The organism is Bradyrhizobium sp. Ses1 (genome assembly GCF_059512365.1).
The window spans coordinates 55,501-96,466 of record NZ_JCAMOQ010000031.1 but is presented as its reverse complement, the minus strand read 5'-3'; the positions used below and the strand labels follow the sequence as shown (position 1 = coordinate 96,466).

Sequence of the window (40,966 nt, the reverse complement as noted above, 5' to 3'; positions counted from 1 at the left end):
AGACAGGACGCCCCTTGGCGCTATCGGCTTGGCCACCCTGTTTGCCGCAGCGGCCTACCGCGCGAGCGGTTTAGTCCTCTGACCCTTTTGAGACATGTCGTGGTAGCTTGAGGACGTCCGCTTATCGGGGAAGACCGGAAGGGGACCGCCGCGCGATTAGAACGCCGCGAATGCCTCACACCAGTCATCCGTGCGGCTGACGACACCTCCACCCGCTTAGTTAGGAACGATTCGTGGCGTGTGCTTTCTTCGATCTTTAGCGAGCCCAAGATGCGCCAGGCGAGGGGAGGACAAGCCGTACAGCGATGTGGCACGTAGTGCGACGGCAGTATGGCTGTTCGTTCTCTGTTTGGGGCTCTTAGCGCTACTCGAGAAGTTCGCATAAGAGCGCCCCACCGGGGGCCAGGTATCCAGAGCTGTGGCCGCCTTCGTCAATCTTGCTCGTCATCCTGTATCCTAATCGCCTTAAAGCCCTCCGGCAGCTCCGGCGGCGTGCTCTCGTCAGAGTGGTTGCACACCGGGCAAGGCGCGCCGGCTCCCCCCGCAACCGCAGGCGTTGTGACCCAGCCACGGCTTATCAAGCCCTTGAAGAATGGATGCCGCACCGTGCCCTACGCCGATTTTGCCCCCGGTCTCGGCGAGGAGCTTCGGCTCAACCCAGACGCCCTCGTGCGCGATTTCCTCAGCGCAAGGGTCGGGACCGGGAGTGCCGCTCACCGAGCGCGCTGATTAGCCCGATCGCGATAGTTAAACCACCGAGAGCGAACCAAATTGGGAACATGTCGGACTGAACCTGTGAAACGGCAATTACCCAGCCGCCAAAAACGATTAGCATGACAGAGATTAAATGGGTCACGGCGGTGTCCACGTCCGCTTCCTTTCGCGTCAATTGTCTGCTTTCGAGATTGTCACTATTTCTTCTTGCTCTGCGATAGGGTCGGGCGCGAGGTCGCTTTCTGGCTCGGTGCGGCGGCGATGACCTTGATCTTTTCTTTCTTAGGCTTCTTGGCTTCGCGGTTGCTTCGTTGCTGGCCTTTGGCCATGTCGGCACCCTCCTGGTTTTCGAGATGATCGTCTGACGAGAGGACCTGCCCACGAGACGTGCAGATTCTTACGCCGATGTAGCCTTCTTGCACCGATACGCGCGCGGATGCCTTCGTGATTGCCGCTAACCAGATATTTCAGTTGCGTCCGCCGGGCATGTAAGACAGCCGCCGCGACCACCAGGATCACAGGCAAAAGCGGGACAACGCTAGGGGCACGAGCCACTCGGCCAGCCGAAATTGCCGCGAGAGAATGCTCCTGCTCGTTGCGACGGGAGCACGCGGCCCTCAGTCACCGGTGGATGCCATGAAAATGCGGTGATGGCGCACGCTACGCCCATGTTCTGGAATTAGCCAGTGCCAAATCACTTCCCTTCAGGTGGCAAGAACGCGCAGGAACGGGCGTAGTGCCTTCTCGTCGCGTGCGGCAACAAAGCGATGGCTATTGCGGTTTGAAGGGCGCATGCTGCTTTTGAGGCCGGCGCCAAAGTATTGCGAAAGGTAGGCGCGCATGACCATCCGTTCCCGACGCGAAGTCGTCACCTTTAAGCAACCGTTCCGGATAAGGGGGATTGATCGCCTGTTGCCCGCCGGCACCTATGAAGTCGTCACCGACGAGGAGACGATCGAAGGGTTATCGTTCGAGGCGTTCCGCCGCGTCGCTACTATGATCAAGTTGCCGGTGGAGGGCTCGCGCGGCTTGGCGATGGAGGTGGTCTCGATCGGCTCTGTCGATCTCGCCGACGCGCAACGCGTGGACGCGAGTGCTTCCGATGGCTGACGAGCCGTTTGATCTCGACAGCCACCGCGGCATGGCGGCGCAGAAGGCAACCGACATTCGTCGTGCGCTGGCGGAGGTCGAGACCCATGCGCAGGAGCTGCGCGAGCACCGAGCCGCGGTGGAAGACCACCTGTTGTCGGCTCCCGCCGCGTCATGGCCGGAGGCAGCCGCCAAGGCGCGCTATGTGCTCAAGCTGTACGCCGCGGGCCTGCCGCCGGAAGACACAAGGCATCGCGATCTCGTCGCAGCCGTGCTTGAGGATTTTGCGCGGCTCACCGAGTAGCGCTGAGTCGGGTACCGCGGCACGGCCGGGACTTATGAAGGAGTGGCTGACATGACGCTCACGTACGGTCGCTTCATCGCTTACGAATACGACAGGATGGTCGTCCTGTTCTCGATGCTCGACGGCCAAAGGGAGGTCCCCTGCGCGATTTCAACTTCAGCGATGGATGAGTTGGAGGGTTTAGTGCGCGCGAGTGCGGGCCAGCGCGAGGCGCAATTCATGCGGTTGCGGGAGCGCATCGAAACCTGCGCCGCCGGCAAATATCAGGCGACCGAGTTCGAGGGTACGCCGCCCGGGATCATCCTGCGCAGCATCGATTTCCGGAAAGAGCGATAGCAGCTTTCCCGGGAGACAAGCGCTCAGAGTGGGGCCCCAAAAGAGGGGAACTATATCGCAGTCCGAACGGAGACGCGTGGTTCCTCGGGCGCGAGCCGACAGGTGGAAATGCGTTCATTATCCATCAGCCGAATGCGCCTTCCGGCGGGCGGCTGTCGCACATTGTCCGCGCCGGCGCTCCGACGGCCGGGAAATTTCACGGGTGGCCGCGCTGCATCGGCATTGGATCAGACGGCGAGCCATAGAGCCATCGCAACCAGCACCACAACAAGCAAAGCGTATTCGAGTTTGTGGTTGTAGGAACTGAGAGATCTCCTGTTCGATATCATGTCAATTCTCCTTGGCTGAATTTCCGGCAGCGCGTACACGAAGCGCTGGGCCGGGATGACCCGTTAGAAGGTCTACTGCGCTGGCTGCCACCTATCGGCATGGGGCTGATCCTGCGGCTTCTCTCCGGGGCTTGAGCACTGGGAATTTATGTCGGGGCACGCATTCCTGGCGACGTCAGCCACTTATTGACTTCGGTGGCCGCATCTATCTGGACTGCCTTTCGCAAAAGCTCGTCACGACGGATGCTGGGCGGCATGCCGTCAGCCTGTTTACGCAAGTTGATTGCCTCTTGCGCTAAGCGAAATTCGAAGGTTGATGAGGAGGACTTGAAACGTCGCCGATTTAGCATGGCGGTGCTCCCTGTTCGATTGGGCGGGAGCGCAATTGGCGGTCTCGTCACCGATAGAAGCCATGAGCCGCGCGGTGATGCGAGTGATTGGACACCTTTTTCATCGGGGAGTCGACATAATTCGCATCAGGCGCTTCGAATGGTCACATCGGACATCGAAGCAAGTAAAGCAGGGCGCTATTCCCTTCGATCTGAGCCGTCTCCCGCGAAGTCTCCTGGCCGCTCATCAGAAGCATGTCGTCGTCCCAGACCTGCCACTCCCACTTCTGCGGGAGAAGAGCGATCAGCCTCACGTCAAGCATACGCCGCATTGAGGGAAATTTGGCCATACAGCCTCTATGCGCTCCTGACCGTCAACATTCCAGTGGTCTATAGCAGCCTTCGGGCATTTCGACCCCCGAGCCTACGAGGCTGGCCGCGCGTTGATCCTTGCGAGCTCTCGACGCTCGTCATCCGATAACCGCCAACGCTTGCACTGCCCGCAGAGCTGCCTAAAGATGTCATACAGTTTGCTTCGCGCAACTTCGACGACCTCGGTGTCGTCAAATTCGCGGGAGTTCACAAAGACTGGCAATGAAAAACGGATCTGACCGCTCTCGAACTGAAACGCCAAGCGAACGTCCTCACCTCGTTCGTTGGGCGAAACCATCTCGATGCGCGCGATCTTGATCTTGAACTTGTCCATCGCGTCACCTCCCTGGAAGGCCGCTGAATACCATTTTGGCACACAACCGCGAAATGGGTATTGACCGATGGATAGTGAGGTGGACTCCAACCGTCGTAGAGGACCACGAAGTGTGGGAGTCGCGCTAGATTTGGCTGGCTCCATCCTTAAGTTGATTTTTTCAGCATCCTAATTTCGCTTTTGAACCAAGCAACCGCCATGGCATTAGGACGTTCATGGCTGAGTCATTCGGCACCGAATTTACAATTGTTGAAGTAACGGCCGATGATGCGGTGACCCGCCCGACCAAGCAACTTTGGGTCGCTGCAGCTAAACCGAGCCAAGCGCTTACCCTGGTTCTGACAGCGGTTCCAGAAGGCTGGACAGCGGAGCTTGCGACTCGACACCTGACCCGCCAGCAGTTGAAAGAGCTCCAAAACCTACACCTCACGCCTGGCGAAGTGCACAAGCTGTGGATGTAAGGGCCGCCTCAGTCGGCACATTCGGCCGCCGAGCCCGCGTTCCTTGCTAAGTAACGAGCCAATAGACCCCCGCGGCCAAAATGAGCGCGAGAAGCGTAGTGACCGCCGCGATCAGCGCCCAATCCCGTTTCGTGAGCAATTCGTATTCGAACATCTTATACGGAAGACCTTCGGTCCCGTCTGGAAGCGCCGCCTGCGCAGCGTGTTTTTCATCGCGAGTTCCGTCTTTAGGCGCCGGGGGTTAAAGGACGCCCCCCCGGTCGCATCCAACGGAGCGGGCGAGGGTGTTGCAATCCCTGAGAAAAACGGCCCAGCGTTGCAGCTGAGCCGTCAACTCGGTGGTGACAGGTTTTCTTCCGGCGGGGGCTAAGGGGGCTGTGGCCGAAAGCCGAGACTCGACGATCACGGACCGATTTGGTTCCTATCTAGTGAGACGTCGTAAACCGCCCGATGCCGGGCGGCGCGCGCCGGCAGATCAACAACGAATGCGGCTGTGATGGAAGTTAACTTGCGCGCCCTGGCCGAAAGATAATGGCTACCAGGAAACCTCTCGGTTCAAATTCGACATCACCAACTGAAGATCGATCGAGCTAAGAAAGTCGTGCAATGGCGGCGGTCCCATAAAGCCCATCCGTCCGCCAGCATCCCAAACGACGACGGCAAAACCCTGCAGCCCCGCTGCATGCGCCCGCCGCTCCATCGCGATCAACTCTTGCGATTGAACAGATTGCGGCTGGCCACCAAACGAGCTTTCCACTGGGAAAATAATCAAGTCCTGCCCCTGCTCATGCAAGTAGGCGACTTTGTAAGTGGGCATCGTTCTACCCTCAGGTTTGGGGAATGGTTTCAGCTCCCCCTCTTGGAGTCTAGCGACTCAATTTGGAACCGATTCGGGCGCGTTCGCAGCGGCAGCACACTGTTCGGGCACCCCATGGCGGACACGTCGTCGCGCATTCGCGATCCGCGCGTCTCGTGCTCTCTTTCGGCGCCTTTAAACGCGCTGTCGCTTCGTCCTGCTGCACCTGGGGCCCCGTCGGCTCGCGGCGGCGCTCTGCCCCGGCCGCATCTGGACATTCCGCGACCCTTGGCGGCGTTGCGCACCAACGGGCGCCAGATAATCCGGAAAGACCCCGGCAGCGGCGGCAGGTCGCCGAGATAACGATTGACGACCCGGAACAGTGCGCGGATCGCCTCTCGGTTGGTCGTGCTCGAATAAGTGCACATCAGCGATCCTTAGCGTTCGCCCGGCCACCAGATCGACGGCGGATCCTGGGCGGAGATCTTCGTCGCCCGGATCGCGACCAGGTGACTGCGCTTGTAGGGATAGCCGCGCTCCTCCGAGCACAGCTTGCAGCGCATGTAGCGCTCGAGCTCGTGGACCGGCGTCGTCTTCGGCCGCCGGACGATATCCAGCGCCACCGTCTGGTGCGTGTTGCAGCCCAGGCATTTGACCTCGAGGTACAGGTAGCCGGCATTGATCGCGTCCCCGAGCGTGGGGGAGGGCTGGGCAGGGCCCTGGAAGGCGAGCATGCGCTTATTCCAGGCCTCACAGGCCAGCTTGTCGGCCTGTGTGCGGACTTCTACCGCGCGCTCCGCTGAGGCGCGTACAGAGGCGCCGTAGATGCTCTCTCGGGACTTCGTACCCATGCCTCAGCATTGCGCCCGCGCGGCGCCAGAGCAAGCCGCTAGGGCCTGTGGATTGACAAGTGACGCAACAAAGCTTGGCACCCTTAACATGTGTGATTGTACCAGCAGATCGCGACGACAAGTCGCTACTAGGTTTGGCGCTAGCGTCGATTTGGGAAGAAGCGATGATCAGCGAGGAGTTTAACAAGGAGACTCTAGCCGCGACGGATTTGGCGCTAGAGCGGGCAATGAGCGCCCCGCAATGAGGTGGAGTGCAAGCGCTTCAAGGCCCGGCCGAGCCTAAACTTCCCAGGGTTCTTCCCGGACAGGTGCTGATCCTCTGCCTCATCGCCTCGTCGGGCGTCAGCCTCTCGGCAGATTGCGCTGAGTATCGGCATGTCCGTCCAGGAACCGCGGACGCCGAGCTACGTTTCGTCCCCATCAACATAGGGAGAACGTTATGCGTTCGGCTGTCCTGGTTCTGGCCATTTTGCTGGCCGAGACTGCACTATCTTTTGCATAGGGCCACATGGGCACCCCACAAGAACAACAGGCCTGCCGGCGAGATGCGCAGCGAGACCGGTACGAGGCGGCCTTGATCGACCTCATTAACGAGAAGCGCGCCGGCAAGCCGATCACGCCCAAGGAGCGGCCACGCGGCGAGAACGTCGTCGACCTGATGGAGGCGCTGCGGCGCAGCGTCGGCAAAGAAGCGGAGCCGGCGAAGGCTGCCAAACCGGCCAAGAAGCCGCGAAAGGCGACGGCTGGCCAGAAGGAAATGCTGATGCCAATCCAAGGCAAGAAACCGGCGAAGGAGACGGCCGCGAAGAAGCCGACGAGCAGGCAGCAGCGAAAGTCGGCCTGACGCCAGAGTAGGAGAGCCGCATGGACATGAAAGAAGCCTCGGCAATGACGGAAGCTTCCGGACTGATCAACGAGGACGGCGTAGAGCAGACTGCGGAAGTGCGGCGGCGACCGCCTCAGTCGCCTTCACAGGATGCCGCGATGCGCTGGGCCGATCGGCTGCGCGAGATCACCATGAACGCTCCGTTGCAGTCGCTCTTCGCTGCCTTCCTGCTTGGGGTCTGGGTCGCTCGCCGGCGGTAGGAGACTCCGCGAGCCTGCACGCCTCATGGTCAGGAAGCTCAAGACATTTCAGACGTCGCTCGGCTTCTTCGATCTCGCGATCGCGGCGCCTTCGATGAAGGCGGCGCTCGAGGCCTGAGAAGCCGGCAGCAATCTTTTCCACCAGGGCATCGCCAAGGAGACGCACGATCCGGACGTCATCGCCGCGACGATGTCCAAGCCGGGCGTGGTGCTCAAGCGCCCCGCTGGATCTAACGGGCGCTTCGCCGAGCACTCCGATCTCCCTTCGGATTGGGATCTGGCGAGAACGGAGCTCGCCGGGAAAGGCGTCGGCCGACGCGGGCGAAGCGAACCTCTCCCAAGATCAGCGAAGGCGACGCGCGAAAGGCCGCCGCCGAATTCGAGAAGGAGCAGAAGCGCCGCGACGCCGAGCGCCGGCGCGAAGAGGCCGCCAGGCAGAGGAATCGCAAACGGCGCGAAAAGGCGATGGCGAAGGCGGAGGCGGTGCTGGACAAGGCCGAGCGCGAGCATGCGAAGAAGGCCGCGGATATTCAGGCTGAGGTCGAGGCTATCAAGAAGCGAGCGCGGGCCGAGGACGACCGGTGGGAAAAGGAAAGAGAACGGCTGCAAGCCGCCCTGCGGCGCGCGGAGGACTAGCCGGCAAGAGCCATTCGCGTCTCCGGAACGGAGTTCGGCCGGATCGCGTTGACTGCTCGATCTTCATGACGGGAGGAACGCACATGAGATGGATTTCGGCGGCAGCTTGCGTGGCCGCGATTTCGCTTGCTTTCGCGCCCGCGGCGGACGCGAAGGGCTGCATCAAGGGTGCCATCGTCGGCGGCGTCGCCGGCCATATGGTGGGACACGGCAAGCTGGGCGCCGCGGCCGGGTGTGTCGTCGGCCATCACGAGGCGAACAAGAAAAACCCGAACAACGCGAACGCTCAGCAGCAGGCGCCTTCGGGGCAAAGGTGAGAACCGCGACGATGGCGAAGCGCTAAGGTTTCGCCGGAGGGCGTCAGGCCTCGGGCCTGCACTCCGGGCAGGTGTTGCCGATGGAATCGAGCACTTCCGCGATGGCGACAGCCGCAGCTTGCGCCGAGCCGCCCGGCGGAGGTGCCGATAACCCGCGCAGAGCGGGCCTGCTGTTTCATTTTCGTCCGATTGTGACGGCGGTGATCACGCGCGGCTTTGGAGCGTCGGTGAACATGCATGGGTCGACATTCCCGGCCGCTGCCAATAGTGCCTCTATTTCGCGCGTCGTGAGGCGTAGCAAGATGGAGTTTCCTTTGCCGTCCTGTGGTGTCGGTTCACGCCGACGGATTTTTTTTGCTTTCAGAACCATATCCGTGCTCATCAAGGTAGGCGCGCAGGATCTTGCGGATGGCCTCCGTTCGCGTCAGGCTGAACCCTTGGTCGCGCTGATCGGATATGAAGCCATCGAGATCAACGTCTCGAATGTCGAACAAGATGCTATCCAGCGCGAGCGCGGCAGCCTCGAATCGCTTCGACATTTGGATTAGGCCTTCCTCGCTGAGCATGATTGCGTCGTTGAGCTTACTAAGCTCGTTTTTGATTGTGGTCTCATCAGGCTCACCGCCGCGCGCGATGTGGATTTCCAGCGCGGTGACGACCTCGGCGTTCGTCGACTTGCCGTGAAGCTCGGCCATACGGCCAAGGCGCTTTCGCATTCCATCCGGAAGCCGAACAATGATCTTGTCCGAATCTCTATTGGTAGAAGTATCGGTCCGCTTTTTTACTCTCGCTGCCATGTTTCCCCAGTGCCATATTTTACTTGCGTCGGATATGGCACTGGGGTATATACCAGTCTAAGGAACATATCTAGAAAGAATTAGACATGCCCCGCCGTCCAGCCAACGTGAATCAAGCCGACGTGCAGCGGATCATCCGCGCATGCCAGCGCGAGAAGGTGCCGTTTCGCCTCACGCTTCAGCCGAACGGGGCTGCAGTGTTTGATGCCCCCGCCAAGCAGACCGAGACATCTGAGGCTGAGACATCTGAAGACATTCGGAAGCTGTTGTGACAAAGCCGCCCCGATCCGCCTTGCCACTGCCCAGGTATGTGGAGCGCAAGCCGCTTAAGAGCGGCGGGTGGGGTTATTTCTTTCACGTGCCATCATGGGCCAAGAAGGCGGGCTGCACGATGCAGAACGAACGGCTTGGTGCAGACTATGCTGCGGCGGTCTCGCGATGTGAGACCATCCTACTGCCCGCCTTCGATGAATGGCGCACCGGCGGGGCGAGCATCGCTCCTACAGCGTCGCAAGCCGCGGCTGCACCGCAAACACTCGATTGGGTATTTGCGGAATACCGTTCCGACCGTCGCTACACCAAGCTCGACCCAAAGACTCAGCGCAATCACGAAACCGGATTCAAGCTGGTCGGCGGCTACATCCTGAAGGATGGCAAGCGCCTTGGCGAGAAACGCCTGACCACGATCGACACGGCCCTCGCTGACGATCTCTACGACAAGTTGCTGGTCGTCAAGGTCGCCAGCAAAGATGGCGTGGTGGTCGAGCGCGAGCGCCGCACGACCGTCAACCATGCGATGAAGAGCTGCCGTCGTGCCTGGAACGTCTGCGCGCGACGCAATCCCGGAAAGGTGCCGCAGGTCAATCCGTTTGCCAAGATGGGCTTGCAGGGCTCGACGCGCGAGACACCGACCGCGACCTATAAGGAACTGCTCACGTTTCGTGCCAAGGCGGTGGAGCTTGGCCTGTCATCGCTGGCGACTGCTGCCCTGATCGCATGGGAATGGCTGCAGCGAGAGACCGACATCTTCGCTACGTTCGACGTCTCGCACTATCGACCGAAAGAGCACCCCAACATGGTGCGCGTGATCGATGAAAAGACGCGCGCCGAAAGCTGGGTTCCTTTGCTCGATGATGCTGGTGTCGCTCTCTATCCGGAGTTGATGGACGAACTCGACGCTATCAAGCGCCAGCGCATCGGCGGCCTCATGCTGCGGCGGGACTGGGGTGAACGCGGCCCGTGGCCGACATGGCCAAAGCCTGACATGCCAGACTTCACGCACATGAGCCGAAAGGTGAAAGAGGTCATCCGGGCCGCCAACCTGCGCGACGAGCTTTCATTCGCCTCGTTCAGGCACGGTGGCCTAACCGAGACCGGCGACGCCGAACTGACCGATCGCGAGATCTTGGCGCAGAGCAGGCATACCACGGTCAAGGTGTTGCCGAAGTACGTCAAGCGCACCACGAACCAGATTGCCACCGGCACCAAGAAGCGACGCGCCGTGCGAACGAAAGCCGGACATTTGTCCGAATGAGCATCAGCCAGCTTGTCCGAATGAAATATTGGGAGCGTCGTAAGTGATTGAAAACATTGGAGCGGGTGAAGGGAATCGAACCCTCGTATTCAGCTTGGAAGGCTGCTGCTCTACCATTGAGCTACACCCGCATATGAACGATCCACTATCACGCCGGAAGGGCTGCCTCAACCACCGTGAGGCGTTACGAACAGCCGGGTTCCGGCCGGTCCGCCTTGCGGCCTTAACAGGCGCGGATCGGCTCCCTATATTGCGTGTCCCATCAACAATGAAAGGAGGTGATCCAGTGTCTTATCTCAAGCGCTGTCACCTCGCTGGGATCGCCCGCTAAGCAGTCCAAAGCTTGGCATCGGGGCGCTCTCAGCCCTGGACCAGCGAGCACGAGAATCGGGCGCGGCGGAAGCGATTCCGCCGCGTCTTTATTATTGCTGGATTGTCGCGCCAGACCACGGAAAGACACCGACGACAACGCTTTGCGCTCTCGTCAGCGTTCCGGCAATCCGAGCTCGAGCAGCGTCTGCATGGTTTGCTCGCCCATCGCGAGAAAAGCCGCGCTGGCATTCCGAGTTGGCAGTCCGATGTTGAGCGCCGTCGAATCGGGCCTCAACGCCATGGCCTTTGCCATCGCCGTCCTTGCCTCGTCCGGCTGGCCCAGGCGCTGATAGGCTACGGCTAGCAGCATATAGGGGCGTCCCGACGCCGGTGTGATGGCGATCGACCGCTGCAGCCAGGACACCGCTTCCTCGTTGCCGCCCATGAGCAGGGCGGTCCATCCCGCCCCGAGCATCCAGGTCCAGCGCGAAACTTCCGGCGTGTCGAAGCGGTCGGCCTGCTTGAATGTTGCCAGTGCGTCCTCGAAGCGCCCCAATTGAAGCTGCGCCAGGCCGATGTGGTAGAGAACGAGCCCGTTCCACGGATCAAAACTCAACGCTTTCGCGCAAGCCACCAGACTTTCAACGAACTCGTTGGTCGCAGTCAGGAAGCGGCAATAGGCTTCCAGCACCGGAATGTAACGTGGCGTCGTCTGCCGCGCGCGCTCCAGCAGCGATCCGGCGTTGCGCTCCGCCGCCGCACGTTCGGCCGGCGCGTACCACGTCATCTGAATCCCGCGCAACTGAAGCGCGGCCAGCGCGATCTGCAGCTCGGTATTGACGGGCTCGGCGGCGAGCGCTTTTTCCAGCATGGTCTGCGCGGCGGCAAAACGTTCGCGTGTCGTTCGATTGATCGAGGCCGTGGCTTGCTCGATCGCAACTTTGGCGTCGCCGGTCGCGGCTGGATGGGCGCCGGATTCCAGAAGCGCGTTAAGGCGCCGTGCCAGCGCATGACCTGCTCCCGCGGCGAGCCGCGATTGCTGCAACTGAATGTCCAATTCGGTGGCGTCGACCGAAGCCGTAGCGACCGCCTGGACCTCGCCGGTGTTGGTCTGGATCAGGCGTGCCCGCAAGATCCACGATTGCGGGCCTCTCTCCAGTTCGCCATTCAGTACGAAGTCCGACTGTGCCGAGGACGTGGACGTGGGCGCCGCTGCCACTGCGACGGCCCCAGGGGCGACCACGCGGATATTGTCGACCCTGGCCAAGCCATCGGTCAGGCGGTCGGTTACAGCCGCCGCCATGCCGGCCCCTCGGGGGTCGTTGCTCGCATCGACGATCGGCGTTAGCGCAATGGTCGGAGGCGACCGTTTGAACATGAGATCGGGACGGAAGGTCGGAGCGGCCACCGCAAACCCGACAATCACGCAGAGGGCCGCTGCGGCGGCCGCAGCCACCGGCCGGCGCAGGCCGAATAGTCGCCGCGGTGTTGCAATCTCGCTCGTGGGTTCCGCGCTTGCGATTGGCTCGGCGCTTGCCTGCACGGGAACGGCAGGTGCTGGCGGTCTAACCGACACCTCGGCGGCGAACAGGTAGCCGCGGCCGGACACGAGCTTGATCGTCTGGCGCCGGTCATCGCCCAGCGCGGTGCGAATCTCGCGGATGCATTGGAACAGGCTGTCTTCGCCGACATGGACGTTCGGCCAGACCGCCTCCATCAGCTCTTCCTTGCTGAGGACCCGGCCCGGATTGGCGGCGAACAGGTGCAGCATCTCAAGCGGTTTCGGCCTGAGCTTGACCACCTCGCCATCCGGACCGCGCAGTTCGGCGCGCTCCCGATCGAGCTCAAATCCGGCAAAACGAAACACCCAGCCCTCAAAATTGCCCCAAGCCGCCAGAAATGTCGGAAATCGGTTCCTTTGGCGGCTCATCCAGAAAATATCAGAAAAACTTCAGAATGCCACGGGCGCCGCATCAGGACGCCTGGCCGCCATCATGGGACCAATGCGCCCCGCCTTTTCGGTCGCCGTGGGGCTGCGCGCCGGCGGGCGGGCGGGGCGAGACGGTGTTCCGGAAAAGTATGGGATCGGTTCGGGCCCCCCGGGTACCGGCACACCGATCTCGCCCCGTTTTGAGACAACGGCGTTTTTCATTCCTTTTAGACGACGAGACCCCTGTGCTCAGCTTTACGACCGACGACATCGATCCCGAGCATCGCTTCGATCACTGGCGCGAGGTGCGCGGAAAGGGCCTGTTCGGTGTCACGATCGAGCTGCCGGCCGAGCGCCGCGCCGACTTTCAGGGGCGATTTTCCGCTGATGATATCGGAGGCGCGATCATCTCGCGGATGCATGCCTCGTCCTATCGGGTCAGCCGGACCAGCGGCGATATCGCGCGGATGCCGGCCGACAGCCTGTGCATTGCGTGGCAGATGCGCGGGGCCGGCTGGATGGATGTCGGCCGGGGGCGGGGGCATCGTGTGGCCGACGGCGACATCGTCATCAACCATTCCGACACTCCCTTCGAGGGGACGCCCGAGCGTTCGGACGGTTTCGACTTCCTGATGCTGAAGATCCCCTTAAGTGGCGATCTTCTGCTGGGCGCGCCGGCTCATGATCTTTTCGCGGCGACGCTGTTGCAGAAGAGTCCTTTCTTCAGGGCACTCTCCGCGCTGTTTCATGCGTTGACGCAGGAGCCGCGCGATGTCGTCGATCCGTCGGCAGAGATCACGCATGTCGCAAGATTGGCCATGCTGGCGCGGGGCCGTCTTTTGCCTGGAATGCCCGAGTGTCGCGCGGCGCTGCGCTCGGGCTTCTACTATGCCGCGCGCGACATTCTCGTCCGCGATCTGCACCAGCCGGGCTTGTCGCCCGCGGCCGTCGCGCAAGAGCTCGGAATATCGCTGCGGCAGGTTCATGTGTTGTTCGAGCCGATGGGGCTCTCATTCTCGCGCACGCTGACGGCCCTGCGGGTGCGCAAAGCGGGCGAACTGCTGGCAATGGCGCCGTTACGGCCCGTCGCGGATGTCGCCTATGCCTGTGGCTTCGATAGTCTTGCAACATTTTATCGCGCCTTCCGAAACCACTACGGCATGACGCCGCGCGACATGCGCGTTCACGCGAATTGCGAGTGAGAGGCTGTGGCCGCTTGGCTGCAGCCGCGCAGAGTCATGGGGACGCTTGCCGGTCAAAATCGAGGGCGTGCGCGCATTGAGAAGACAGCCTGTTACCGCTTCTGTAAACGCGGGCAGGCATTTGGATTTTCGGATCATTCCCGAAAGAGGAATGGCCGGGCCGTTCAGGGAGCTCTTTTCGCTTGCTGACCATCAGGGTTTTCATCACCAAAATATTTTAAAGTCTACGCTTGGGGCAGGCTTCGGGAGTTTTCAATGGCGATCGACGCCGCTTCGCAACTTCGCCTGGCGCGTCGTCGGTTGCACTTGAACTGCTGTCCTTCCTCGAAGTCCGGCCGCTCGGCAATCCATGTGCGCCAGGTGCGCGCCGTAAATTGATCGGAAAGGAAGGCCAGTGTATCACGCTGCGCGAGATCTGAGCGCAGGGAAGAGAAATGGCGGCAGGGGATTTGGACGTTCTGATTCGGTCGATGGCAAAGAAGCAGGCCAAGGCGATCACTGATGCCGCCAGGAAGCAGCATGGCCGTCTGATGGGAATGGCCGTCAAGGCCAAGGACAAAGAGACCAAGGAACGCCATAAACACCTCGCCAAGAACACGCTCGCGTCGGCAGCGGCGGCGGCGAGAAGGCTGCAAATCACGGCGGAGAATGTGGCCGACAGCTATGCGCGATCGATGAAGAAGGCCGCCGAAGAAAAGCCGCCGGCGGCAAAGCCGGTCAAGGCGGCTAAGCCGGCCAAAAAGAAAAAGGGCTGACTTCGGACCCATCGCGGACGTCGCGAACTCGCGCTGGTCCTGCGAGCCCGGGGCGGCGTCCGATCGGCGGATGGCGCCAAGGAATACCCGGCGAACACAGAATACTTAAATATTTCAATCGGTTGTGCGCGAGTTGGCCGTCTTTGAGGCCGGGCACGACAACCGATACCTGCCAAATCGTCTGATATCAGCAAATCTTTACTTGAATTAAAACACGAACGTTCGTACTCGAACGGTTACGGAGCGCCAGTTGTCCAGGACACGCAAAATCACGACCGACGATATCCTCGATGCCGCGGAGCGGGTGGTTATCCGTCTCGGGGCCGCGGGGCTCTCGATCGATGCGGTGGCCCAGGAAGCTGGCGTCAGCAAGTCGCGGGTCGTCTACGACCATAGGTCCAAGAGCGCGCTGCTGGAGGCGTTGATCGACCGCCGCGTCAAGGTAGAGCTTGAGCGCATCGAAGCGAGCGTGGCGGAGAACGCCGGCGCGCCGCATCCCGAACTGTTCGGCCGGATCGCGGTCGCCGAGCGGATTCCCGACGATCGGGACAAGGCGGTCGCGCTCGCGATCAGCGCCTCGATGTCGAGCGAGGAGAAGATCCAGGAGCAGATGCGCGACTGGACCCTGGCCGACCTGCGCGCGATGGCCGCGGGCCTGCGGCCGAAAGCGGCGCTGATGGCCTACCTGGCGCTGACCGGCTTTTACTGCACCGAACTCTTCGGCTTCCACCAGTGGGACGCGGCCGAGCGATCCGAAATCCTGGCGGGCATCAGGACGATTTACGCGTCCTATCCCGACGAAAGCTGATGCCGCCGACAACTGGCTGACACTCAAGGAAATCAAGACATGTACAGCAGCAGACCTCTGCCGCGCGTGAGGACTTATCTGGCAGCGGCGGCGTTCCTTGCGCTAACGATCGGTGGGGTTGCCGCGCAGCAAGGCGCGGAACTGCCGCCGCCTGCGGTCAGCGTGATCGAACTCAAGGCGCATCCCGTTCCGGTCGTGAACGAGCTTCCGGGCCGCATCGCTGCGACGCGCATCTCCGAGGTTCGCGCGCGTGTCTCCGGAATCCTTCAGGCGCGCGTGTTCACGCAGGGCACTCCGGTCAAGGAAGGCGACGTCCTGTACCGCATCGATCCGAAGCTGTTCCAGGTGCGCGTGGCGAGCGCCGAAGCCTCGCTGCGGCGTGCCAAGGCCGTTCAGCAAAATGCGAGACAGCAGTTCGAGCGCCAGAAGATCCTTCACGAGCGCGACGCCACCAGCGGCGTGAATCTGGATACGGCAACTGCGACCCTTGCCCAGGCCGATGCCGACGTCGCATTGGCCGAAGCCGCGCTCGCCGAGGCGAAGATCAATCTCGATTACACCGAGGTTCGCGCGCCGATCAGCGGCATCATCGGCGGCGCCCTGGTCACCGAGGGCGCGCTCGTCACCGCCGATGGAACGCAGAATCTGGCACTGATCCAGCAGGTGGATTCCGTCTATGTCGACTTCACGCAGTCGGCGCAGGACCTGCTCACGCTCAAGCGCGCCGTTGAGGAAGGCAAGCTCGCGAGCCCGGCGCCGGGAGAGGCTCGGGTCGAACTCGTTTTCGACGACGGCGGCCTCTATTCGGAAGCAGGGCGATTGCTGTTCGCCAGCGCCAGCGTCGATTCCACCACCGGGCAGGTCACTCTGCGCGCCGAATTCCCGAACCCGAAACACGACCTGTTACCGGGCATGTATGTTCGCGTGCGCATTGCGCAGGCGGTTCGCGAGGGCGCCATCACCATACCTCAGCGTGCCGTGACCCGGGCGCGCGACGGCAAGGCGCAGGTCTACCTCGTATCGGAAGGCGGGATTGCGGAGACGCGTGACGTCGAACTTGGACAGGCACTCGGTTCGGAATGGATCGTCGAGTCCGGCCTGAAGGAAGGCGAGCGCGTTGTCGTCGATGGCGTGCAGAAGGTGCGGGTGGGCGGCAAGGTTGTCCCGGAGCCATGGAAGCCTGCCGATCGGGAAGCAGAAATCTCCGCCGACCAGCCGACCAGCCGGGCGAGGTGAACCGATGGCTCAGTTTTTCATCAGGCGGCCGGTCCTTGCCTGGGTCTTCGCCCTGTTCATCTGCATTGCCGGTGTCATCGCGATTCCGCTGCTGCCGGTCGCGCAGTACCCCAAGGTCGCGCCGCCGCAACTGACGATTTCGACGTCGTATCCAGGGGCCTCGCCGCAGGAAATCTATCAGGGCGTCACGCGCCTGATCGAGGAGGAACTGAATGGCGCCGCCAGATTGATGTATTTCGAATCGACGTCGGACACGTCTGGCTCGATCAGCATCAACGTATCTTTCGAGGCCGGCACCAGCATCGAGCAGGCGTCGGTCGACGTGCAGAACAGGCTGCGGCGAATTCAATCGCGACTGCCGGCGGCGGTGGCCGCGCAGGGCGTGACCGTGGAAGAGGCTTCGGCCGGCTTCCTCATGATCGTGTCGCTCACGTCCACCGATGGCAAGCTCGATGAAGTCGCGCTCGGCGACTACTTCAGTCGCAACGTGCTTGGCGAACTGCGCCGTCTTGGCGGAGTGGGGCGCGCGCAGTTGTTTGCCGCTCAGCGCGCGATGCGCGTCTGGATCGATCCGGACAAGATGGTCGGCCTCGGGCTGACCGCCGCCGACATCAACGGCGCAATCATGGCGCAGAACGCGCAGGTCGCGGCCGGGCAGATCGGCGCATCGCCCAATCCGGTCACCACCGACCTGACGGCGACCGTTCTCGTCAAGGGACAGCTCGCCAATACCAAAGAATTCGGCAACATCGTGCTGCGGGCAAACCCTGATGGCAGTACGGTTCGGCTCAAGGATGTTGCCCGCCTCGAGCTCGGCGCGGAGAACTACAACTTCTCCAGCCGCCTGAACGGTCAGCCGAGCGCCGCTGTGGGCATCCAGCTTTCCGCAACCGGCAACGCAGTCGCGACGTCGCGTGCGGTCCAGGCGAAGATGGAGGAATTGTCGCGGTTCTTCCCGCAGGGCGTGAAATATTCGGTGCCGTACGACACCAGTCCCTTCGTGTCTGCCTCGATCAAGAAGGTCCTGGAGACGCTGCTCGAAGCGGTCGTGCTCGTCTTCGTGGTGATGTTCGTCTTCCTGCAGAACTTCCGCTACACGCTGATCCCGACGCTGGTGGTGCCGATCGCATTGCTCGGCACCGGCGCGGTCATGCTGGCGGCGGGCTTTTCGATCAACGTCCTGACCATGTTCGCGATGGTGCTGGCGATCGGCATCCTCGTCGATGACGCCATCGTCGTCGTCGAGAACGTCGAGCGCATCATGGCGGAGGAGGGGCTTTCACCGAAGGACGCCACCACGAAGGCCATGAAACAGATCACGGGCGCCATCCTCGGGATCACGCTCGTTCTGTCTTCCGTCTTCATCCCGATGGCGTTCTTCCCTGGTTCGACAGGCATCATCTATCGCCAGTTCAGCCTGACCATGGTGGTTTCGATCCTGTTCTCGGCATTTCTGGCGCTGTCGCTGACCCCGGCGCTTTGCGCGACCTTCCTCAAACCGATCAAGCCTGGTCATCATGAGAAGAAGGGGATTGGTGGCTGGTTCAATCGCAAATTCGAAGCCTTGACCGATCGCTACACCGACGCTGCCGGCGGCATCGTGCGGCGCGCCGGGCGCATGATGGTGATCTATCTCGCTTTGGTCATTGGCCTCGGTTACTTCTTCGTCAGCCTCCCCACCGCCTTCCTCCCGAACGAGGATCAGGGCTTTCTGGTCGTTGACATCCAGGGCCCGCCCGAAGCCAGCGCCAACCGGACACTGGCGTCGATCAAGCAGATCGAGGAGATCTTCAAGACGGAGCCTGCCGTGCGCGATATCGTGGCCATTCAGGGCTTCAGCTTCTCGGGCAACGGCGCCAATGCCGCCTTGATGTTTGTGACCCTCAAGGACTGGAGCGAGCGCGGCGCGGGCCAATCCGCCCAGGCGATCGCCGATCGCGCCAACGGGCAATTGTTTGCGCTGAAGGACGCCACCAGCTTCGCGCTTTCGCCGCCGCCGATCGACGGCTTCGGCACGACAGGCGGCTTCGCCTTCCGCCTTCAGGATCGCAATGGCCTCGGTCAGGCGGCGCTCACGGACGCGGCGGCCGAGCTGATGGAGAAGGCCGGCAAGAGCCCGGTGCTCGCAGGCCTTCGCATCGAGGGGTTGTCGGACGCGGCGCAGGTTCTTCTTGTTATTGATCGCGAGAAGGCCAACACCTTCGGCGTGACCTTCGCCGACATCAACAACACGATCACGGCCAACCTCGGATCGTCCTACATCAACGACTTTCCGAACGCCGGCCGTATGCAGCGGGTCATCATCCAGGCGCGGGATCACGGCCGCCTGCGGGTGGAGGATCTCTTGAAGCTCAACGTCCGCAATGCGGGCGGCGGCATGGTGCCTTTGTCCTCGTTTGCCATGGCCCAGTGGCAGAAGGGATCGCCGCAGATCGTTGGCTACAACGGCTACCCCACGGTGCGCATCGCGGGCGAGCCGGCTCCAGGCAATTCGTCGGGCGCGGCGATCGCCGAGATGGAACGCCTAGCTTCGGAGCTGCCGAACGGCATCGGCTCCGAATGGACCGGTCAGTCGCTGGAAGAGATCAAATCGGGATCGCAGGCGCCGATCCTGTTCGGCCTCAGCATCCTCTTCGTCTTCCTGCTGCTCGCCGGCCTCTATGAAAGCTGGTCGATCCCGCTCTCGGTCATGCTCGTCGTGCCGCTCGGCGTGATCGGCTGCGTGCTGGCCGTGATGCTCCGGGGAATGCCAAACGACCTCTACTTCAAGGTCGGACTGATCGCGATCATCGGCCTGTCGGCAAAGAACGCCATCCTGATCGTGGAGTTCGCCAAGGACTACTACGCGGAAGGCAGATCGCTGGCTGATGCCGCGGTTGACGCCGCTCGCGTCCGGTTCCGGCCGATCATCATGACGTCGCTCGCCTTCACGCTCGGTGTCGTGCCGCTCGCCATCGCATCAGGCGCGAGCGCGGCCAGCCAGAACGCCATCGGCACCGGCGTTCTCGGCGGCATGATCTCCGCCACGGTTCTCGCGATCTTCTTCGTCCCTGCCTTCTTCGTGTTCGTCCTGCGGCTGCTGCGGACCAGAAGGCCGGCCGCGAACGATGAAGCGGCAGCCGAAGCTCCGCTTGCGAAGCCTTCCGAAGCGTAGCGGTCAGCGCGGTGCAACTTCATTTCAGCCGTAACCATTCGGTCGCCGTTCGAAGCCGAAGCGTAGCGACGCTTCGCCAAAGTCCTCCGTGAGTCGGCCGGGCCTTCTCGAGGCGAGAAGGTCCCACCGCGCCGATCGTTCACGCTGGAGGATCACATGAAAGTTCTCATCGCCTGCACGCCCGCAACCGGCCATCTCAATCCGCTGCTGGCGGTGGCCCACGGCCTCATCGACGAACGACACGATGTTACATTCCTGACCGGCAGCATGCTGCGGCCGCGAGTGGAGGCCATCGGTGCAAGATTCCGGGCGCTTCCCGCCGACGCCGACCTCGATCTTCGGGACATGGATGCGGCCGTGCCGGAGCTCAAGAATGTCGAGCCGGGGCTGCAATGGTTGAGCATCGCCCTTCAGCGCTTTTTTGTCGACACCATGCCAGCGCAACTTGCCGGTTTGCGGCAGCTGGTGCACGAAATCCAGGCCGATGTCGTCGTGGCCGACGACATGTTCTTTGGTGTGCTTCCGATGCTGCTCGGTCCGCGGGCAAGCCGTCCTCCCGTGGTGCTATGCGGAACCTCGATCCTGCACGCCACTCGTGAGGACGGTGCGCCTCTCTTCCTCGGACTGCCACCTGCAGCCACACAGGCCGATCGTGACAGCTATGCCGTCATCGCCAAGGAGTATGACAGCGTGGTCAACGAGCCCGCGACGCGCCGCATAAATGAGCTCTTGGCCGGACTGGGCGTCGGGTTGTTGTCCGTGCCTCTCTTCGAGTCCGTCGTCGTGCTGGCCGATGCCTATCTGCAACTGTCGGTGCCGAGCTTCGAGTTTCCGCGAAAGCTGCCACCCACGGTCCATTTCGTCGGTACGCCTCCGATCATTCCGAATCAGGCGCCGGTGCCGTCATGGGCCGGTGAACTCGACCGCTCGCGCAAGGTGGTGCTGGTCACGCAGGGAACGTTCGCCAATTTCGATTTCGGCCTTCTCGTCGCACCGACGCTCAAAGCCCTTGCGGACGAGCCGGATCTGCTGGTGGTGGTGACCACCGGCGGTCGTCCCGTCGACACGATCCCCGGTGCGATTCCCTCCAACGCCCGCGTGGCCAGCTACCTGCCGTTCGAGTGGATCCTGCGCAAGGCGGATGTGTTCGTCACCAATGGCGGCTATGGCAGCGTCAATCAGGCCATGAGCTATGGAATCCCGATCGTGGGCGCCGGGCTGACCGAGGACAAGGCCGATGTGAACGCACGCATCGCGTGGTCCGGCGTCGGTATCAACCTAGCGACCAATCAGCCGGAGCCGAACGCCGTGCGCGAAGCGGTTCGGGCCGTGCTCGAAAGGCCGGGCTACCGCACGCGGGCCGCGTCGATGGCCGCTGAGTTCGACAAGCGCGACACGCGATCGCTGATCGTCCGCATCATCAACGAAGCGGCGACCGGAAGGAAAGCGCCCGCGCGTCGTAAGGCCGCGGCTGCGTAACCTCGCGCCGCATCCGTTCGATATCGCTCGGGGGCGCTCGCGAATGCGACGTGAGTTGCCCTCCGCTGACTCAATCCTATTTCAGCCGTAACCATTCTCTCGCCGTTCGAAGTCGAAGCGTAGCGATGCTTCGCCAGAGTCCTTCTTGAGCCGGCCGGGCCTTCTCAAGGCGAGATGGTCTTCCGCGCCGATGTTCATGCTGGAGGATCACAATGAAAGTTCTCATCGCTTCGACGCCTGCAACCGGCCATCTCAATCCGCTGCTTGCAGTCGCCCGCGGCCTCATCGACGAGCAACACGAGGTTACATTCCTGACCGGCAGCGTGCTGCGGCCGCGGGTAGAGGCCATCGGTGCCGGCTTCCGGGCGCTTCCCGCCGGTGCCGACTTCGATCTGCGCGTGATGGATGAGGTCGTTCCCGAGCTCAAGACTATCGCGCCGGGACCGCAATGGCTTCGCATCGCCATGGAACGGCTGTTCGTGGACGCCATACCGGCGCAACATGCCGGATTGCAGCTCGCGTTGCGCGACGTCCGGCCCGACGTCGTCGTGGGCGATGACATGATCTTCGGCGTGCTTCCGATGCTGCTCGGTCAGCGGGCAAACCGGCCTCCCGTCGTTCTCTGCGGGACTTCGATCCTGCACTGGACCCGCGATGATGGCGCGCCACTTTTTCTTGGGCTGCCGCCCGCTGCCACCCAGGCTGACCGCGACAAGTATGCGGTCATCGCTCAGGAATTCGACGGGATCGTCAACGAGCCCGTGGCGGAGCGCCTGAACGGTGTATTGGCGAAGTTTGGCGTGGGGCCGCTGTCCATGCCGATGTTCGAATCCGTTGTCGCGCTCGCCGATGCCTATCTGCAACTGTCGGTGCCGAGCTTCGAGTTCCCGCGCAAGCTCCCGCCCACGGTTCATTTCGTGGGTACGCCTCCGATCATCCCGAACCAGGCGCCGGTGCCGCCGTGGGCCGCCGACCTCGATGGCTCGCGTAAGGTGGTGCTGGTCACGCAGGGGACGGTCGCAAATCACAATTTCGGTCTTCTCGTCGCGCCGACGCTCCAGGCCCTTGCAGACGAGCCGGATCTGCTGGTGGTGGCGACCACCGGCGGTCGTCCCGTCGACACGATCCCCGGCGCGATTCCGTCCAATGCCCGCGTCGCCAGCTACCTGCCGTTCGAGTGGATCCTGCGCAAGGCGGATGTGTTCGTCACCAATGGCGGCTACGGCAGCGTCAATCAGGCCATGAGCTATGGAATTCCGATCGTCAGCGCCGGGCTGACCGAAGACAAGGCCGATGTGAACGCGCGCGTAGCGTGGTCCGGTGTCGGTATCAACCTGGCGACCAATCAGCCGGATCCGCGGGTCCTGCGCGAGGCGGTTCGGACCGTGCTCGAGAAGCCAGGCTACCGCATGCGGGCCGCCTCGTTGGCCGATGAGTTCGCCAAGCGGGATACGCGATCGCTGATCGTTCGCATCATCAACGAATCGGCGACAGGGAAAAAAGCGCCCGCGCGCCGCAACGCCGCAGCGGCCTAACTTCGCATCCGTGGATATCGCCGCGAGGGATCAACGCCAATCGTTGATCCCTCGCTATCGCGCGGAAACCATCTGGCTGCGAATGTCCTGCGCGGTCTTTTTCAGCGGGATCAGGTATTTCTTTTTGGCGGCGGCCTCGCTCATCGTGCCCGAGATCATGTTGATGCTGATGGCGGCGACGACTGCGCCGATCTGGTCGCGGAGCGGCACCGCGATCCCGCAGATGGCCGGGTCAAGTTCGCCATCGACCCAGGCATAGCCTTCTTTCTCGACGCGGCCGAGGATCGCGCCGATCCGCTGCGGATCGGTCTCCGTGCGCGGTGTCACCGGCTTGAAGTCGCCGCTCGCAAGATAGGCGGCGCGTTTCTCCGGTGGAAGCGCTGCGAGCAGCACTCGGCCGAGCGAGACGAGATGCGCGGGCAGGCGACTGCCGATGCCGAGATTGGTGGACAGAATCCGCCGCGCAGGCAGCCGCAGCGCATAGACGATCTCGCGTTCGTCGAGCACCGCCAGCGCGCAGGATTCGCCGATCTCGTTGCGCAAATCCTCCAGCGCGCGCTGGGCGTAGCCCCAATAGGGCAGCGCGTTGAGATACGACAGGCCTAATCCCAATGCCCGCGGCTTGAGCGAGAAATACCGGCCGTCGTAGGCGCAGTAGTTCAGCGTGACGAGCGTCGCCAGGATCCGCCGCGCGGTTGCACGGCTGAGGCCGGCGATCTGCGCGGCTTCGGCGAGCGTGTGTCGGCCCGGAGGTTTTCCGAGCGCTTCGACGATCGAAAAGCCGCGCGCGATCGAGCGCACGAATTCATCACTGTCCTTGCCCATGGCGCATGCGTGGTTGGCCCTTGCCAGGTTCGGCCGGGTGGTTTAGGGATGGTTCGTATAACGAACGAACAGTTCGCCAGGCGAACAATAGGGGAGTGGAGCGGATGGCGCAAGCCTCAAACGCGCGAAGCGCAGACTTCGAGACCGATTTCTGGAAGGACGCGACATCGCGCAAGGTCTGGGACGAGATCGTGCCCGGCGAGCCGCGCAAGACCTTGCCGTACAAGCTGACGCAGGAGGCGATCGCTCTGTTCTGCAAGGCCGTCGGCGAGACCAATCCGCTCTATCTCGACGAGGCCGCGGCGAAGGCCGGCCCTTATGGCGGCCTGGTCGCACCGCCTTCGATCCACATTCTCTTGATGTTCGCCTGCACGCCCACCGACGACTGGATGCGCAGCCCGGGCACAGTGAATGCCGGGCAGTCGTGGAGCTACAACATTCCGGCACGGCCGGGTGACACCATCACGTTGCAGGCGCGCGCGCTCGACAAATTCATCCGGCGCGAGCGGCTGTTCGTGGTGCACGACAACGTCTTCTTCAATCAGCATGGCGACGTGATCTGTTCGGGTCGCGGCCAGACCATTCGTCCGATGTGAGGAGCGGCAAGCGATGACAGTCAGTTTCGATCAGCTCAAGGCCGGCGACGGCATCGAGGGTCCGAGGTTCGCGGTGTCGCGGGAGTCGATCCGGTTATTCTGTGACGGCTCGCTCGATTACAATCCGCTGCACCTCGACGACGAATATATGAAGGGCAATTTCGGCAAGACCAATTTCGGCGGCATCATCATGCATGGCATGAACAATTTCGGCCTGCTCACGCGCATGCTGACCGATTGGGCAACGCCGCCGAGCGCTATTCATCGTCGCCTCGAGACCCGCTGGCTCAAGCCGGTGCGGCCCGGCGATACGATCCAGCCCACCGGCCTCGTCAAATCCAAACAGGTCACGACCAAATCCCGCTGGGTACTCATCGATGTCATGGTGAAGAACCAGAATGGCGAGCAGGTCGCCATCGGCGAAGCCATGGTGGAGTTTCCGGTCGCAACCGCTGCAGCCTGATGCCGGCGGCTTGCGCGAATGCGCGCGAGGATAGGACGATGAGAAGGCTGGTCGCGATCGCTTGCTCACTGCTTTTCCTTGGCCCTGCGCCGATGGCATCGGCGCAGGATCTGCCAAGGTCGATCAAGATCGTCGTGCCGTTCCCGGCGGGAGGGACGACCGACATTCTCGCGCGCTATGTGGCGCAATCGCTCGAGATCAGGCACGGCATCACCGTGATCGTCGATAACCGCGCCGGGGCATCGGGCGTGATCGGCTCGCAGTCGGTCGCTGCGGCGCCGCCCGACGGCAGCGTGCTTTTGCTCACCGCGACACATCACGTCATCAACCCGAGCCTGCGGAAGAGTTTGCCTTACGATACCCGCACCGCATTCTCGGCCGTCGCCGTCATCGCGACCGCGCCAAATGCATTGGTGATCGGTCGGGATTTCGCGGCCAAAAACGTCGGCGAATTGATCGCGATGGCGAAGGCGCAGCCGGGCAAGCTGTCATTTGCTTCCTCCGGCGTAGGCGGCGCCAACCACCTCTCGGGCGAATTGTTCAAGCAGATGGCGGGCGTCGATATCGTGCACGTTCCCTACAAAGGAGCGGCCCCCGCGATGAACGATCTGATCGGCGGCCATGTGCCGATCATGTTCGACACGTTGCCGACGGTGATCCCTGGAGCTGCGGCCGGAACGCTGCGCGTGCTCGCGGTGACGGGCAGGGAGCGCGCGGCGACGCTGCCGGACGTGCCGACGCTCGATGAAGCAGGCCTGAGGGGTTTCGAGGCCACGGCCTGGTTCGGCCTCTACATGCCGCAAGCGGGCGAATCCGCCGTCTACAGCAGGCTGGTGACCGTGATCCGGGATGTGCTTGCCGATCCCGCCATCAAGGAGAAGTTCGCAAGCCAGGGCGTCGAGCCGGGCAAACTGTTCGGCAGCGAATTCGCAAAATTCGTTGATGCCGAAATCACGAAATGGGGTCGCGTGGTTGCGGCCGCCAATCTGCAGCCGGAATAGTCAAACCCGCGGCGAGACCGTGCCACGTCCGCCGCGACCCTGCTCGCACGTCAAGGCCTGCACCGGCCTCGCGGCCCTGCGTCAGCCGATCCCGCCGCACGCGTCCTCTGCTTTCAAGCTATTGAAAATACACGAAAAATTTATCAGGGGACGCGGATCGCGCTGGTCGCCTGAAGATAGGCGGATAGCTTCATGCCGAGAGCGCAGTACTCGCCGTTGGAAAATAGTGTATCCGCTGTTCGACAGCGCGGCCGGACCTTACGTTCCCGCGCCACAAGAGCATAAGTTTCTGCGGAGGAAGTTTTCATGTCGGCTTTGCCACTCTCGGGCATCAAGATTCTCGACCTGACGCGTGTGCTCGCGGGTCCCTTGTCGGCGCAGATGCTGGGCGATCTCGGCGCCGAGGTGATCAAGATCGAGCGTCCCGGCACCGGCGACGACGCGCGTGCCTTCGGTCCCCCTTATCTGGAGGACCCCGATGGCAAGGAGAACAACAACAACTCGTTCTATCTCTGCGCCAACCGCAACAAGAAGTCGGTCACGGTCAATATCGCCAGACCGGAAGGGCAGGAGATCATCCGTGAGCTCGCCAAAGGCGTCGACGTGATGATGGAGAACTACAAGGTCGGCGATCTCAAGCGCTACGGGCTCGACTATGAATCGATCAAGAAGATCAACCCGCGCATCATCTATTGTTCGGTGACCGGCTTCGGCCAGACCGGCCCCTATGCGCCGCGCGCCGGCTATGACGCGATCTTTCAGGCGATGGGCGGGCTGATGAGCGTCACCGGCCATATGGATGGCGAGCCCGGCGCCGGCCCCATGAAAGTCGGCCCCTCCATCGTCGACTACATGACCGGCATGAACACTTCGATCGGAATCCTGTCCGCGCTCTACCATCGTGATGCCAGGGGCGGGGAGGGGCAGCATGTCGACGTCTGCCTGTTCGACACCGTGATCGCCTCGCTCTCGCACTACGCGCAGATCTATCTCGTCAACGGCAAGACGCCGCCGCGCCGCGGCACCTGGGGCAATGGCGGCATGCCGGCCGGCGTGTTCCGTTGCACCGACGGTGAACTGATGCTGGTGGTCGGCAACGACGCGCAATTCGAGCGCACCTGCGCCGTGCTCGGCGAGCCCGAGCTCGCCAAGGACCCGCGCTTTATCAAGAACAATAACCGCGTCGCGCATGGCAAGGAGATCATGGCGATCTTCGCCGGCCTGTTCCTCAAGAAGCCGGTCGCCTACTGGTTGGAAGAGCTGGAGAAGGCCGGCGTGCCGTCCGGCCCCGTCAACGATTTCGCGCAGATGTTTGCCGACGAGCATGTCCGCTCGCGCGGCATGGAGGTCAAGGTTGACCACCCCTTCGAGCATTCGCTGTCGCTGATCCGCAACGCGCTGACGTTCTCAGGCACGCCGATCAAGGACTACCGCGCACCGCCGCTGCTCGGCGCGAACACCAAGGAAGTGCTGTCGGGCAAGCTCGGCTATGACGAAGCCAGGATCGAGGGCTTGAAGGCGAAGGGGATCGTTTAGGCGTTACGGCAGAGCGTAGCCCGGCTGGAGCGAAGCGCAACCTGGGATCTGTCGGGCATCGCGCAGGCTTTCCCCGGGTTGCGCTTCGCTCCACCCGGGCTACGGCCGCTGGGAGCGGTGCGCGCCCGTTGCTGGCCTGGGCAAACGTCATATTGTGCCGCGAAATTGAAAGACAGATTTCGTCGAAGGGTATCTAATAAGCCGCCTTTGTATCTGTAATTGTGAGGGGAGAATGACCGATGCAGCTCGCTCGCTCCGCTTTACCTTTACTTGCGGCGCTTCTTGCAAGTCCAGCCATTGCGCAATCGTTTCCGCCAGGATCTGCGGTTTATAACTGGCATTATACTTGTCCCACCAACAATCCCGACGGCACCTGCCGGTTTTCGATTTTGGCGGCCAACTACGCAGGGAATAACGTCGCCGACGTTCAGGCCGTGCTGGCCTATCAAACGGTCGGAGCGCAGCAGATTCCGTTCTACCATTTCCGGATCACGTTCATGGGCAACAAGAAACCGGATCTGGTGATGATCCAGGCCAACGCCGCGGTTGCGTTTGCGGCGTACGGCATGGCCCAGGCCAATGGCACGGGTCCGATCGCGTCTGAGACTGCCTCTGTGTTGAATTAGCTGATAGCAGCTAGCGCGCGTCGCGTGCGAGCATGCGCGCCGGCGTCTTGCTCGCGGCATCACCCGTCGTCAGCGCCATCGCTGCGACCGATACCACGCGCTCGATGATCCCTTCGACGTCGTCGACGTCGCATTTGCCTTCCGACAGCTTCGTCAGCCGCTCGCTGTCGCGCACGGTCTGCTGCGCCATGGCGAGCGCGAAGTGCAGGCCCCAATAGAGTTCGACATCGCTGTGTCCCGGGAGCGAGCGGCGCATGGCCGTGATGAATTTGCGCAAATGATCGATCTCGCGGTTCCGGATGCGGCGGATCGGCGGCACTGACTCAATCGAGACCCGTATCATGAAACGTGCCGCGGTCGAGCGCTGGTTCTCCGGGCCCAGACAGCCGCGCAAGGTCGGGCCGACGAGGGCGCGCAGTATCGCGTCGATCGAGGCGCGCCCATCGCCTGCTTCCTCGGCAGCCTGCAACAGCCTGAGCCGTTCGCGGTTGAGCTGGATGCTGCGGGTGACGAACAGTTCCGCGATCAATTCATCCTTAGAGCCGAAGTGATAGTTCACCGCGGCGAGGTTGACGTTCGCCTCCGCGACAATGTCGCGCAGCGTGACGTCGCCGAAGCCGCGGTCGGCATAGAGCCGCTCGGCGGCGGCGAGGATGGCGGTACGGGTCTGGTCGCTGGCCATTTGGATCACCCCCGTCCAGGGAGTTGCATTTCAAACATTTGTATGAAACTATCGTTTGAAGGCTGGAAAATGTCAATCCGCTGATATGCGCGATGGCGTTCTGGCACACCACAGTCGTTGTCGTCCGCGGTCGGGCCTTGCGGCGCGCGGGCGGCGGGAAGACAGTGCGGCCCAAAGTCTAGGAAACGAGGAGCGTCCCATGGATTTCACGATGTCGGACAAGCAGAGGGAATGGCTGAACCGCGTGCAGTCGTTCATGACCACGCATGTTCGCCCGGCGGTGCCGATCTACAGGAAGCAGGACGAGGAGGGGCCGCGCTGGAAGGTGATCCCAATCCTCGAGGAGCTGAAGAAGAAGGCCAAGGCCGAGGGTCTCTGGAACATGTTCCTGCCGCCGTCCTCGCATGATGACGACGAATTTCACGGCGCGGGATTGACCAATCTCGAATACGCGCTGCTCTCCGAGGAGATGGGCCACATCACCTGGGCGTCCGAAGTCTTCAACTGCTCGGCGCCCGATACCGGCAACATGGAAGTGCTGTTCCGCTATGGCACCAAGGAGCAGAAGCGGCAGTGGCTGCGGCCGCTGCTCGACGGCGAGATCCGCTCCGCCTTCCTGATGACGGAGCCCGCGGTGGCTTCGTCCGATGCCACCAACATCGAGACCCGCATCGAGCGCGACGGCGATCACTATGTGATCAACGGCCGCAAATGGTGGTCGTCGGGCGTCGGCGATCCCCGCTGCAAGATCGCGATCCTGATGGGCAAGACCGATCCTTCGGCGGCCCGGCATCAGCAGCAGTCGCAGATCCTGGTGCCGCTCGACACCCCCGGCATCAAGGTCGAGAAGATGCTGCCGGTGTTCGGCTTCGACGACGCGCCGCACGGCCACGCCCAGGTGCTGCTCGAAAACGTGCGCGTGCCGGCGTCGAACCTCTTGCTCGGCGAAGGCCGCGGCTTCGAGATCGCGCAGGGCCGCCTCGGCCCCGGCCGTATCCATCACTGCATGCGCACCATCGGCAAGGCCGAGGAGGCGCTGGAGAAGATGGTGAAGCGGCTGATGTCGCGCACCGCCTTCGGCAAGAAGATCATCGAGCACTCGGTGTGGGAGCAGCGCATCGGCGAGGCCCGCACCAATATCGAGATGACGCGCCTCTTGTGCCTCAAGGCCGCCGACATGATGGACAAGGTCGGCAACAAGACCGCTCAGCTCGAGATCGCCATGATCAAGGTTGCGGCGCCGAACATGGCGCTGAAGATCATCGACGAGGCGATCCAGGCCTATGGCGGCGGCGGCGTGTCCGACGATGCAGGGCTGGCGAAGGATTATGCCGGCATTCGCACGCTGCGGCTGGCCGACGGTCCGGACGAGGTGCATAACCGCGCCATTGCCAGACTTGAACTTCGGAAGTATGCAAACACTACACACTGACCGGGAACGCCCAGATGGCGCTCCCCAAAAAGAGTGAGGGAGCGTCATCGTGGCGGACGGCGTCAGGAAGGACGAAGAATTTTCCGGGACCCGGGAAGTCGAGGAACGGCATCGCATCGACGAGGCAAGCCTTGCCCGCTGGATGCAGGAGCATGTCGACGGCTTTCAGGGACCGCTGAAAGTCCTGCAATTCAAGGGTGGTCAGTCCAATCCGACCTACAAGCTCGAGACGCCCGGTCGCGCCTACGTGATGCGGCGCAAGCCGTTCGGTAAATTGTTGCCGTCCGCGCACGCGGTCGATCGCGAGTTCCGCGTGATCGCCGCGCTCGGCAAGCAGGGCTTTCCGGTCGCCAAGGCCTACGCGCTCTGCACCGACGATTCCGTGATCGGCGCCACCTTCTACATCATGTCCTTTGAAGAGGGCCGGGTGTTCTGGGATCCGACGTTGCCGAGCCAGCAGCCGGAGGATCGGCGCAATATCTTCACCAGCAAGATCGAGACGCTGGCGAAACTCCACGTCTTCAATCCCGAAGCGATCGGGCTTGGCGATTTCGGCAAGCCCGGCAATTATTTCGCGCGCCAGATCGATCGCTGGACCAAGCAGTACCGCGCGTCCGAGACGCAGCACATCGAAGAATTCGAGAAGGTGGCCGAGTGGCTGCCGAAGACGGTGCCGCAGCAGGAACGTGTCTCGATCGTTCACGGCGATTACCGCCTCGACAACATGATCTTCCATCCGACCGAGCCGCGCGTCTTGGCGGTGCTCGATTGGGAATTGTCGACGCTCGGCGATCCCATGGCCGACTTCACCTATCTGTTGATGCAATGGACCATGTCGGGGCTTGCCGACGCCGATCTCAAGGCGCTGAACATTCCGAGCATGGAAGAGGCCGCGCAGATCTATTGCAACGTCACCAACATGGCGGTGCCTGATCTCAACTGGTACTTCGCCTATAACCTGTTCCGCCTCGCGGGCATCACGCAGGGTATTGCGGGGCGGATCCGCGACGGCACCGCCGCGAACGCGAAGGCGATCGAATCCGCCAAGCGCACGGTGCCGCTGTCCAAGGCATCATGGGAATACGCGCAAAAGGCGGGCGCGACGTGAGAGAAGATAGTGTGGTGCGATTCGCTTCGGACTACGCCACGTTGAATAGAGGCGAGCGGTAACTCCGCTTTCACCTCTCCCATAGGGAGAGGTCGGCGCGCAGCGCCGGGTGAGGGGTTACGGTCCCTCGATAGAGCGAGATCCCCTCACCCGAATTGCTGCGCAATTCGACCTCTCCCCGCTGGGGCGAGGTGAGGGACCTTCGACACGGTACTGATCGAATTTCATCACTTCTAGCCAACTCGGCATTTTCCCTTGGCGCTTTCCCCCAACGTCCGCGGAAGCCTGTTCATGGCGGTGGCCACGGCGGGCTTCACGATCAACGATGCGATCACCAAGGTCGTGTCAGCGGAGATGAACTTCGGCCAGGTGATGCTGGTGCGGGGCATCGTTGCTATTGCGCTGATCGCGGCGCTGGCATTCCATCAGGGCGCGATGCGGTCGCTTCGGACGCTCCTGGTAGGGCCGGTCGCGCTGCGGGTAACAGGCGAAGTCGGCGGAACGGTCTCGTACCTTGCGGCGCTCTCGCATTTGCCGCTCGCGAATATCTCCGCGATCCTCCAGGCGCTGCCGCTGCTCGTCACGCTCGGCGCCGCGCTGGCATTCGGCGAGCCCGTCGGCTGGCGGCGCTGGCTTGCGATCATCGCCGGCTTTGTCGGCGTTCTCATCATCGTTCGGCCGGGCGCCGAGGGCTTCAACCAGTTCGCGCTGCTCGCCTTGATCTCGGTGGTCTTCTGCGCGCTGCGCGATCTCGCGACCAGGCAGATACCGGCGCAGATTCCATCGCTGTTCGTCACGCTGCTGACAACAGTCACGGTGACCGCAACCGGCGCCGTCATCCTCGTCCCGCTTGGCGGTTGGACCCCGCCATCCGCCGGTGCGCTCGGCCTTCTGGCGATGGCTGCGGTCCTTGTCCTGATCGGCTACCAGTGCGTCATCGTGGCGCTGCGCACCGGCGATATCTCCGCCGTGGCGCCGTTCCGCTATCTCGCGCTGCTATGGGCCATGCTGCTCGGCTATCTCATCTTCGGCGATGTGCCCGACGCCATGATGATCGCGGGCGCATCGATCATCGTGCTCTCAGGGCTCTACGCCTTCCACCGCGAGCACAAACGCAAACGCCCGGTGGCCGCAGGCGCATCCGGCCCGCCGCCGGATGGATTGTGACAACCGCCGTCGTTCCGGGGCGCGCGAAGCGCGAACCCGGAATCCATTTCTCCACCCGCACCCGCGGCTGGATGGATTCCGGGCTCATCGCCTTCGCGATGCCCCGGAATGACAGCCCCGTCATTGCGAGCGCAGCGAAGCAATCCATAGCTCACCAAGTGGAGGGCTGGATTGCTTCGCTGCGCTCGCAATGACGATGTGGTTGCTTTGGGTGTGACAAATCAACGGGACGGGCAAATCGGCAGAAACATGTCCAGCTCTCGCGCAAAAAACATTCCGCTGTCGCGGTCGGGCAAATCAGTGATCTAATTCCGCGCGTCTCTCGTCGCGGTCGCGTGCTGACCCGGAACGCACCTCCCGCGATGCCTGGTTGATACGGTTACCGAGCATATTGCGGATATCCGTTCTCGCGAGTCGGTCTTCAGCCTTAGCTGATGACCTGAAACTCATGTATCACTAGACTGATTGTTGATTGCGTCCGTAATTGTGCTGCAGATCCGCGTCAGTTTTGGCCTGCATTATGGGCCGGTCGTGCTCGGCGACATCGGAGTGACTTGTCTCGAATTCGCGGTCATCGGTTCGACCGTGAATGCCGCCAGCCGGCTCGAAGCCTTGACCCGCGCGCTCGGCTGCGCGCTGGTAGCGAGCGACGATCTCGTCAGGCAGGCCAGGAGCGAACTCGACAGTGCAGAGGCGGTGTTTCGTCCACTGATGGCCCAGGTCCCGCAGACCATCCGCGGGCTCGAGCAGCCGATCGGGGTCTGGACGCAGGCACGCGCGGAGGAGTGATAGATCGCGGTGATCGCAACAGGCTTGGCGCGTGCGGAGCCTCGGTCGCATGAAGCCAGACTGCTATCCCACGAGATCGATGATTGATCAGCCCGGAAAACAGCTGGCTGCTTCCGGCCCAGCAGCTCGTAACCGGCCATAATGGATTGAGCGCCCCTGCATTCAAATGCCCGTGACTTGGCGTCGAGAGAGGCAAGAGGAGACCCAGCTATGCGAGTATGGTGCAGAGCACTACGCAGCAACTTCTATGAGGAGGCTCTCGATGCAAGGCTTGCGGAATGCTTTGGAGCAGAGTCAGAAAGACGGTGTCGCGATCGGCCATTTCAACGTCGGCGATTGGGTTCTATTGAAGGCGGTGTCGGCAGCCGCGCAGGAACTTAAGGTCCCGGTGGTGGTCGGTGTATCCGAGGGCGAGCGGGAGTTTTTCGGACTCGCGGAAATTGCGGCTCTGGTGCGGAGGTTGCGTGAGGAATGCGACTGCCCAATATTCCTTAACGCAGATCATACGCATTCCCTGGCAAAGGCCGTCGAAGCGGTCAGGGCTGGATTTGACGCTATCGTCTTCGATCTTTCCGCGCTGCCATTCGAGCAGAATGTACGGCAAACAAAAGAAGCGGTCGAAGCTCTCAAAGCAATCAATCCCGACGTCCTTGTCGAGGGAGAGATCGGCGACATTGGAACCGGTTCTGAGATACATGAAGAAGCTCCCGACTTGTCGAGGGGCTTAACCTCTCCTGCAGAAGCGAAACAGTTTGTCGACTCTACAGCGGTCGACATCCTCGCTCCGGCCGTGGGCAACATGCATGGGATGCTAAAGAGCATGGTGCAGGGACAAACACGGAAGCGGCTGGATATCCAGAGAATCGCCGAGATCAAGAGCGCGGCCCGAGTGCCGCTTACCCTGCATGGCGGATCGGGAACCGACGACGAAGACTTGCGGAAGGCAATCGCCGCTGGGATCAATATCATCCACATCAATACTGAATTGCGGGTGGCCTGGAGACGCGGCTTGGAGGAGGGGTTGGCCCAACAGCCCCACGAAGTTGTCCCTTATAAGATCCTGCCGTTCGCAGTGGAATCGGTGAAAAACGTAGCTCGCTCACGCTTGAGCCTATTCAACGGCGATAAGTAGCCGTCGTGTGCTGCGCCGCTCGAACGGTGGACGGGAAACGCATTCAAGTTCTCCGGTTGGCATCGGTGCTTGTCGCTTGCCCAGTGCCCGACGGGCAAATCAAAGTCGCGATCTTGCTTCGCGTCGGTGCAGGGAGATCCGAGGCGACCCCGGGAATCTGGCGCGCGTGGAATCCAATTTGTTGAATGATCTCAAGCTGATTTGGGGCGTCCAGCCATCGGGTGAAAAATATTCCGCTTTCGCCGTCGGGCAAATCAGTGATTTAACTCCGCGCGTCTCACGCGAATGAGGGGCGGGTCGCGATCGTCACGAACGTTGCGGTGAGATGCGGTGGACGCGATGCGTGCGACTGACGAGCGCATACATCACGGACGGCGAAGTCGTGTGGTCCTGGCGCCCCGACGCTGGCGCTAAGTTCTGTTCGTTGAGCAGAGTGACGGTGGCAAAAGAGCCCGGTCACCGGGGAGAGCACGAAGGAAACCGTAACACCATCGCGCAGGGAAAGCCGGAATGCTTCGGTTGAACCTGTGGTCCTACCCCCGTGCTTTTTGTTGCACGGGACCCATGGGTGCAACCGGCACCCGGCTTTCCCTGCGCCCTCTGATATCGAGGAGGGTGGAAAGTGAAGCAAAGCTCGGGCAAATCATGCCGCGAGAATGCGAACTCATATCCGCTGTTTGAATCAGACGTAGGATGGGTAGAGCGAAGCGAAACCCATCATTCGCGCGGCTTGCTCCATCGCGATGGGTTTCGCTTCGCTCTACCCATCCTACGGGTCCGCTGTTTGAAATTTGAATCAGAACCCATCCCCTGCGCGCGCGTGACGACTGTGGAGAGAGCGTGCGACACAACGCTTTCCCGGTGCCGATTGATGCGCCCTCTCCCCTTGTGGGAGAGGGCTCACCGGCGCCCGCAACGAACTCACTTGGGTGAGGGGTCTCTCTCCACGCGCACCGTCGCCCGCGGAGACAACCCCTCATCCGTCGCGCATTTCATGCGCGACACCTTCTCCCACAAGGGGAGAAGGGAAGAACGCGCGTCACCCACGCAACCTAAATCGGCTTGCCCGTGTACGGCATCGACGCCGTGAGGCCGCCATCGACCGGGATCGCCTGGCCGTTGACGTACGACGCTTCATCGCTCGCAAGGAACAATCCCATCGCGGCGAGTTCGTGCGGCTGGCCGGCACGCTTCAGCGGATTGAGCTGGCCGATCTTGTCGGAGGTGCCGCGCTCCTTGGCGCGGTCGAACACCGGCTTGGTCATGCCGGTCTCGATCAGGCCGGGGCAGACCGCGTTGATGCGCACACCGGTGCCGGACAGCGAATAGGCGGTGGTCTGCACCAGGCTGATGACGCCGGCCTTGCTTGCGCCGTAGGGATGTCCACTGGCGCCGGCTTTCAATCCGGCCACCGACGCGGTGCAGATGATCGAACCATATCCCTGCCTGGTCATATGCGGGATCGAATGCTTGATCGCGAGGAACGGTCCGATCAGGTTGATGCGCAGCACCTCCTGCCAGTGCTCGACCGTCTGGTCGGCGAGGGGCACCAGGCCGCCGCTGATGCCGGCGTTGGCCCAGATCGCGTCGAGCTTGCCGTATTTCGAGAGCGCCTTGTCGATGAAGCCCTTCACGTCGGCCTCGGAGCCCGCATCCGCTGTCACCGCTTCGACAGTGCCGCCGGCATCGCGGACCAGCTTTGCGGTCTCGTTCACGCCCTCGGTGCGGTCGACCGCGATCAGCTTTGCACCTTCCTTCGTGAACAACAGAGAGGCAGCGCGCCCGATGCCGCTTCCGGCGCCAGTAATGATGACGGATTTGCCTTCGAGGCGGCCCATATGTTTCTCCCTGATAGCTTTGCGTGTCGGCGCCTGCCGCTTCGCGGAATTCAAACAAGATTTCAAACGCCAGAGTCACTTCAGACAAGTCACTTGAGACGTTATGTACTCTGACGTACGACACACGCACACTATTCAAGGGGTCTTGTGATGTCCAATGCCGACAAGTCAAAGGTGGTCACGACACGGTGGTGGTGGGTGCGGCATGCGCCGGTGCGCAGCGACGGCGGCAATATCTACGGTCAGAAGGACATTGAATGCGACACCAGCGATCGCGAAGTGTTCGATGCGGTCGCGAAGATCCTGCCGCGCACCGCAGTCTGGTACGCAAGCAACCTCATGCGCACGCATCAGACCGCGGAGGCGATCTGGGCTGCCGGCTTTCCGAAGCCGGTTAGCATGACGAAGGAAGCCGCCTTCGCCGAACAGCATCTCGGCCGGTGGCAGGGCATGAACCGCGCCGCGTTCCTCGCCAGCCGCCCGGTCGGCAGCCATTGGTTCGCCGACATCAACGAACCCGCGCCCGACGGCGAGAGTTTCATGGATCTCTACACCCGTGTCTGCCGTGCGATCGTGCGGATCAATGCCGCGGAAGCCGGCAAGGACGTGATCGCGGTCGGTCATGGTGGCACGATCAAGGCCGCCGTCGGTCTGGCACTCGGCGGCCAGCCGGAGAGGGGGCTTGCCTTCGACATCGACAATTGTTCGGTGACGCGGCTCGATCATATCGCAAGCGCGGACACCAGCCTCTGGCGGTTGCCGATGGTGAACCAGCAGCCGTGGATCGCGGACGCAAAGCATGCCGCGATGCATCAGCCGGCCGGACCGGAAGTCGTGCCGGAGAACAAGCTCGCCTGACGCGCTGATATCGGCGACAGCAAACGCTGCTTAGCTCAAGACCAACATCAAGACCTCATATGTGGGAGAGAAACATGAGCATGTTCGACATGAACGGAAAAGTCGCCGTCATCACCGGCTCGACACGCGGCATCGGCCGCGCCATTGCCGAGCGCATGGCCGAGCATGGCGCCAAGGTGGTGATCTCCTCGCGCAAGGCCGATGTCTGCGACGAGGTAGCGAAAGAGATCAACGGCAAGTTCGGCAAGGGCACCGCAGTCGCGGTCGCGGCGAACATCTCGAGCAAGGAGAACCTTCAGAATCTCGTCGACGAAAGCAACCGCGCCTTCGGCAAGATCGATGTACTGGTCTGCAACGCTGCGTCGAATCCCTATTACGGTCCGCTGGCCGGCATCTCCGACGATCAGTTTCGCAAGATCCTCGAGAACAACATCGTCGCCAACAACTGGCTGATCTCGATGGTGGTGCCGCAGATGATCGAGCGCAAGGACGGCTCGATCATCATCGTGTCCTCGATCGGCGGCCTGAAGGGCTCGACCATCCTTGGCGCCTACGCGATCTCGAAGGCGGCCGACATGCAGCTCGCGCGCAATCTCGCCTGCGAATACGGCAAGCACAATATCCGCGTGAACTGCATCGCTCCCGGCCTGATCAAGACCGACTTCGCCAAGGCGCTGTGGGACAATCCGGAGAACCTGAAAGCCTCGACCGCGCGCTCGCCGCTGCAGCGCATCGGCATCCCCGACGAGATCGCCGGCTGCGCGGTGCTGATGGGATCGAAGGCCGGTGACTTCATGACCGGCCAGACGGTCGTGATCGACGGCGGCGCGACGATCAGTTGAGGCCTTCTTCGTCATTCCGGGGCGCGCGCAAGCGCGAACCCGGAATCCAGAAGTTGCGGCTCGAGATTCCGGGTTCAGCCCTCCCGGGCTGCCCCGGAATGACAGTGTCAGTCCAGCGCCGCGTACACGCCGTTCCTGACCAGCGTGCGGGTATAGTCGCGCTGGCCTGGGCCCTGCGACATGAACACCGCAAACAGCTCCTCGACCGGATCGATCCAGAAGAAGGTGCCGGCGACGCCGCTCCAGAAGAACTGCCCGACCGAGCCCGGAAATGGCGCGATGCCCTGATGCATACGCACCGCAAAGCCGAGGCCAAAGCCGTGGCCGGGCGGCACCAGCGTGCCCTGGATCTTCACGTGCGGACCGAGGTGGTCCGACGCCATCAGCTGCAACGTCTTGCGGCCGATGATCCTGTTGCCGTCGAGCGAGCCGCCGCTCAGCAGCATCTGCGAGAAGCGGGCATAGTCCATCGTGGTCGACACCAGCCCGCCGCCGCCGGATTCCATCGCCGGCTGCTCCAGCATGTTGAAGAGCTGCACCTTCTCGCCGCTCCAGGGATCGCTCGGGAACGCCTCGGCAAGCCGGGTTGCATTCTCCTCGCCGGTGTAGAAGCCGGTCTCGGTCATCTGCAGCGGCGCCAGGATGCGCTCGGTCAGGAAGGCGCCCAGCGTCTTGCCGCTGACGACTTCGATGATGCGGCCGAGGATGTCGGTGGAGCGGCTGTAGTTGAACTCGGCGCCGGGCTGGCAGATCAGCGGCATGCTGGCGAGCAAGGTCGCGTGCTCGGCGTTGGTAATCTTGCGGCTGCGCAGCCGCGACTGCTGGTAGAGCTGCTGCACCAGGCCGTTGCCGGTGTGGTCGTAAGTGAGACCGGAGGTGTGGCGGAGCAGGTCCTGGATCGTCATCTGGCGGCTCGCCGGCACCAGCTCGAGCTTGCCGCCACTCTCGACGCCGACCTTGGTCTCGGCGAATTCCGGGATGAATTTCGCGACGGGATCGCTGAGCAGGAAGTGGCCGTCCTCCAGCAGCATCATGGTGCCGACCGAGACGATCGGCTTGGTCATCGAGAAGATGCGGAAGAGGGTGTCATGCGCCATCGGCGCCCCCTCGGGCGCCTGCCGGCCGATGGTGTCGAGCCAGCCGATCTGGCCGCGGCGGGCCACCAGCACGGTGGCGCCGGGGATGGTTCCCTTGTCGACCTCGCGCTTGAAGGTGTCGGACATCCGCTGCAGCCGGACGCTGGAGAGGCCGAGCTGCTCGGGCTTGGCGGAGGGCAGGGGTGGCGTCTGCGGGGCGGATGTCGGCCTGGTGGCGGTTTGCGCGGTCATGGTCTCTCCCGTTGCTTCTTGTTGTCGCGGCGACAGGGCGAAGTCTGGCCGAGAAGTGCAATCTTGAACAGGGCGTTTACCGCTTCGCCCTTGCATTCGGGGCATGCCCTGTGCTTCAAACGGCGCGAACCGGCGGCGACGCTTCGGTTCCTTAGGAGTGTAGCTCAATTGGTAGAGCACCGGTCTCCAAAACCGGGGGTCGCAGGTTCGAGCCCTGCCACTCCTGCCAGCGTGCGCATATCTTGACCTTTCACCGCTGCCGCAGTACATACCCGCCACCTGCAGCCGGCCCGCGATTAAAAGGCGGATATCCGGCGCGGCTTTATATCCCCCGAACAATCGAGCCTGTTAACCGGCTCATCCTTCGCGAGAGGGCTGGGCGCTCGAGGACTGTTCGGATTCCTGAAACACTTGCAATCGTCTGACGACGGACGCGGACTTTAAAGAATGGCTTTCAGCCCGTTCAAATTCCTGCAGGAAGTGCGCTCGGAGACCGCGAAGGTCACCTGGCCGACCCGCCGTGAGACGACGATCACCACGATCATGGTGTTCGTGATGGTCGCGCTGGCGTCGATCTTCTTCTTCGCCGCGGACCAGATCATCCGCTATCTTATTACCCTCATCCTGGGTATCCACTGATGAGCACGTTAACGCAATCCATGGACAAGCGCTGGTACATCGTCCACGCCTACTCGAACTTCGAGAAGAAGGTGGCGGAATCGATCCGCGAACAGGCCAAGCAACGTGGGCTGGAGGAACTGTTCGAGCAGGTGCTGGTGCCGACCGAGAAGGTCACCGAGGTTCGCCGCGGCCGCAAGATCGACGCCGAGCGCAAGTTCTTCCCCGGCTACGTGCTGGTGAAGATGAAGCTTACCGACGAAGCCTTCCACCTGATCAAGAACACGCCGAAGGTGACGGGCTTCCTGGGCGCGGAAAACAAGCCGATGCCGATCTCGGAATCCGAGGCCATGCGGATCCTGCACCAGGTGCAGGAGGGCGTGGAACGGCCGAAGGCGTCGGTGTCGTTCGAGATCGGCGAGAATGTGCGGGTGGCCGACGGGCCGTTCGCCTCGTTCTCGGGCGTGGTGGAAGAAATCGACGAGGCGCGCTCGCGCGTGAAGGTCGCGGTCTCGATCTTCGGCCGCGCCACCCCGGTCGAACTGGAATTCGGTCAGGTCGAGAAGGTCTGATTGTGTCGTCATTGCCGGGCTTGACCGGGCAATCCATCTGCCTTTGAAGGAAGGCTTCTTGCGAAGATGGATGGATGCCCGGGTCGAGCCCGGGCACGACAAGAATGGAGGCGGAGACGCTTCCGAAAGGACGTGGGAGGACGGGCGCGGTCGCCAGCCGCGCCAGGTCCGAACCACGGAACCTGAACCCGCCGGACAATGTCCGGCACAACAGGAGTGATACATGGCAAAGAAAGTGACCGGATACCTGAAGCTTCAGGTCCCGGCCGGTGCGGCGAACCCGTCGCCACCGATCGGTCCCGCGCTCGGTCAGCGCGGTCTCAACATCATGGAATTCTGCAAGGCCTTCAACGCCCAGACGCAGAAGGAAGAAAAGAACACCCCGATCCCGGTGGTCATCACCATCTATGCGGATCGTTCCTTCACCTTCGAGATGAAGACGCCGCCGATGTCTTACTTCTTGAAGCAGGCTGCCAAGATCCAGTCCGGCTCGAAGGCGCCGGGCCGCGACAAGGCCGGCCAGGTGACCAAAGCGCAGGTGCGCGAGATCGCCGAGAAGAAGATGAAGGATCTCAATTGCAGCACTGTCGAAGCGGCCATGAAGATGGTCGAGGGCTCCGCCCGTTCGATGGGCCTGGAAGTTGCGGGGTAAGGCGCCATGGCAATCGGAAAGCGTTTGAAGAAGGCCCGCGAAGGTATTGACCGCGAAAAGCTTTACCCGCTCGCGGACGCCATCAAGCTGGTCAAGGAGCGGGCCAAGTCGAAGTTCGACGAAACCATCGAGGTCGCGATCAATCTCGGCGTCGATCCGCGTCACGCCGACCAGATGGTGCGCGGCGTGGTGACCCTGCCGAACG

At 62.3% G+C, this 40,966-nt stretch carries 43 protein-coding genes, 2 tRNA genes and 2 pseudogenes (1 of these 47 cut by a window edge); 34 read left to right on the top strand and 13 right to left on the bottom strand.

The features are described 5' to 3' along the window. Positions 1-911: 911 nt before the first annotated feature. Both AC5ZG5_RS29215 and AC5ZG5_RS29210 read right to left on the bottom strand, forming a co-directional pair. Positions 912-1,043: a hypothetical protein gene (locus tag AC5ZG5_RS29215; protein WP_456647132.1), complete on the bottom strand. Its 132-nt coding sequence runs from the start codon at positions 1,041-1,043 to the stop codon at positions 912-914. 375 nt (positions 1,044-1,418) lie between these two features. Beyond that, positions 1,419-1,556, bottom strand: coding sequence for a hypothetical protein (locus tag AC5ZG5_RS29210; protein WP_456647133.1), 138 nt, complete (start codon positions 1,554-1,556; stop codon positions 1,419-1,421). Here AC5ZG5_RS29210 and AC5ZG5_RS29205 point away from each other — a divergent pair. From AC5ZG5_RS29205 to AC5ZG5_RS29195, 3 genes are read left to right on the top strand one after another with little or no spacing between them, the layout of a single operon-like run. Beyond that, the gene (locus AC5ZG5_RS29205; RefSeq protein ID WP_456647134.1) at positions 1,555-1,824 is read left to right on the top strand and encodes a hypothetical protein; all 270 of its coding nucleotides are present in this window, start codon (positions 1,555-1,557) and stop codon (positions 1,822-1,824) included. The genes AC5ZG5_RS29210 and AC5ZG5_RS29205 overlap by 2 nt on opposite strands. Next, positions 1,817-2,107, top strand: a complete 291-nt coding sequence (locus AC5ZG5_RS29200) for a hypothetical protein (RefSeq protein ID WP_456647135.1) — start codon at positions 1,817-1,819, stop codon at positions 2,105-2,107. The genes AC5ZG5_RS29205 and AC5ZG5_RS29200 overlap by 8 nt, the downstream gene beginning before the upstream one ends. Before the next feature lie 51 nt (positions 2,108-2,158). Next, complete coding sequence (locus tag AC5ZG5_RS29195; RefSeq protein WP_456647139.1) at positions 2,159-2,443, top strand: DUF1488 family protein; 285 nt, start codon at positions 2,159-2,161, stop codon at positions 2,441-2,443. A 1,082-nt stretch (positions 2,444-3,525) separates the two neighbouring features. On the opposite strand, the gene AC5ZG5_RS29190 is transcribed toward AC5ZG5_RS29195, so the two are convergent. Beyond that, positions 3,526-3,807, bottom strand: coding sequence for a hypothetical protein (locus tag AC5ZG5_RS29190; protein WP_456647136.1), 282 nt, complete (start codon positions 3,805-3,807; stop codon positions 3,526-3,528). Between the two features lie 215 nt (positions 3,808-4,022). Here AC5ZG5_RS29190 and AC5ZG5_RS29185 point away from each other — a divergent pair, with 215 nt between their 5' ends. Beyond that, positions 4,023-4,268 (top strand): hypothetical protein, encoded by a 246-nt coding sequence (locus tag AC5ZG5_RS29185; RefSeq protein WP_456647137.1) that lies wholly within the window; start codon positions 4,023-4,025, stop codon positions 4,266-4,268. A 535-nt stretch (positions 4,269-4,803) separates the two neighbouring features. On the opposite strand, the gene AC5ZG5_RS29180 is transcribed toward AC5ZG5_RS29185, so the two are convergent. Both AC5ZG5_RS29180 and AC5ZG5_RS29175 read right to left on the bottom strand, forming a co-directional pair. Then, positions 4,804-5,085: a hypothetical protein gene (locus AC5ZG5_RS29180; protein ID WP_456647138.1), complete on the bottom strand. Its 282-nt coding sequence runs from the start codon at positions 5,083-5,085 to the stop codon at positions 4,804-4,806. Between the two features lie 416 nt (positions 5,086-5,501). Then, on the bottom strand, positions 5,502-5,915 hold the full coding sequence (locus tag AC5ZG5_RS29175; protein WP_456647298.1) for a hypothetical protein: 414 nt from the start codon (positions 5,913-5,915) through the stop codon (positions 5,502-5,504). 556 nt (positions 5,916-6,471) lie between these two features. On the opposite strand from AC5ZG5_RS29175, the pseudogene AC5ZG5_RS29170 reads away from it, so the two are divergent. The 4 genes and pseudogenes from AC5ZG5_RS29170 to AC5ZG5_RS29155 all read left to right on the top strand — a co-directional run. Next, positions 6,472-6,759: pseudogene (locus tag AC5ZG5_RS29170) on the top strand (non-homologous end joining protein Ku); the annotation flags it as partial. Between the two features lie 20 nt (positions 6,760-6,779). Beyond that, positions 6,780-7,001, top strand: coding sequence for a hypothetical protein (locus AC5ZG5_RS29165; RefSeq protein ID WP_456644930.1), 222 nt, complete (start codon positions 6,780-6,782; stop codon positions 6,999-7,001). A 25-nt stretch (positions 7,002-7,026) separates the two neighbouring features. Further along, positions 7,027-7,637 (top strand): annotated as a pseudogene (locus AC5ZG5_RS29160) (cell envelope biogenesis protein TolA). 83 nt (positions 7,638-7,720) lie between these two features. Next, positions 7,721-7,954, top strand: a complete 234-nt coding sequence (locus AC5ZG5_RS29155) for a hypothetical protein (RefSeq protein WP_130231616.1) — start codon at positions 7,721-7,723, stop codon at positions 7,952-7,954. Positions 7,955-8,289: 335 nt separating this feature from the next. Here AC5ZG5_RS29155 and AC5ZG5_RS29150 read toward each other — a convergent pair whose 3' ends face one another. Beyond that, positions 8,290-8,751, bottom strand: a complete 462-nt coding sequence (locus AC5ZG5_RS29150; protein ID WP_456644931.1) for an Arc family DNA-binding protein — start codon at positions 8,749-8,751, stop codon at positions 8,290-8,292. Positions 8,752-8,837: 86 nt separating this feature from the next. On the opposite strand from AC5ZG5_RS29150, the gene AC5ZG5_RS29145 reads away from it, so the two are divergent. Further along, positions 8,838-9,023: a hypothetical protein gene (locus AC5ZG5_RS29145; RefSeq protein ID WP_456644932.1), complete on the top strand. Its 186-nt coding sequence runs from the start codon at positions 8,838-8,840 to the stop codon at positions 9,021-9,023. Positions 9,024-9,043: 20 nt separating this feature from the next. Further along, entirely contained in the window at positions 9,044-10,285 is a 1,242-nt protein-coding gene (locus AC5ZG5_RS29140; protein ID WP_456644933.1) for a hypothetical protein, read from the top strand. Between the two features lie 57 nt (positions 10,286-10,342). On the opposite strand, the gene AC5ZG5_RS29135 is transcribed toward AC5ZG5_RS29140, so the two are convergent. Together AC5ZG5_RS29135 and AC5ZG5_RS29130 are read right to left on the bottom strand one after the other, a co-directional pair. Next, positions 10,343-10,416: transfer RNA gene (locus AC5ZG5_RS29135), tRNA-Gly, on the bottom strand. A gap of 353 nt (positions 10,417-10,769) precedes the next feature. After that, a complete protein-coding gene (locus tag AC5ZG5_RS29130) occupies positions 10,770-12,527 on the bottom strand; it encodes a winged helix-turn-helix domain-containing protein (protein WP_456644934.1) in 1,758 nt (585 codons plus the stop codon). 245 nt (positions 12,528-12,772) lie between these two features. Here AC5ZG5_RS29130 and AC5ZG5_RS29125 point away from each other — a divergent pair, with 245 nt between their 5' ends. Next, the gene (locus AC5ZG5_RS29125; protein ID WP_456644935.1) at positions 12,773-13,729 is read left to right on the top strand and encodes a helix-turn-helix transcriptional regulator; all 957 of its coding nucleotides are present in this window, start codon (positions 12,773-12,775) and stop codon (positions 13,727-13,729) included. A gap of 224 nt (positions 13,730-13,953) precedes the next feature. Here the strand turns inward: AC5ZG5_RS29125 and AC5ZG5_RS29120 are convergent, their stop codons facing one another. Next, positions 13,954-14,250 carry a hypothetical protein gene (locus AC5ZG5_RS29120; protein WP_456644936.1) on the bottom strand — a complete coding sequence of 99 codons (297 nt, stop codon included), beginning with the start codon at positions 14,248-14,250 and terminating at the stop codon, positions 13,954-13,956. A 15-nt stretch (positions 14,251-14,265) separates the two neighbouring features. Between AC5ZG5_RS29120 and AC5ZG5_RS29115 the strand changes: the two genes are divergently transcribed. The 6 genes from AC5ZG5_RS29115 (at position 14,266) to AC5ZG5_RS29090 (ending at position 22,696) form a co-directional block, all read left to right on the top strand. Further along, positions 14,266-14,484: a hypothetical protein gene (locus AC5ZG5_RS29115; RefSeq protein WP_245474685.1), complete on the top strand. Its 219-nt coding sequence runs from the start codon at positions 14,266-14,268 to the stop codon at positions 14,482-14,484. Between the two features lie 250 nt (positions 14,485-14,734). After that, positions 14,735-15,292 carry a TetR family transcriptional regulator gene (locus AC5ZG5_RS29110; RefSeq protein ID WP_456644937.1) on the top strand — a complete coding sequence of 186 codons (558 nt, stop codon included), beginning with the start codon at positions 14,735-14,737 and terminating at the stop codon, positions 15,290-15,292. 39 nt (positions 15,293-15,331) lie between these two features. Next, the gene (locus AC5ZG5_RS29105; RefSeq protein WP_456644938.1) at positions 15,332-16,528 is read left to right on the top strand and encodes an efflux RND transporter periplasmic adaptor subunit; all 1,197 of its coding nucleotides are present in this window, start codon (positions 15,332-15,334) and stop codon (positions 16,526-16,528) included. 4 nt (positions 16,529-16,532) lie between these two features. Continuing rightward, positions 16,533-19,682, top strand: coding sequence for a multidrug efflux RND transporter permease subunit (locus AC5ZG5_RS29100; RefSeq protein WP_456644939.1), 3,150 nt, complete (start codon positions 16,533-16,535; stop codon positions 19,680-19,682). Positions 19,683-19,838: 156 nt separating this feature from the next. After that, positions 19,839-21,161 (top strand): glycosyltransferase, encoded by a 1,323-nt coding sequence (locus AC5ZG5_RS29095; protein ID WP_456644940.1) that lies wholly within the window; start codon positions 19,839-19,841, stop codon positions 21,159-21,161. 212 nt (positions 21,162-21,373) lie between these two features. Then, positions 21,374-22,696 carry a glycosyltransferase gene (locus AC5ZG5_RS29090; protein ID WP_456644941.1) on the top strand — a complete coding sequence of 441 codons (1,323 nt, stop codon included), beginning with the start codon at positions 21,374-21,376 and terminating at the stop codon, positions 22,694-22,696. 54 nt (positions 22,697-22,750) lie between these two features. Here the strand turns inward: AC5ZG5_RS29090 and AC5ZG5_RS29085 are convergent, their stop codons facing one another. Next, positions 22,751-23,521 (bottom strand): IclR family transcriptional regulator domain-containing protein, encoded by a 771-nt coding sequence (locus AC5ZG5_RS29085; protein WP_456644942.1) that lies wholly within the window; start codon positions 23,519-23,521, stop codon positions 22,751-22,753. Between the two features lie 104 nt (positions 23,522-23,625). Between AC5ZG5_RS29085 and AC5ZG5_RS29080 the strand changes: the two genes are divergently transcribed. The 5 genes from AC5ZG5_RS29080 to AC5ZG5_RS29060 all read left to right on the top strand — a co-directional run bounded on the left by AC5ZG5_RS29080 (position 23,626) and on the right by AC5ZG5_RS29060 (position 27,743). After that, on the top strand, positions 23,626-24,117 hold the full coding sequence (locus AC5ZG5_RS29080) for a MaoC family dehydratase (protein ID WP_456644943.1): 492 nt from the start codon (positions 23,626-23,628) through the stop codon (positions 24,115-24,117). Between the two features lie 13 nt (positions 24,118-24,130). Continuing rightward, positions 24,131-24,580 carry a MaoC family dehydratase gene (locus tag AC5ZG5_RS29075; RefSeq protein WP_456644944.1) on the top strand — a complete coding sequence of 150 codons (450 nt, stop codon included), beginning with the start codon at positions 24,131-24,133 and terminating at the stop codon, positions 24,578-24,580. 38 nt (positions 24,581-24,618) lie between these two features. Continuing rightward, positions 24,619-25,581, top strand: coding sequence for a tripartite tricarboxylate transporter substrate binding protein (locus tag AC5ZG5_RS29070; protein WP_456644945.1), 963 nt, complete (start codon positions 24,619-24,621; stop codon positions 25,579-25,581). 306 nt (positions 25,582-25,887) lie between these two features. Next, a complete protein-coding gene (locus AC5ZG5_RS29065; protein ID WP_456671225.1) occupies positions 25,888-27,117 on the top strand; it encodes a CaiB/BaiF CoA transferase family protein in 1,230 nt (409 codons plus the stop codon). 239 nt (positions 27,118-27,356) lie between these two features. Next, on the top strand, positions 27,357-27,743 hold the full coding sequence (locus AC5ZG5_RS29060) for a hypothetical protein (protein ID WP_456644947.1): 387 nt from the start codon (positions 27,357-27,359) through the stop codon (positions 27,741-27,743). A 10-nt stretch (positions 27,744-27,753) separates the two neighbouring features. Here the strand turns inward: AC5ZG5_RS29060 and AC5ZG5_RS29055 are convergent, their stop codons facing one another. Further along, positions 27,754-28,425 carry a TetR/AcrR family transcriptional regulator gene (locus tag AC5ZG5_RS29055; protein ID WP_028163341.1) on the bottom strand — a complete coding sequence of 224 codons (672 nt, stop codon included), beginning with the start codon at positions 28,423-28,425 and terminating at the stop codon, positions 27,754-27,756. A 199-nt stretch (positions 28,426-28,624) separates the two neighbouring features. Between AC5ZG5_RS29055 and AC5ZG5_RS29050 the strand changes: the two genes are divergently transcribed. From AC5ZG5_RS29050 to AC5ZG5_RS29030, 5 genes are all read left to right on the top strand, one after another. Beyond that, positions 28,625-29,857 (top strand): acyl-CoA dehydrogenase family protein, encoded by a 1,233-nt coding sequence (locus AC5ZG5_RS29050; RefSeq protein ID WP_456644948.1) that lies wholly within the window; start codon positions 28,625-28,627, stop codon positions 29,855-29,857. 49 nt (positions 29,858-29,906) lie between these two features. After that, positions 29,907-30,965 (top strand): phosphotransferase family protein, encoded by a 1,059-nt coding sequence (locus AC5ZG5_RS29045; RefSeq protein WP_456644949.1) that lies wholly within the window; start codon positions 29,907-29,909, stop codon positions 30,963-30,965. A gap of 255 nt (positions 30,966-31,220) precedes the next feature. Then, the gene (locus AC5ZG5_RS29040) at positions 31,221-32,132 is read left to right on the top strand and encodes a DMT family transporter (RefSeq protein WP_456644950.1); all 912 of its coding nucleotides are present in this window, start codon (positions 31,221-31,223) and stop codon (positions 32,130-32,132) included. 468 nt (positions 32,133-32,600) lie between these two features. After that, positions 32,601-32,921, top strand: coding sequence for an adenylate/guanylate cyclase domain-containing protein (locus AC5ZG5_RS29035; protein ID WP_456644951.1), 321 nt, complete (start codon positions 32,601-32,603; stop codon positions 32,919-32,921). Between the two features lie 262 nt (positions 32,922-33,183). Next, on the top strand, positions 33,184-34,053 hold the full coding sequence (locus AC5ZG5_RS29030; RefSeq protein ID WP_456644952.1) for a class II fructose-bisphosphate aldolase: 870 nt from the start codon (positions 33,184-33,186) through the stop codon (positions 34,051-34,053). A gap of 1,052 nt (positions 34,054-35,105) precedes the next feature. On the opposite strand, the gene AC5ZG5_RS29025 is transcribed toward AC5ZG5_RS29030, so the two are convergent. Then, positions 35,106-35,891, bottom strand: a complete 786-nt coding sequence (locus AC5ZG5_RS29025; protein WP_456644953.1) for an SDR family NAD(P)-dependent oxidoreductase — start codon at positions 35,889-35,891, stop codon at positions 35,106-35,108. 150 nt (positions 35,892-36,041) lie between these two features. On the opposite strand from AC5ZG5_RS29025, the gene AC5ZG5_RS29020 reads away from it, so the two are divergent. Beyond that, positions 36,042-36,749, top strand: a complete 708-nt coding sequence (locus AC5ZG5_RS29020; RefSeq protein ID WP_456644954.1) for a histidine phosphatase family protein — start codon at positions 36,042-36,044, stop codon at positions 36,747-36,749. Between the two features lie 74 nt (positions 36,750-36,823). After that, on the top strand, positions 36,824-37,591 hold the full coding sequence (locus AC5ZG5_RS29015; RefSeq protein WP_456644955.1) for an SDR family NAD(P)-dependent oxidoreductase: 768 nt from the start codon (positions 36,824-36,826) through the stop codon (positions 37,589-37,591). 107 nt (positions 37,592-37,698) lie between these two features. On the opposite strand, the gene AC5ZG5_RS29010 is transcribed toward AC5ZG5_RS29015, so the two are convergent. Continuing rightward, positions 37,699-38,919: a serine hydrolase domain-containing protein gene (locus AC5ZG5_RS29010; protein WP_456644956.1), complete on the bottom strand. Its 1,221-nt coding sequence runs from the start codon at positions 38,917-38,919 to the stop codon at positions 37,699-37,701. Positions 38,920-39,072: 153 nt separating this feature from the next. On the opposite strand from AC5ZG5_RS29010, the gene AC5ZG5_RS29005 reads away from it, so the two are divergent. From AC5ZG5_RS29005 to rplA, 5 genes are all read left to right on the top strand, one after another. Continuing rightward, positions 39,073-39,148, top strand: a tRNA-Trp gene (locus tag AC5ZG5_RS29005). A 218-nt stretch (positions 39,149-39,366) separates the two neighbouring features. Then, positions 39,367-39,558, top strand: a complete 192-nt coding sequence (gene secE / locus AC5ZG5_RS29000; RefSeq protein WP_016840554.1) for a preprotein translocase subunit SecE — start codon at positions 39,367-39,369, stop codon at positions 39,556-39,558. Positions 39,559-39,578: 20 nt separating this feature from the next. Next, positions 39,579-40,109, top strand: coding sequence for a transcription termination/antitermination protein NusG (gene nusG / locus AC5ZG5_RS28995; RefSeq protein WP_028168538.1), 531 nt, complete (start codon positions 39,579-39,581; stop codon positions 40,107-40,109). 223 nt (positions 40,110-40,332) lie between these two features. Next, positions 40,333-40,761, top strand: coding sequence for a 50S ribosomal protein L11 (gene rplK, locus AC5ZG5_RS28990; protein ID WP_028168539.1), 429 nt, complete (start codon positions 40,333-40,335; stop codon positions 40,759-40,761). Positions 40,762-40,767: 6 nt separating this feature from the next. Continuing rightward, positions 40,768-40,966 carry the 5' portion of a 50S ribosomal protein L1 gene (gene rplA / locus AC5ZG5_RS28985; protein WP_028168540.1) on the top strand. 494 nt of this gene lie beyond the right edge of the window, so only the first 199 of its 693 coding nucleotides appear in the window; its start codon is at positions 40,768-40,770; the stop codon falls past the right edge of the window.

Excerpts from the sequence above, each read along its gene's own strand:
- AC5ZG5_RS29215 (WP_456647132.1), bottom strand. The coding sequence starts at position 1,043 with ATGGCCAAAGGCCAGCAACGAAGCAACCGCGAAGCCAAGAAGCCTAAG.
- AC5ZG5_RS29205 (WP_456647134.1), top strand. The coding sequence starts at position 1,555 with ATGACCATCCGTTCCCGACGCGAAGTCGTCACCTTTAAGCAACCGTTC.
- AC5ZG5_RS29210 (WP_456647133.1), bottom strand. The coding sequence starts at position 1,556 with ATGCGCGCCTACCTTTCGCAATACTTTGGCGCCGGCCTCAAAAGCAGC.
- AC5ZG5_RS29200 (WP_456647135.1), top strand. The coding sequence starts at position 1,817 with ATGGCTGACGAGCCGTTTGATCTCGACAGCCACCGCGGCATGGCGGCG.
- AC5ZG5_RS29195 (WP_456647139.1), top strand. The coding sequence starts at position 2,159 with ATGACGCTCACGTACGGTCGCTTCATCGCTTACGAATACGACAGGATG.
- AC5ZG5_RS29190 (WP_456647136.1), bottom strand. The coding sequence starts at position 3,807 with ATGGACAAGTTCAAGATCAAGATCGCGCGCATCGAGATGGTTTCGCCC.
- AC5ZG5_RS29185 (WP_456647137.1), top strand. The coding sequence starts at position 4,023 with ATGGCTGAGTCATTCGGCACCGAATTTACAATTGTTGAAGTAACGGCC.
- AC5ZG5_RS29180 (WP_456647138.1), bottom strand. The coding sequence starts at position 5,085 with ATGCCCACTTACAAAGTCGCCTACTTGCATGAGCAGGGGCAGGACTTG.
- AC5ZG5_RS29175 (WP_456647298.1), bottom strand. The coding sequence starts at position 5,915 with ATGGGTACGAAGTCCCGAGAGAGCATCTACGGCGCCTCTGTACGCGCC.
- AC5ZG5_RS29165 (WP_456644930.1), top strand. The coding sequence starts at position 6,780 with ATGGACATGAAAGAAGCCTCGGCAATGACGGAAGCTTCCGGACTGATC.
- AC5ZG5_RS29155 (WP_130231616.1), top strand. The coding sequence starts at position 7,721 with ATGAGATGGATTTCGGCGGCAGCTTGCGTGGCCGCGATTTCGCTTGCT.
- AC5ZG5_RS29150 (WP_456644931.1), bottom strand. The coding sequence starts at position 8,751 with ATGGCAGCGAGAGTAAAAAAGCGGACCGATACTTCTACCAATAGAGAT.
- AC5ZG5_RS29145 (WP_456644932.1), top strand. The coding sequence starts at position 8,838 with ATGCCCCGCCGTCCAGCCAACGTGAATCAAGCCGACGTGCAGCGGATC.
- AC5ZG5_RS29130 (WP_456644934.1), bottom strand. The coding sequence starts at position 12,527 with ATGAGCCGCCAAAGGAACCGATTTCCGACATTTCTGGCGGCTTGGGGC.
- AC5ZG5_RS29120 (WP_456644936.1), bottom strand. The coding sequence starts at position 14,250 with ATGCTGCTTCCTGGCGGCATCAGTGATCGCCTTGGCCTGCTTCTTTGC.
- AC5ZG5_RS29115 (WP_245474685.1), top strand. The coding sequence starts at position 14,266 with ATGGCCGTCAAGGCCAAGGACAAAGAGACCAAGGAACGCCATAAACAC.
- AC5ZG5_RS29105 (WP_456644938.1), top strand. The coding sequence starts at position 15,332 with ATGTACAGCAGCAGACCTCTGCCGCGCGTGAGGACTTATCTGGCAGCG.
- AC5ZG5_RS29100 (WP_456644939.1), top strand. The coding sequence starts at position 16,533 with ATGGCTCAGTTTTTCATCAGGCGGCCGGTCCTTGCCTGGGTCTTCGCC.
- AC5ZG5_RS29095 (WP_456644940.1), top strand. The coding sequence starts at position 19,839 with ATGAAAGTTCTCATCGCCTGCACGCCCGCAACCGGCCATCTCAATCCG.
- AC5ZG5_RS29090 (WP_456644941.1), top strand. The coding sequence starts at position 21,374 with ATGAAAGTTCTCATCGCTTCGACGCCTGCAACCGGCCATCTCAATCCG.
- AC5ZG5_RS29085 (WP_456644942.1), bottom strand. The coding sequence starts at position 23,521 with ATGGGCAAGGACAGTGATGAATTCGTGCGCTCGATCGCGCGCGGCTTT.
- AC5ZG5_RS29080 (WP_456644943.1), top strand. The coding sequence starts at position 23,626 with ATGGCGCAAGCCTCAAACGCGCGAAGCGCAGACTTCGAGACCGATTTC.
- AC5ZG5_RS29075 (WP_456644944.1), top strand. The coding sequence starts at position 24,131 with ATGACAGTCAGTTTCGATCAGCTCAAGGCCGGCGACGGCATCGAGGGT.
- AC5ZG5_RS29070 (WP_456644945.1), top strand. The coding sequence starts at position 24,619 with ATGAGAAGGCTGGTCGCGATCGCTTGCTCACTGCTTTTCCTTGGCCCT.
- AC5ZG5_RS29065 (WP_456671225.1), top strand. The coding sequence starts at position 25,888 with ATGTCGGCTTTGCCACTCTCGGGCATCAAGATTCTCGACCTGACGCGT.
- AC5ZG5_RS29060 (WP_456644947.1), top strand. The coding sequence starts at position 27,357 with ATGCAGCTCGCTCGCTCCGCTTTACCTTTACTTGCGGCGCTTCTTGCA.
- AC5ZG5_RS29055 (WP_028163341.1), bottom strand. The coding sequence starts at position 28,425 with ATGGCCAGCGACCAGACCCGTACCGCCATCCTCGCCGCCGCCGAGCGG.
- AC5ZG5_RS29050 (WP_456644948.1), top strand. The coding sequence starts at position 28,625 with ATGGATTTCACGATGTCGGACAAGCAGAGGGAATGGCTGAACCGCGTG.
- AC5ZG5_RS29030 (WP_456644952.1), top strand. The coding sequence starts at position 33,184 with ATGCAAGGCTTGCGGAATGCTTTGGAGCAGAGTCAGAAAGACGGTGTC.
- AC5ZG5_RS29025 (WP_456644953.1), bottom strand. The coding sequence starts at position 35,891 with ATGGGCCGCCTCGAAGGCAAATCCGTCATCATTACTGGCGCCGGAAGC.
- AC5ZG5_RS29020 (WP_456644954.1), top strand. The coding sequence starts at position 36,042 with ATGTCCAATGCCGACAAGTCAAAGGTGGTCACGACACGGTGGTGGTGG.
- AC5ZG5_RS29015 (WP_456644955.1), top strand. The coding sequence starts at position 36,824 with ATGAGCATGTTCGACATGAACGGAAAAGTCGCCGTCATCACCGGCTCG.
- AC5ZG5_RS29010 (WP_456644956.1), bottom strand. The coding sequence starts at position 38,919 with ATGACCGCGCAAACCGCCACCAGGCCGACATCCGCCCCGCAGACGCCA.
- secE (WP_016840554.1), top strand. The coding sequence starts at position 39,367 with ATGGCTTTCAGCCCGTTCAAATTCCTGCAGGAAGTGCGCTCGGAGACC.
- nusG (WP_028168538.1), top strand. The coding sequence starts at position 39,579 with ATGGACAAGCGCTGGTACATCGTCCACGCCTACTCGAACTTCGAGAAG.
- rplK (WP_028168539.1), top strand. The coding sequence starts at position 40,333 with ATGGCAAAGAAAGTGACCGGATACCTGAAGCTTCAGGTCCCGGCCGGT.